The 57,671-nt window shown below is 55.3% G+C and carries 49 protein-coding genes, 1 tRNA gene and 1 pseudogene (2 of these 51 running past the window's edge); 15 read left to right on the forward strand and 36 right to left on the reverse strand.

Annotated features, from left to right (window positions below; all coding sequences use genetic code 11):
* The 13 genes from FF011L_RS01560 to FF011L_RS01620 all read right to left on the reverse strand — a co-directional run.
* On the reverse strand, window positions 1–412 hold the 5' portion of the coding sequence (locus FF011L_RS01560; RefSeq protein ID WP_145349643.1) for an SMI1/KNR4 family protein. The gene continues 230 nt to the left of window position 1, outside the view; the window shows 412 of its 642 coding nt (coding positions 1–412); it begins with the start codon at window positions 410–412; its stop codon lies beyond the left edge, outside the window.
* A 159-nt stretch (window positions 413–571) separates the two neighbouring features.
* Complete coding sequence (locus FF011L_RS01565) at window positions 572–970, reverse strand: hypothetical protein (RefSeq protein WP_145349645.1); 399 nt, start codon at window positions 968–970, stop codon at window positions 572–574.
* A 167-nt stretch (window positions 971–1,137) separates the two neighbouring features.
* Window positions 1,138–1,596 carry a GIY-YIG nuclease family protein gene (locus FF011L_RS01570; protein WP_145349647.1) on the reverse strand — a complete coding sequence of 153 codons (459 nt, stop codon included), beginning with the start codon at window positions 1,594–1,596 and terminating at the stop codon, window positions 1,138–1,140.
* A gap of 165 nt (window positions 1,597–1,761) precedes the next feature.
* Entirely contained in the window at window positions 1,762–2,058 is a 297-nt protein-coding gene (locus FF011L_RS26080) for a hypothetical protein (protein WP_218932943.1), read from the reverse strand.
* Window positions 2,059–2,207: 149 nt separating this feature from the next.
* The gene (locus FF011L_RS01580) at window positions 2,208–2,513 is read right to left on the reverse strand and encodes a type II toxin-antitoxin system RelE/ParE family toxin (protein WP_145349651.1); all 306 of its coding nucleotides are present in this window, start codon (window positions 2,511–2,513) and stop codon (window positions 2,208–2,210) included.
* Window positions 2,506–2,739 carry an addiction module protein gene (locus FF011L_RS01585; RefSeq protein WP_145349653.1) on the reverse strand — a complete coding sequence of 78 codons (234 nt, stop codon included), beginning with the start codon at window positions 2,737–2,739 and terminating at the stop codon, window positions 2,506–2,508. The genes FF011L_RS01580 and FF011L_RS01585 overlap by 8 nt, the downstream gene beginning before the upstream one ends.
* A 261-nt stretch (window positions 2,740–3,000) precedes the next feature.
* Complete coding sequence (locus tag FF011L_RS01590; protein WP_218932944.1) at window positions 3,001–3,321, reverse strand: hypothetical protein; 321 nt, start codon at window positions 3,319–3,321, stop codon at window positions 3,001–3,003.
* A gap of 148 nt (window positions 3,322–3,469) precedes the next feature.
* Window positions 3,470–3,802, reverse strand: coding sequence for a thioredoxin family protein (locus tag FF011L_RS01595; RefSeq protein ID WP_145349657.1), 333 nt, complete (start codon window positions 3,800–3,802; stop codon window positions 3,470–3,472).
* Between the two features lie 217 nt (window positions 3,803–4,019).
* Window positions 4,020–4,340 carry a hypothetical protein gene (locus tag FF011L_RS01600; protein WP_145349659.1) on the reverse strand — a complete coding sequence of 107 codons (321 nt, stop codon included), beginning with the start codon at window positions 4,338–4,340 and terminating at the stop codon, window positions 4,020–4,022.
* A 667-nt stretch (window positions 4,341–5,007) separates the two neighbouring features.
* Window positions 5,008–5,265 (reverse strand): type II toxin-antitoxin system RelE family toxin, encoded by a 258-nt coding sequence (locus tag FF011L_RS01605; protein ID WP_145349661.1) that lies wholly within the window; start codon window positions 5,263–5,265, stop codon window positions 5,008–5,010.
* On the reverse strand, window positions 5,262–5,459 hold the full coding sequence (locus FF011L_RS01610) for a hypothetical protein (protein ID WP_145349663.1): 198 nt from the start codon (window positions 5,457–5,459) through the stop codon (window positions 5,262–5,264). Before FF011L_RS01610 ends, FF011L_RS01605 begins: the two co-directional genes overlap by 4 nt.
* Window positions 5,460–6,131: 672 nt before the next feature.
* On the reverse strand, window positions 6,132–7,310 hold the full coding sequence (locus FF011L_RS01615; RefSeq protein WP_218932945.1) for a tyrosine-type recombinase/integrase: 1,179 nt from the start codon (window positions 7,308–7,310) through the stop codon (window positions 6,132–6,134).
* Window positions 7,234–7,671, reverse strand: a complete 438-nt coding sequence (locus FF011L_RS01620) for a relaxase domain-containing protein (protein ID WP_246109660.1) — start codon at window positions 7,669–7,671, stop codon at window positions 7,234–7,236. Before FF011L_RS01620 ends, FF011L_RS01615 begins: the two co-directional genes overlap by 77 nt.
* A 461-nt stretch (window positions 7,672–8,132) precedes the next feature.
* Here FF011L_RS01620 and FF011L_RS01625 point away from each other — a divergent pair, with 461 nt between their 5' ends.
* Both FF011L_RS01625 and FF011L_RS26670 read left to right on the forward strand, forming a co-directional pair.
* Complete coding sequence (locus FF011L_RS01625) at window positions 8,133–9,284, forward strand: PDDEXK nuclease domain-containing protein (protein WP_145349667.1); 1,152 nt, start codon at window positions 8,133–8,135, stop codon at window positions 9,282–9,284.
* A 558-nt stretch (window positions 9,285–9,842) separates the two neighbouring features.
* On the forward strand, window positions 9,843–12,263 hold the full coding sequence (locus FF011L_RS26670) for a hypothetical protein (protein WP_246109661.1): 2,421 nt from the start codon (window positions 9,843–9,845) through the stop codon (window positions 12,261–12,263).
* Window positions 12,264–12,540: 277 nt separating this feature from the next.
* Here the strand turns inward: FF011L_RS26670 and FF011L_RS01635 are convergent, their stop codons facing one another.
* The 8 genes from FF011L_RS01635 to FF011L_RS01660 form a co-directional block, all read right to left on the reverse strand.
* Entirely contained in the window at window positions 12,541–15,402 is a 2,862-nt protein-coding gene (locus FF011L_RS01635; protein ID WP_145349669.1) for a hypothetical protein, read from the reverse strand.
* Complete coding sequence (locus tag FF011L_RS01640; RefSeq protein WP_145349671.1) at window positions 15,399–16,298, reverse strand: SIR2 family protein; 900 nt, start codon at window positions 16,296–16,298, stop codon at window positions 15,399–15,401. Before FF011L_RS01640 ends, FF011L_RS01635 begins: the two co-directional genes overlap by 4 nt.
* Window positions 16,299–17,241: 943 nt before the next feature.
* Window positions 17,242–17,382 carry a hypothetical protein gene (locus FF011L_RS26085; protein ID WP_218932946.1) on the reverse strand — a complete coding sequence of 47 codons (141 nt, stop codon included), beginning with the start codon at window positions 17,380–17,382 and terminating at the stop codon, window positions 17,242–17,244.
* Between the two features lie 329 nt (window positions 17,383–17,711).
* Window positions 17,712–17,954, reverse strand: a complete 243-nt coding sequence (locus FF011L_RS01645) for a plasmid partition protein ParG (RefSeq protein ID WP_145349673.1) — start codon at window positions 17,952–17,954, stop codon at window positions 17,712–17,714.
* Window positions 17,951–18,571 (reverse strand): ParA family partition ATPase, encoded by a 621-nt coding sequence (gene parA / locus FF011L_RS01650; protein WP_145349675.1) that lies wholly within the window; start codon window positions 18,569–18,571, stop codon window positions 17,951–17,953. The genes FF011L_RS01645 and parA overlap by 4 nt, the downstream gene beginning before the upstream one ends.
* A 111-nt stretch (window positions 18,572–18,682) precedes the next feature.
* Entirely contained in the window at window positions 18,683–19,228 is a 546-nt protein-coding gene (locus tag FF011L_RS26675) for a tyrosine-type recombinase/integrase (protein ID WP_246109662.1), read from the reverse strand.
* Window positions 19,229–19,353: 125 nt separating this feature from the next.
* On the reverse strand, window positions 19,354–19,692 hold the full coding sequence (locus FF011L_RS26680; protein ID WP_246109663.1) for a hypothetical protein: 339 nt from the start codon (window positions 19,690–19,692) through the stop codon (window positions 19,354–19,356).
* 106 nt (window positions 19,693–19,798) lie between these two features.
* A tRNA-Val gene (locus FF011L_RS01660) sits at window positions 19,799–19,872 on the reverse strand.
* A gap of 399 nt (window positions 19,873–20,271) precedes the next feature.
* Between FF011L_RS01660 and infC the strand changes: the two genes are divergently transcribed.
* The 4 genes from infC (at window position 20,272) to FF011L_RS01680 (ending at window position 24,420) form a co-directional block, all read left to right on the forward strand.
* The gene (infC, locus tag FF011L_RS01665) at window positions 20,272–20,802 is read left to right on the forward strand and encodes a translation initiation factor IF-3 (protein ID WP_145349677.1); all 531 of its coding nucleotides are present in this window, start codon (window positions 20,272–20,274) and stop codon (window positions 20,800–20,802) included.
* Between the two features lie 169 nt (window positions 20,803–20,971).
* Window positions 20,972–21,778, forward strand: coding sequence for a Nif3-like dinuclear metal center hexameric protein (locus FF011L_RS01670; RefSeq protein WP_246109664.1), 807 nt, complete (start codon window positions 20,972–20,974; stop codon window positions 21,776–21,778).
* Window positions 21,779–22,045: 267 nt separating this feature from the next.
* Entirely contained in the window at window positions 22,046–22,825 is a 780-nt protein-coding gene (locus FF011L_RS01675) for a glycosyltransferase family 2 protein (RefSeq protein WP_145349678.1), read from the forward strand.
* Entirely contained in the window at window positions 22,822–24,420 is a 1,599-nt protein-coding gene (locus tag FF011L_RS01680; RefSeq protein ID WP_145349680.1) for a hypothetical protein, read from the forward strand. The genes FF011L_RS01675 and FF011L_RS01680 overlap by 4 nt, the downstream gene beginning before the upstream one ends.
* 133 nt (window positions 24,421–24,553) lie before the next feature.
* On the opposite strand, the gene FF011L_RS01685 is transcribed toward FF011L_RS01680, so the two are convergent.
* From FF011L_RS01685 to FF011L_RS26090, 6 genes are all read right to left on the reverse strand, one after another.
* Window positions 24,554–25,888, reverse strand: a complete 1,335-nt coding sequence (locus tag FF011L_RS01685; RefSeq protein WP_145354855.1) for an ABC transporter permease — start codon at window positions 25,886–25,888, stop codon at window positions 24,554–24,556.
* A gap of 4 nt (window positions 25,889–25,892) precedes the next feature.
* A complete protein-coding gene (locus FF011L_RS01690; RefSeq protein ID WP_218932947.1) occupies window positions 25,893–26,699 on the reverse strand; it encodes an ABC transporter ATP-binding protein in 807 nt (268 codons plus the stop codon).
* Window positions 26,699–28,525, reverse strand: coding sequence for an efflux RND transporter periplasmic adaptor subunit (locus FF011L_RS01695; protein ID WP_246109665.1), 1,827 nt, complete (start codon window positions 28,523–28,525; stop codon window positions 26,699–26,701). Before FF011L_RS01695 ends, FF011L_RS01690 begins: the two co-directional genes overlap by 1 nt.
* Window positions 28,526–29,019: 494 nt before the next feature.
* On the reverse strand, window positions 29,020–29,994 hold the full coding sequence (locus tag FF011L_RS01700; RefSeq protein ID WP_145349687.1) for a hypothetical protein: 975 nt from the start codon (window positions 29,992–29,994) through the stop codon (window positions 29,020–29,022).
* Between the two features lie 21 nt (window positions 29,995–30,015).
* Window positions 30,016–30,501 carry a KAR9 family protein gene (locus FF011L_RS27160; protein ID WP_391560905.1) on the reverse strand — a complete coding sequence of 162 codons (486 nt, stop codon included), beginning with the start codon at window positions 30,499–30,501 and terminating at the stop codon, window positions 30,016–30,018.
* Between the two features lie 175 nt (window positions 30,502–30,676).
* Window positions 30,677–30,880, reverse strand: a complete 204-nt coding sequence (locus FF011L_RS26090) for a hypothetical protein (RefSeq protein WP_218932948.1) — start codon at window positions 30,878–30,880, stop codon at window positions 30,677–30,679.
* Here FF011L_RS26090 and FF011L_RS01710 point away from each other — a divergent pair.
* From FF011L_RS01710 to alaS, 4 genes are all read left to right on the forward strand, one after another.
* Complete coding sequence (locus FF011L_RS01710; RefSeq protein WP_246109666.1) at window positions 30,879–31,868, forward strand: aldo/keto reductase; 990 nt, start codon at window positions 30,879–30,881, stop codon at window positions 31,866–31,868. The two genes, FF011L_RS26090 and FF011L_RS01710, sit on opposite strands and share 2 nt — an antisense overlap.
* 149 nt (window positions 31,869–32,017) lie before the next feature.
* Window positions 32,018–32,824: an inositol monophosphatase family protein gene (locus FF011L_RS01715; RefSeq protein WP_145349691.1), complete on the forward strand. Its 807-nt coding sequence runs from the start codon at window positions 32,018–32,020 to the stop codon at window positions 32,822–32,824.
* 118 nt (window positions 32,825–32,942) lie between these two features.
* Window positions 32,943–34,481: a trypsin-like peptidase domain-containing protein gene (locus tag FF011L_RS01720; protein ID WP_145349693.1), complete on the forward strand. Its 1,539-nt coding sequence runs from the start codon at window positions 32,943–32,945 to the stop codon at window positions 34,479–34,481.
* 233 nt (window positions 34,482–34,714) lie between these two features.
* Window positions 34,715–37,543, forward strand: a complete 2,829-nt coding sequence (gene alaS, locus FF011L_RS01725) for an alanine--tRNA ligase (RefSeq protein WP_145349695.1) — start codon at window positions 34,715–34,717, stop codon at window positions 37,541–37,543.
* A 558-nt stretch (window positions 37,544–38,101) separates the two neighbouring features.
* On the opposite strand, the gene gltX is transcribed toward alaS, so the two are convergent.
* The gene (gene gltX, locus FF011L_RS01730; protein WP_145349697.1) at window positions 38,102–39,670 is read right to left on the reverse strand and encodes a glutamate--tRNA ligase; all 1,569 of its coding nucleotides are present in this window, start codon (window positions 39,668–39,670) and stop codon (window positions 38,102–38,104) included.
* Between the two features lie 453 nt (window positions 39,671–40,123).
* Between gltX and ligA the strand changes: the two genes are divergently transcribed.
* Window positions 40,124–42,148, forward strand: coding sequence for an NAD-dependent DNA ligase LigA (gene ligA / locus FF011L_RS01735; protein ID WP_145349699.1), 2,025 nt, complete (start codon window positions 40,124–40,126; stop codon window positions 42,146–42,148).
* Between the two features lie 70 nt (window positions 42,149–42,218).
* On the opposite strand, the gene FF011L_RS01740 is transcribed toward ligA, so the two are convergent.
* Together FF011L_RS01740 and FF011L_RS26685 are read right to left on the reverse strand one after the other, a co-directional pair.
* Window positions 42,219–43,589, reverse strand: a complete 1,371-nt coding sequence (locus tag FF011L_RS01740) for a Gfo/Idh/MocA family oxidoreductase (RefSeq protein ID WP_145349701.1) — start codon at window positions 43,587–43,589, stop codon at window positions 42,219–42,221.
* Window positions 43,590–44,843: 1,254 nt separating this feature from the next.
* Complete coding sequence (locus FF011L_RS26685; RefSeq protein WP_246109667.1) at window positions 44,844–45,719, reverse strand: DUF4912 domain-containing protein; 876 nt, start codon at window positions 45,717–45,719, stop codon at window positions 44,844–44,846.
* Window positions 45,720–45,825: 106 nt separating this feature from the next.
* Between FF011L_RS26685 and FF011L_RS26690 the strand changes: the two genes are divergently transcribed.
* The gene (locus tag FF011L_RS26690) at window positions 45,826–46,137 is read left to right on the forward strand and encodes a hypothetical protein (RefSeq protein WP_246109668.1); all 312 of its coding nucleotides are present in this window, start codon (window positions 45,826–45,828) and stop codon (window positions 46,135–46,137) included.
* Window positions 46,138–46,184: 47 nt separating this feature from the next.
* Here the strand turns inward: FF011L_RS26690 and FF011L_RS27165 are convergent.
* Both FF011L_RS27165 and FF011L_RS01750 read right to left on the reverse strand, forming a co-directional pair.
* Window positions 46,185–46,262, reverse strand: a pseudogene (locus FF011L_RS27165) (hypothetical protein); the annotation flags it as partial.
* Window positions 46,263–46,933: 671 nt separating this feature from the next.
* Window positions 46,934–49,639, reverse strand: a complete 2,706-nt coding sequence (locus tag FF011L_RS01750) for a hypothetical protein (protein ID WP_145349705.1) — start codon at window positions 49,637–49,639, stop codon at window positions 46,934–46,936.
* A gap of 360 nt (window positions 49,640–49,999) precedes the next feature.
* Between FF011L_RS01750 and FF011L_RS01755 the strand changes: the two genes are divergently transcribed.
* Window positions 50,000–50,833 carry an HAD-IIB family hydrolase gene (locus FF011L_RS01755; protein WP_218932949.1) on the forward strand — a complete coding sequence of 278 codons (834 nt, stop codon included), beginning with the start codon at window positions 50,000–50,002 and terminating at the stop codon, window positions 50,831–50,833.
* A gap of 415 nt (window positions 50,834–51,248) precedes the next feature.
* Entirely contained in the window at window positions 51,249–52,967 is a 1,719-nt protein-coding gene (locus tag FF011L_RS01760; RefSeq protein ID WP_145349709.1) for a glutamine--tRNA ligase/YqeY domain fusion protein, read from the forward strand.
* Window positions 52,968–53,119: 152 nt separating this feature from the next.
* On the opposite strand, the gene FF011L_RS01765 is transcribed toward FF011L_RS01760, so the two are convergent.
* Complete coding sequence (locus FF011L_RS01765; RefSeq protein WP_145349711.1) at window positions 53,120–53,326, reverse strand: hypothetical protein; 207 nt, start codon at window positions 53,324–53,326, stop codon at window positions 53,120–53,122.
* A gap of 524 nt (window positions 53,327–53,850) precedes the next feature.
* Window positions 53,851–54,420, reverse strand: a complete 570-nt coding sequence (gene thpR, locus FF011L_RS01770; protein WP_145349713.1) for an RNA 2',3'-cyclic phosphodiesterase — start codon at window positions 54,418–54,420, stop codon at window positions 53,851–53,853.
* Between the two features lie 185 nt (window positions 54,421–54,605).
* Between thpR and FF011L_RS01775 the strand changes: the two genes are divergently transcribed.
* The gene (locus tag FF011L_RS01775) at window positions 54,606–55,607 is read left to right on the forward strand and encodes a YheT family hydrolase (RefSeq protein WP_145349715.1); all 1,002 of its coding nucleotides are present in this window, start codon (window positions 54,606–54,608) and stop codon (window positions 55,605–55,607) included.
* A gap of 665 nt (window positions 55,608–56,272) precedes the next feature.
* Here the strand turns inward: FF011L_RS01775 and FF011L_RS01785 are convergent.
* Window positions 56,273–57,223 carry a ribose-phosphate diphosphokinase gene (locus FF011L_RS01785; protein ID WP_145349719.1) on the reverse strand — a complete coding sequence of 317 codons (951 nt, stop codon included), beginning with the start codon at window positions 57,221–57,223 and terminating at the stop codon, window positions 56,273–56,275.
* Window positions 57,216–57,671, reverse strand: the 3' portion of a protein-coding gene (locus FF011L_RS01790; RefSeq protein WP_145349721.1) for a sugar phosphate nucleotidyltransferase. 303 nt of this gene lie beyond the right edge of the window; 456 of the gene's 759 nt are visible here — the last part of the coding sequence; its start codon lies beyond the right edge, outside the window — the gene reads right to left on this strand; its stop codon occupies window positions 57,216–57,218. The genes FF011L_RS01785 and FF011L_RS01790 overlap by 8 nt, the downstream gene beginning before the upstream one ends.

Genomic DNA, 57,671 nt, shown 5'->3' on the forward strand with positions numbered 1-57,671 from the left:
GGTTCAACGAGAAATTGTCGCCGTTACCCTCTGCGTGTAGTGGAATCCAGTTGTGCATCAAGCGGTTGGTTTCGAGTGCAAGTTCCGGATCATCTGTGTGCGGGAAGCCATATTCGCGAGCAGCATCAGCGTCGTAAAATCGCCAATCACGCATCTCCAGTGCGCTGCCAACTGAGTTTTCGATGGGCTCTAGCTCAAACGAGCCGAACGGTCCGTCGTCCATGGACCAAGAGATCGACAACCCGTTGGCAAAACGGGTCACAAAGTCGATGTAGTCAGGCGGCAGGGGAAAGTCAACGCGTTTCTGAGCGGTCTCAATGTCGCTAGCCGTGGCAGCAGGGTTCAATTCCGCGTCGAGCGATATGCCCAAGCCGGATAGGTGTGCTGATACGCGATCGAGGATTTCTTGCATCTGTCCGACAACGGAAGGTTTTTACCACACCGCCCCGAACGAAGCGAGCGATGCCTGAACTGCGAGAAATTGTACCAAGGCCAACGCCCGTTGCCAAAGAGCGAAGGTGTGCCGAAGGCCTAGCGTAAAAACCATGTTGCACGACCGGTGAATCGCTATTCAGGCAGGGCATTCAGATATAAAGCTCCAAGTCGTCACTCGCAAATCGGGATTGCGACTCGGGTCACGGCGAGCAACGATACGACCGTTGAGAACCCACGCGATTTCGCCCATGCCGCCGTGAGTATCGAGAAGCCACGGTTCAGCTGCAAGGTCAGGAATGTGGTCAGTGTCGCAAACGATCAGCTGAGCGCAGCCGTGAGAGTCAACGTCGTCGAGTAGTTTGGCGACCCGAATCAGGGTTTGCATGGATGGGCCAGACCAGAAGGCGTTGACGACAACGACGGCGCGACGCAGGTCGGCAAGCACCGTCGTGGACAGATCGGCGTCGTAGCGGACGCGATCCCCGAGAAAGCCGCAATACTTCGTGATGATCGCATCGCCATCGAGGTCTGCCATCAGTTCATCTCGGTAGGTCGCACAACGGAAGGTTTCTACGACACCGCCCTGAACGAAGCGAACGATGTTTGAACTACGAAAGATTCTACCAATGCCAGCCCGCGTGACCAACCAAGGAAGGTGTGCCGAAGGCCTAGCGTAAAAACCATGTCAGGCGACGTGCACAACTAAGTGGTATCCCATGAGTTGTAAGTGGTGCGCAGTACAAGCGAAACGTAGATTTCGAGTAAGCATTGACGCACCGGATCAGTTTCCTCGACGTACCGCAAAGTCATGTTGCGAATTCGCGTCTGGGCATCAGTGAAGGCAGTTGCAAAGTCAGGTTGCGTCATCAACACGGAAATCGAGTTCTCTCGCCGGTAGGTTGCGGGATTGCCAGTCGCGAGCCGAGTGAGTTTGACGGCCAAGGCAGCCTTTCGGTGCCCGCCAGTGCAATGATCGCGGAGCCGCTTGGGCATCGTGTTGCTGCGACCCGTGTAGAGATGGACGTCATTCTCGGTGAGCAGGTAGACGCCGCGATTCGGCATGCCAGTTGGCGGTGCGACAGGGTGAATCCCCGGCATCGCAAGAAGTGCATCAAGGCGAGGTTGAAGCTGGTCGCAGTAGTTTAGAAAGCGTTCGTCCATGGAGGAAAACTAGAGTCGCCTAACGGAAGGTTTTTACGACACCGCCCTGAACGAAGCGAACGATGTTTGAACTACGAAAGATTCTACCAAAGCCAAGGCCCGTTGCCAAAGAGCCAAGGTATGCCGAAGGCCTAGCGTAAAAACCATGTTGTCCGCCCAATGCGGTCAGCCATCGGAGAGGAAGACCCCGATTGATTTGACAAGCGGTTCAGCCTCCGGAGTGTGAGCGGTGACGAAGAATCCCGACCAATTGTCCCAGTCCATGCCAATCGACCATTGTCCAACAGAGTAACCGCCGATCAGTTGATCGGGGCCGACCACCATCTCAGAGGTGGATTTGAGATTGAACTGGGCCACAATCCGGGCGACCAATTTGGGATAATCAATGGCGTCCACGTCAAACATCTCGAAGCAGAGCCGATCGCTCGCGTCTTGGTGATACTCTCCAGTGGGTTTTGTCATATCTCTGGAGCGGACAACGGAAGGTTTTTACGACACCGCCCTGAACGAAGCCTGAACTATTGGGAATTTTACCAATGCCAATGCCAACGCCCGTTGCCAAAGAGCCAAGGTGTGCCGAAGGCCTAGCGTAAAAACCATGTTGTCGGTCGCTACGAGACGGTGCGATCTGCCCAGTAACCCGGACGCTGTCTTTCGTGGGCTACTGCGATAATCTCAATTCGATCTGGTACGGCGCGATAGACAATGAAGTATGGGAATCCTTTCAGCAGGTAACGCTGAGTGCCGTATAAGTACTCTGGCCAAACTTGCGGGCCACGTGTGATTGTCTGTCGAGAACGTTCTAGTTCGTCTTGAAACCGTTCGGCCAACTTGAAAGTCACCTCGCCATAGCGGTCATGTGCTACCAGCACCTCGGCGCTCGCATCAGGGTGAAACCAGAATGGACGTTCATCCATTGCGTCGATCGCGCATCGCCGACATCACATCATTCCAAGGCGTTAGTTCGACCTCACCCCGGTCGATGGACTCCACCCTCCGTTTGATCTCAGCTGCCCATGCCTCATCTGCCGTCGGGTCTGGACTGGGGTCGAGGCTTCGCAGCAAGGAACCAGCGATGTTCGCACGCTCGATTTCGGGCAATGTCAGTGCAGCCGACAGAAGGTCTTGAGGTTGTGTGTTCATGCCAATAGTATAGCCAAAATGGGGGTGAAGGCCACCGCGACCGACAACGGAAGGTTTGGCCGACACCGTTTGTAAGCGAAGTGATCGGCGTGAAATAGGATCCGTTAATGATACGTTAGTTGAGGCGAATAACCAAATCAGGTGTCTGCGGTGTTCCGTACCTGTTGGCGTTCTCGAAGGATCCAGCCGTTTCCTTGGCGAAAGATCTTCCAACTGCGAAGCCGCAGCCTAGCGGCCCAACCATGTTGTCGGGCACGGGCGTTACGTTTCGAGCGGAACTCCAAGTTCGGTAGAGACGGCCCGCCATTGATCGAGCGTGAAAGCAAGCGCCTCGTCGTCCGAAGCGTCGGGGTTGTCGTGCTTGAACCGCGAGAAAAGACCAGAAGGTGCCTTGTGTCGCGACAGGGTTTCGCTACGCAGTTCGCGAAAACGCACCTCCGATTCGCGGACGATCGCCCAAGCCCAGTGGAAGTTCCAAAGCGTGCTCTCGATCGTGTCGGGACGTGCATACATCGAAGGGCGAGCGTAGACGTGACGGATTACGTCAGCCAGTTCATCGGCGATCTGGTCTGGAGTTCGCATCTAGTACCCGACAACGGAAGGTTTTTACGACACCGCCCTGAACGAAGCGAACGATGTCTGAACTAGGGAAATTGTACCAAGGCCAGTCCGCGTTGACAAAGTTGGAAGGTGTGCCGAAGGCCTCAGCGTAAAAACCATGTTGCACGACCTATGCAGCGGGGTTGAGGAGGCCATGGAGAAACGCACGCAAGTCCGCACGATCCATCAGGCCAACGCGGGAAGTGACGAGAGCGCCGTCGCGATACAGCGCAAGAAACGGGGGGCCATGCACGTTCAATTCACGGCAGATGTCATGGTGATCGGGTGGATCAACGTCGAATTCGGCGAACGCGATCTGGCGGAAGTGCGGCATTTGGTCGGCTAGCGCCGCGCGCATTTTGTGATCGTAACCGTTCCATACCGCCCAGCAGTGGACCACTGCGAACGAATTTGACGCAACGAAGTCAGCGTATGTTTCGTGGGTCAATTGCGGTGACGACATGTGAGGTCTAGGTCGCCTAACGGAAGGTTTTTACGTCACCGCCGTGAACGAAGCGGTTGACTCAGAGTTACGGAAGATTGTACCAATGCGAGGGGCCGTTGCCAAAGAGCCAAGGTGATCGCGGGTTTGCACCAGAGGGAACGTGACAGAAGCGATCGACCGTGGCACACCGAACGATTCTCTAACGACGACAGCCGCGACTAGCGTAAAAACCATGTTAGGCGACCGGTGGATCGTCGCTGAAGTCTCCATTCCGTACGTCTTGCAAGAGTTCGAGCAGTCCGCGACGGCGGGACGCACCGTCATCGGCATTGAGCCATTTGTTGTCGTAACGTTCCAGGTCAGCGTCAATGTTGTCGGGCGTGAACCAATCGCCCGCGCCCCGAAGCATGGCCGGAATGTTGTGCAGTGAGTCGAGAATGTCGTGAACCTCCGCGACGGTAACCGAATCGTCGTAGCGGATTCGGTAACGCAGATGGATGATGGCACGCTCCAGCAGCTTCATGTAGTCGCGTGCATCGTCCGCATCAAGATTCACTGAGGTCGCACAACGGAAGGTTTGGCCGACGCCGGTGGTGAGCGAAGCGATCGACGTTAAAGAGGATCCGTTAATGATACGTTAGTTGAGGTGAATAACCAAATCAGGTGTCTGCGGTGTGCCGTACCCGTTGGCGTTCTCGAAGGATCCAGTCGTTTCCCCAGCGAAAGGTCTTCCAGCAACGAAGCCGCAGCCTAGCGGCCCAACCATGTTGTGCGTTCACCCGATTCGCTACTGAGATCCAGCGACCCTTGCTTGGCTCGCGAATGATGTTACTGAAACTAGATGATTTTGTGTTAGCGTGATTCGCCACATGTTCGCGCTCCAGCCCACGGCGACTTGCGGGCTCGCGACAGAGAATTCAAGCCGGGCCCCGAGAACTCCACCGCCACCAAGTTCTCCCGAAGCCCACGACTCATTATGGTTCCATCAGCGAATGGCTCATTGTCCAGAGCAAGGGTCGCGTCCCAATGCGTGAACTGGTTGCAAACTAATGGACTGGAGCGAAGCGAATGATCGGGTGACCGCACAACGGAAGGTTTTTACGACACCGCCCTGAACGAAGCGGTGGAGTTGAATCACGAAAAGCTTATGATACGCCAGCCCCGCTTGAAGTGCAAAGGAAGGTGTGCCGAAGGCCTAGCGTAAAAACCATGTTGGGCGGCACCTACGCGCCGATCAAGCGATCGTATTCGGCATGATTTCCAATCCAAAACCATAGCAGGCCATCGTCGGTCTCGACGGCGAGCGCACGGAAGTCTCGCCCAACGCGAGCAGATCGATAGCGGCCGACCTTCTTGAAGTGGAGCGAGGGGTGATCTGGGTTATCCTTGAGCAGTGCGAAATTCTTGTCGGCCAACGTACGAATGACGTCTGGAAGTTTCTTGTAGCACTCCCAGAAGGCAGGGCTTGCAAAATGATTCATAGTGGCGTCGATTTGCCAGTCGCGTGATCTCTGAGCGCCGCGTCAGCAAGCGAGTCTAGTCGCCCATCTCGTGCATCGGTTTCGATGCGTTTGTCAAACTGCGCGGAATCAAAATCCAGAAACCACTCGCGGAATTTCGCGAGTTCATCTGGCGGTAGCTTTGCGATTGTGTTTTCAAGTTCTTGAAGTGACATTGCGGTAGCCTTTCGAGCGGTGCCGCCCAACGGAAGGTTTGGCCGACGCCGGTGGTGACCGAAGCGATCGACGTGAAAGAGGATCCGTTAATGATACGTTAGTTGAGGCGAATAACCAAATCAGGTGTCTGCGGTGTGCCGTGCCCGTTGACGTTCTCGAAGGATCCAGTCGTTTCCCTAGCGAATGATCATCCAACAACAAAGCCGCAGCCTAGCGGCCCAACCATGTTGTGCGTTCACCCGTTTCGCTACTGAGAGCCAGCGACCCTTGCTTGGCTCACGAATGACGTTGTTGGAACCAATAGATTTTGTGTTAGCGTGTTTCGCTACATGTTCGCGCTCCAGCCCACGACGACTTGCAGGCTCGCGACAGAGAATTCAAGCCGGCCCCCGAGAGCTCCACCGCCGCCAGTTACTCCCGAAGCCCACGACTCGTTACGGCTCCATCAGCGAATGGCTCATTGTCCAAAGCAAGGGTCGCGTTCCAGTGCCAGAGTCGGTTACAAACCGATAGATTGGAGCGAAGCGATTGGTCGGGTGACCGCACAACGTGTTTATGGCCGACAGCGTGTCGCAATGACTGGTTTGCGGGGGCTGTTTGGGGTGGCCTGGGAAGGTTATTGCTTTTTTGAACTGTTTTATGATAGCTGTTTATTGATTGCTGGCAAATTTTTACTTTGTTCGGACGCTCCAGGTTGGAAAAGGGGCTGTGGGAAAGGTGCTTGCGCTGAGGGAAATGTGTTTGGAGATGGTTGAGGGGAGGCTTCGGTCGCGATGTGGCCGATCGATTCGCGTGGCGATTGTGGCTGTTGTTGTTTGCTTTTCAGGACGATGAGTGATTAGGGTACCCGCCTGGAATCGGGAGCGAATCGATTGCTGCAACCGCTCGTAAAAATCAGCTTCTTGGAATCGTTCGCGCTGTCTGGGTCTGAGCCAATTAAGTTCCTTGTCCCATTTTTCAAGCGGTGGGACGCTGAGTGTTAAATAGCCCTGCCTTGCTTCGGTAACCGTTGTCCCAGTGAAATAGATGGCTCGACCTTCTGCTGGCACGCGGATGGTTAGCTGGATAGTCGACGATGAGTCGGGGGATGTTTTTCCGAACAATTGCATCCTTCCGACGGGCTCTGCTGGCGGAGATGGCACGTTTGGCAGATTTTGGGGATCACGACTTAATGCCGGGGAGGAAGTGGCCATGTGCGATGGTTCGGATGGGCCATCTCCCGTTGCTGCGTGAAGGCGATCGATGGGGCTTGGCATCTGAGACGGGTCGGCCGGCTTTGCGACATGCACGTATATGGTGGTCGTTTCTAGGTGAACGTGCCCGAGAACCTTTTGTATTCGCCGAATGTCACAGCCCGCTTCAAAGCTATGAGTCGCAAAGCTGTGGCGAAGCGAATGGGGAGTTGCAGGTTTGTCGATTTTGGCAATCCGCATCGTTGTCTGCATGATTCTTTGGACGGTCCGTGTCGAGAGAAACCGTCCTTTGGCGGCCCCTGCGAATATGTAGGACTCTGCAGTTCCGTGTGCCCGCATCGATCGCAATAGTTCTCGGTAGCTCTGCGGTAGCGTGACTAGCCGGTCCGCTCGACCCTTCCCCTGCCAGGTCATGATGATGTTGCGATCAAAATCGATGTCTCGAAATCGTACTCTGACGACCTCGCTGACTCGCATGCCCGTTGCATACATTAATCCCAGCACCAGTTTGTCTCGGATGGTTGAGGCTGCCTGAAGCAGTCGAGCGACTTCCCGAGTACTTAATACCACCGGTCGACGCTTAGGCTTGCGAGGTGTCGCTAAACCGAGTGTCACATCCCGGTAGCAGAATTTGTCGAAAAACGTTCGGATCGACATCACGAGCCATCGTTTCATGGACCGCTTCGCGAAGAGCAACAATCAGACGTTCGTCGCCATTGATCGCCCACGCAAGCGAAACGCTTTTAGGAACCGAAAAGGTCAGATCCATTCCGGGGCGGCGATCCTTTCGGCTTCGCTGCGTAAGCTGGCTGCCGTCGATCGGATGTTTGCCTTGAAGAAGATCACTGAACTGCTGTTTGGTTACTTCAGTTCCACGACCAAGACCGAGTATTTCAGCACCATGACCATGCCAGTGGCCGTTCACTTCTTGCCCCAAGTAGTAGTCACCCTGTGTCAGTACTTGGTCAAAGTATTGACGCGTAGCGACGATGTTTTTTCCTTGGGTTGCAATGAGCATGTGGAACGATATGGAGCACCTCATGAAGGGTCAAATGAAGAAATGTTTTTTGGATAGGCTTGTCCCCTAAGCAGTGCTTTGGACTTTAGAAGCGTGACACACATGACCCGCATTCGCAACGGTTCATCGCTCCGATATCCACAGCCTTATTGACGCTCCAAAATCGCGGACCGATTGGAAAATGAATCGTTGGTGGAAGGTTGGCACGTCAAGATACATACAGAACAGGCCTGTCTTTTTGGGAGCCGGGTCCTGCCATCTTGGTACGGCATCCTCTAAACTGATTGGCTGCCTTTGGCTTCCAGAATTCGATTGAGATTTCGCGTCCGATGCGTTAAACCTGAAGCGATGGCAATGAACTCTCAGGGACTGGATCGGATGAAAGCCAAAAGACAACTACGAACTGATCGAGTTTTGGAAGGAATCTCGGTTGTCGGGCAACCGCTGGGGGAGTTGCACACATGAACCGCGATGAACTTAACTTGTACGGTGATTTGCTCGCGGAGATCAAGCAGCGTGTTCGGCGAGGGCAGCAACGAGCCGTCTTGTCGGTCAACGCGACCTTGATCCTGACCTATTGGGATATTGGTCGCATGATCTCCGAGCGTCAGAACGACCAGGGGTGGGGAAGCAAGGTCATCCCTCGGCTGGCGGTCGATCTAAAGAACGAATTACCGGAGGAGAAGGGGTTTTCGGAGCGGAACATTGGGCGAATGATCGCTTTTTTCCGTGCTTATCCAATTTTGCCACCGTCCGTGGCAAAATTTCCATCGGTGCCCCCAGCAGTGCAGCAAACCCCGGAAATTGGGGAACTGCCAAATTTGCCACCGTCCGTGGCAAATTCTGATGTGAGCTCTTTCGACACACTCTGGGCGACGCTCCTGCAGATTTCCTGGAGCCACAATGTCATCCTCATTCAAAAGGTAAAAGACCAGAGCACACGGCTTTGGTACGCCAGCCAAATCATTGAGCACGGCTGGTCGCGAGACACACTCGCCTCGCAGATCAAATCGGAGGTACACACGCGGCACGGGAAGGCGATCACGAATTTCGACGGCACACTTCCAGAAGCCCATGCCGGAATTGCGACGGATCTCCTGAAAGATCCCTTCGTTTTCGATTTCTTGACTTTGGAAGAGCCGTTCCACGAGCGTGAGCTGGAAACCGGCTTGCTGACGCATATCGAGAAATTTCTGCTTGAACTTGGACGCGGCTTTGCATTCGTCGGCCGGCAATACGAAATGACCGTCGGTGACAGCGATTTCTATATTGACCTACTGTTCTATCACCTCAAGCTGCGTTGTTTTGTCGTGGTCGACTTAAAGAAGGGCCAGTTCAAGCCCGAGCACGCAGGCAAGATGAACTTCTACTGTTCGGCAGTCGACTCCGAGCTACGGCACGAATCGGACGCACAAACGATCGGACTGATTCTCTGTCAGACAAAGAATAGTATCGTTGCCGAATATGCGTTAAGAGGAATCGAAAAACCAATCGGTGTCGCAGACTATGAGCTGACCACGGCACTTCCCGAAACAATGGTGTCAAGTCTGCCAAGCATTGAAGACATCGAAGCAGAGTTGTCCACCGATCTTCCAGAGGCTGATGCCGAATAGAAGTTACGGGGCGGCGATCAGGCAGTCGGCCCAGGTCGCATACAGCAAAACACGAATGATGGATTACGACGATGCTACGGCGTCGGCCACCGGTGCATGCAAACTCACTATAGAAACACTCATCGGTGGCGTTGCATGAGCTCAAAGAACGGCGATAATTCACGTTATTGGACTACGACAAGAACTTCCCATTGGGTTCGAAAGAAACTCTCTCTGGCTCAGAGCGACACGCTATTCTTCAATCTTGATCCCGCCACCAAATCTGTGCCCAGAACGCTTCCGAAGGTACACTGTTCATTGATCAGAGAGTGCGACGTCTACTTGCACCCCCGTTTATCGATCAAAACAAAGCTGATGTAAGTATTGACGTGACGCTGAAACAGTATCTTTCGTCAATACTATCGATGAGTCTTCGACGAGTTGCCTGGGAATAAACGACGAATGCCACAAGACAGACGAGAGCCTATCCTCCCCAAGCCAAGCGAGCAAATGCGGGCGAATCGCCCATACCTTTTTTCTGATTCTCAACGTTTGTCGGCTCCACGACTGGAACGGTCGTTGCTTGAATATCATCTCGAAACCTTGGTGAATCGAAAAGAAGAGTACCTGTTTGAGGATTTCTGTCGACGCATCGCAGAAGCTGAACTGTGCCCAAACCTAAAGCCACAGGCGGGGCCCTTAGGCGGCGGCGACTCGAAGACCGACTCGTCGACTTACCCAGTTTCAACGACGCTACTTGAGCGTTGCTATTGGGGTACACCTGCAGCGCCAGTGACGGAACGCTGGGCCTTTGCATTCAGTTGCCAGAAGACCTGGACCAGTAAAGTCCGAAGCGACTGTAAGAAAATCGCCGAACTGGATACCAAGTTCTCCGTTGTCTATTTCATCACCAGTCAGTTTGCCCGAGACAAGACCCGCGCAAGATTGGAAGGAGAACTTTCAAAGACGCACGAGTTCGAAGTTCATATCCTTGACCGCGAATGGCTTTGTACACGTGTCTTGACGTTCAACCGAGAGCACATCGCAATAGAAACGCTCAGAATTTCGGTGCCCGTAGCACCGGAGCTCAAACGTGGTCCGAAGGATACCGAACGTCAGCTGGAGCTCGACGAAGTGCTTAATAAGCTTCGTGAGCCACTAGCCAATTACGCATCTGACGATGGAATCGCAAGCGCTTACATGCAAGCTGGCTTTCTCTCTCGCGAACTTGAACTGCCAAGACATGAAACGACGGGTTTCTTTCAGCGTGCTCGGTCAATCGCCAAGAAATCACAAAACACGTCACTTATAGTCCACTGCGCCTATCACCACGCGTGGACTGACAATTGGTGGTTCGACGACGTATCCACCGCCATCGAAGTCTACGACGAGATCGAGCGTTTTCTCGGTTCCGCACCTGATGCGCACGCCGTTGAACAATTCTGCAACTTGCTTTCCATGTTATGGTGCTCCGTCGGTTGCGGTGAATTCGATCGCGACGAATTACGTTTGCGGGAGCGTGATGCGGCCGCACGTCATAGGCTAAATGAGCTGGTAAACGATCATCCCGACGAGGCAGTCCGGCTACAAGCTGAAACAATGCTCGCATTTGGGGGATTGTCGCCTTGGCAATGCGATGACTCCTTTGATCTTGATGAGATTCTGCGAAAGCTCACCTCATGTTTTGAACGTTCTCAAACGATCGTTTCCTATCCGTTAACGCGATTCACTGACACGGTGATAGGTCTTTCTGAATACTTAATTGAGAGTCCAGAATTCGATGCAATTTTTGACTTGATTCAGAAACTAACGTCAGAGCGTGATGGAGAAATTACAGAAGCAAGGTTGCTAATTCGTAAGGGAGAGGCTCTTCAAAAAGCGGGGCGGCTTCGCGAAGCGGCGTCCGCATACCAACAGGCAAGATACAAAGCGGCGAAGGAAGAAGGTCTTGAGACAAGTGTAAAAGCAGCCGATCTAGCTTCCACTGTGTTCATCTCACTTGGCCTACCCAATGCATCGCGTCAGGAAGCGCTCTTTGGAGCATATCACGCCTGCAAGTGGACGGGCGACTGCCACCAATCCTCATGGTATGGATATCGCACTGCCCGAATGCTCGCTTGGACAGACCTGAGCCAAGGGCGTTTGGCATCATTCATAAGATGGATGCAGCTGGCGACGAACTGCTTCTGCGAACTCTATGATGCAGACATCGAGCTTCAACAGTTTGCTGGTGTCTACCAAGAAATTGAAAAGGCGTTTTGCAATCGTCTCTACACGCTGAACAGCGACCAGGTTAAGAGACTTGTACCGTATGCCAGCCAGCTTCAGGATATGCAGTTGCCCATGTCTCGATTCACGGTTCTATACTTAGCGGGGCTCGAAAACGAGATGGCAGAGGAATTTACAAGGAAGTTTGAGGAAGATGTTGAATGGATGCGAGCATTCTTCGCGAAGTGGAAATCTTCCGTGCGCAAAGGGTTCCCTGAAACTCTACTGCATCAATTCGGGACGAAAGTCCAAGCGACAGGTAACGTCCGGAACTCGGTGATTTGCCTTGAATGCGAAGCTGATTTCGAGACCATCATATATTCCGATGACCTTTTGGGTACGCTTGAGAGCCTTGCGTCTCTTTGCGTGTTTGATGAATGCGAAGCTACCGATCAGCTTATTCGGGTCGAGGTCTTCATGGACGACCAGGCTGTCTCACCACCTCAGATTCTCTTTTGCGAGTCGACGGAATATACACAGGTACGAGTCAGAGTTAGTCCGAATTTTTGCAACTGGATACCTGATCACATCGAAGAGTTCCGCTCGCATCTAGTGAACGTCTCAATTGCGGTGCTCTGTTGTGCCTTTGGTACGAACCACGATGAGATTGCGGGCATGATGCACGACGTGAGCGAGACTGATGCTTTTGATCGGGCTCTGGATTGTGTTGGTTCAGAGGGGGCAGTTGAGGCAATGATCGGTCGAGATTGCTACTTGCTTCAAGCAACGTAAGTGGTCCCAGTTCCGTGCTGGGCGTTTGCACCGGTTCATCGCCCCGTAGATTTAGCTGGATTTTAAGCCCCACGTGTTGGCCACGCCGCGCCCCGGAACGACGGTCGCATGCGTTTGTCTGGTCGCGGCGCCTAATCCGCGATCTCCGACGCCATTGACTGTCTTCGCGCGGTCGCAAATTGACTCTGGTCGATGAAGCCTGAGTATCGAAGGGTCCGTTTCGACGCGGACGTGAAGGTAGCAGTTCGAGGAAAATGCGATGAAGCTGAACGCGAATTCAGAATTTGTCCCCCAGCAACTTTCCAAACTCAAGAAAGCCTGAACGACCAAGACGGTCAATCAAAGACTCTGCGATATCACGTGCTTTGGAGGACTCTGAGTTCAGGGAAGTGCGAAGAATGTCGGTTGCCGCCGCGCTCCATTCTGCGACACGCCAATTCTGGTCATCAGACTCTATAAATCTTTGAAGGAGCTGAATTGACGATAAAGGATCACGTTCAGCCTGCTGAGCTAAGCGATTGACGACATCACGCCCTGCAATCACGGCGGGTACGGAAAAGACTGCTTCTTTCAGCTTTTGGAGTGCCCACACTTCGTCAAACGATCCAAACGCAAACCAATCAGCAAAGACAAATTCTTCTGGATTCGTCAAGAAGTCATTGCAACCGTGCATGGGCCAGTAAAAGTCCCAAAGACTTTGGAATCGGTTGACAACCTCTTGCGGAAGCTCTTTCTCACCACGAAGGCTGTTACCTATAAACTGAAGAAGTTGACGTCGCACGCACGGACGGGCGTTGGTTAGCAATATTCGAATCAGGCTTCCATTCACCTCCAAACTCAAATAGCCACGACCATAGTAGATCGCAATGTGCTGCGAGAGAGAACGCATCGGAGACTGTGATCTTCGTTCAGTCTTAGCCACTTCTGACGTTTGGCTACATGCGTATTCGTATTGTGATCGAAACAGATCCAAGTACACGCGATGAGGCTGCGTCCAGGTCAAGAATGCGTTCCAAGCCGCCCAGCCGAACGCTTCTTCAGGGTCTTCTTCAACGTCTTCAAGTCGAAAAATCAGGTCACGATGGTTTTCAAGCCAACGTTCATCAAAATGGTAGATTGTTGAAAGGTGTGAGCCGATGATGGCAAGTCCAACCCAACTTCGGTTTTTCCCACACGCCTGACTTTCCAACACTTGTCGAAACTCGATCAAGTCCAGAGCCTCAAACGACTGATTCGTCACTTCCGAAGCCAGCGATCTAATCCAGCCGGCATATGCGAAGGCAGTTTCTACTGCTTTACCACGTGCTGAATTGATTGCGAGCGTCGTAAAGTCATGATCGCGAGGATCATCAGGTTCATTGTCCTGAAGAACCCAAGAATTTGGAGTTGCTTCGCACATTGTTTCAATGCACCCCCAAATCGCGAGCCGACCATCAAGGAGTGATTGGGAGGGCTCCTTCCTTTCCGTTTGGGCATCTAACAATCCGCGAATCAAGTCGAGTGCCCGCTCCTGCTCGTAGACGTAAGAATCGCCGCCCGCTGACCGCTTTCCATCAATCAGCCAAACGCAGAGTTCCAGTGTTGGCTCAATAGAGATCGCTTTCCCCTCAGTTACTGCGTTTCTCATCGCTGAGAGAAATGCTGAAACGAATGGAGCCGGCTTGTCGATCAACTCATTTGCGAAACGCGAATAGCTGGAGGCATTATCTTTAACATACTGCTCGAATCTGTCCGCCAAACCTTGCACGCTTGGACCAAATGAACTCGTCGATTCACCATCCCACTCGCAAACAGCCTTCAAAGCGTCGGCAAAATCTAGTTGTCGCAACGCGTCCAATTCTATTGGGCTTTCGTAGCCGTATCGCAATGGACCGCTGTACGAGTGGAATTCGGCCAACTTGCCGTCTTCAAACTCTTCTAGTAGCTTGTTGTATTCATCGAGTAACTGGTCGCTCAGATGCCTTCTAATGAGATGCAATCTGTGAAACCGCCAGTAACGGGCGTAGTTGGTTAAATGTTCATCGCTCTCGAAAAACGGATATTCTCGATCAACGTCAGGCCGACCTTGATCGACGAACTCGATCCAGCTCTTGCGATCAGACTCGGGAAGTTCACCAAAACGATCCTGTACCAGTCGAGCGTATTCGTGTTTTAACGCAAAGTCATCGAATGAAGCTCGGTCGAGCAACACCGCGCGCGCAAGTTCTGGAACCCGATCCGCGAAAACGTTAATAAGATGAACGCGAAACCTTCGGAAAACATCGAGTTCTTGCTCGGTTAATATCGCGAGAACTCGGGAGACGGGAATCAGGTCTTCACCAATGGCCCTCTCGCAAACCTCACGCAATACGCCAACCACAAATCCAGCTAAATCGTAGTCCGAATTTTGTTCGTGCTCCTCGATTGCTGGTCGCCAGATGTACGAATAATCGTCTGCAATCGAGGTCGAGTCTTCCCCGCGATTAACGCGTCCCAGAATGCCTACCCAGTCTCTCAGGCAAATAATCATGCGCTCGGGACTAGCGGAAACCAGCGATTCCGAAACTTGTTGCAAACCCTCGCGGTACCAATAGTCTTTGGGGTCATGCATGCTTCGCTCAGAGGCCGGTTCGCGCGGCAGGAACAAGGCTTCCGCAAGCTCGAACGCCTCCTCCATATGTCCCGAGTCACAGAGCTTGACGCAGAATTCGCACGCATCCTTAAAGTGAACCCAGACTGACAGGTTCTCCGCCGCATAGCGAATCGCAGGTACCAAGCAAACAGCGTCATCAATCGGCAGTTTGTTGGCCGCGTCGATGATGTCGCCGTTGACCGACGTGTTTGCTGTCCGAACGCTCGCCAAAATACGAGCCACGTCGGCGGGTGCAAGTGACGCCATCCTAACAAGATACTTCGATGCATCCCAACGCGGAAATCTTGAAGCATCCTCAGAGATATCTGGGGTAGGCGGTGATTCAAACTCAGCCGCCGATTCAAGGACGCTGATCCAATCTGCACTATCGAGCAGGCTCCAAAACTCGCGTTTGATAGGCTCGTCCGCTAGCAGTGGTTTGACCTCTTTCCACTTCTCTTCGGTCGACGTGCTTCCACCGAGAATTGCTTTGAGATTGGCAAGTTCAGAGAAAAAGGACGTGGTCATGGCTGCCCCCCGTCGTTTGACGCATAGGTACTTGATTCAACGCCACCTTGACGGTGACTGATTGGTCTATCGCCGGCGAGATGCTTCAGAACGTCGAGCAGGCCTGTATAGGCTCCATCTACCTTAGCGTAGTTCACCAAATTGACTCCGCATTTTTTCAACATCGGTTCAGCGCTATCATGATTCCAGAGCAGAAAACGCCGTGGTCGACTTGGCGATGTGACGCCATGCAAACTCTCCTGAAAACTCTCGCAGGATCTGAGGATCCGTTTAAGGTTCGGTTCTTCCGGATTGCAACCTAGAAAGCAAACATCGTGGTCATTAAAAACGGATTGTAGGAAGGCATGCACTCTGCTCTTAATTGGGTGGTAGGCGGTTTTGAAATCCTCTTTGCTCAGTACAATTCTGCCATCTTCGGCGGGAAAGTCTTTGTCGATCCGGCCGTGAAGGTGAAACACATTGCCATCGCGCAGGTGCTTTGGTTGAAGCACAGGGTACGTAGAAACACTGATGTTCGTATGCAAATTCAATACATCGCAGAGAACTGGGTCAAAATTTAGGTTGATGTAGCTACAGAATCCGATTCTCGCCAGTAAATGATATCGGGTAGCGCACTCTGGACTCTTCCTGCGAGCGAACACCCGGTTTAGCGTGTCGTAATACGCCGCTCGATTTCTTGCACGCGCGAAATCTGCCAGGGACGCTATATCTCTCGCAATCTTTGCAGGAAGGTCTTCTGCTCGAATTCCGCAGTCGCGAAGCAGCTCCGTTAGCAATGCGTTCCAGAGCGGGTAATCCGGTGAAGATATCCCAGCACCAATCACAGCTATGCAATCGCGGTTTTCGATTGAGTCAAGAAGCGGCTGATACGCCAGGGCGTTCGTTGGGTTCGCCATCCGGCTACCTACACCGAATGGCTAGGATCATGTCTCTCATCATACGCCCCACGTCGCCTCGCGGTGAAAAACCTTCCGAATTCCATGAATTCAACGCAAAAACTTCGTACGGTCGTCAAATACTCGTTTTCACTTTGACTCCGTAGTTTATCGCTCGCAGCTTCTCCGGCAAAGACGACTGATTGCTTTCGTTAACGAGACAGGTAAATCGCAAGTTGTAACGATGAGTACTTTGTTCAGGGCAACGAAGGATTTCGGAGGATCAAACAAACTGAGCTGACTTCGGTTTCACCCCGCGAGCATTTCTTCCGTGAACTGGTAGCAGCTTGGACCAATCAGGTCAGCGACGAAAGTCAATGAAGGCGATGCCAGGAACAAACGATCGACGCCAATCTTGTTGATTTCGCTAACACCGCGCGGATTCGTATTCTCGTTTGACTGACTGATGGCACAAGGTCGTTCTTCGGATTGTTCAATCCGTGGTCGGCAGCATTCATTCATCCCCTAGCGTGCTCCGGTGGCCGACACCGGAGCCAGAAATTGGGGACAGGGACGGGAAACCTGAGGCATCGTTTGATCTCGACTCACGCCGGGTTTCTCTAATCCACGCTTGCGGTCGTGTGAGAATGTTTCTTATGGAAAGGGTGAGCTGTTTGGGCGGAGCAAGGTTCTGTGATCGTACGCACTTACCTATTCGAACATGCTCCCATTCGTTTGGCAAATGCTCAGTTGCTTTGGTAGGTGCGATTGAAGCACCTGCGACTTCTGCTTTGCCATGTCGGCTCGTGAGCCGACACAGTTCACCTGCTCAGCCTGCGTCTTTTGCAAACTTCTCGGAAACGGAATAAGGCAGGCATGTCGAAATCGACATAAACGCATACGAAGCACGCCCCCGATCCGACCGTGTCGCAATGTGCCCCCACTGCCGGTCCGGGAAATTCACTTATTGTTGATTTTCTTCGTTTAGACGCTGCACAAGGCGACGGACCTGGACTGGAGGTAATAGTCCTAGGGCACGACGCATTTCTGGCTCGGAAAGGGACGCGATATCGACTCCCTGCCCATTGTTCTGCGTGGATTTCATTGCCTTTCTCTCTGTTTTGACCTTCCGGATTGCCTGGTTCCAGCTTTTCTCGAACCTGTCCAGGCTGTTTCGATTCCGAATAACGGACGCTATCAGCCATGTCAGGGCATAGTAAACTCGCGGCCACAATCCTATCCGTATATGTGCGTGTGCTCATGGAGAAAGGTGGCGACTGCCGAAGCGAAGTCAGATTCGAATACCGAAGAAGCGAGAAACACCTGTGGTGCTCGATAGGGAAGAGCCTTTTTAAATTGGCCGAGAAGGACTTCCGTTTCTGCTACCAATAGCTGGGTCGGCGGCTTCCGAAGTCCGCTGATTGTTAAGTCGAATTACCCACGGTCGTGCCTGCGAACATCGCCTTCAATCAAGTTTCTCAGGAGGTCGGCGATTTGAATGCCTCGCTTGGCGCAGCTGATTTTTAGCTCGGTGTGCAGTTCGGGATCGATATCGATGGTTAACCGCTTTGGTTTGGTTCTCGGTTTAACATCAATCGACGATTCTCGCATTTCCACCCAATTGTCGACCTCGGGTTTCGGCTTTGGGCGTGCTGACATGGTGATTCGTTTGCTCATTTGATCCTCCTCAGTTCATTGACGAATTTTTTGATTTCCTTAGCGGCTTTCGATCTCTGCTGATCGAGTACGGTTGCTCCGTTCGCTGCCGTTTCGGCGAATGCGACACGTTGCCCGATGTCACTTTTCAGGATCGGCACTTCTAGTTCGGCCAGTGCTTCCCTGACGTCTCTTCCGATTGCCGTGTTGGCGATCTTGCGATTGAGCATGAGGCAGCACCTAATGTTTGGTTTGAACACCTGCGCCTCGCGGACAAGATCTACGGTTTCCGCAGCTGCCCAAACGTCCATTGGCGACGGTTGCAGCGGGATGACGACAACGTCCGCCGCCAGGATTATCGATCGCGCTAACTCGGTGACTCGTGGTGGGCCGTCAATGATTACGTCATCGTAGTCCTGGGCCAAGCTTTCGACTTCTCGGTGGATTGTCGCTTTGGCCATCCCTACGACGGTGAAGTCGGATTTCTCTCGGTAGTTCGACCACGCCAAAGAGCTGCCCTGTGGGTCTGCATCGACTAGCAAGACACGTCGCCCGCGACTGGATAGTTCAGTCGCGGTATGAATGGAGAGCGTCGTCTTGCCGACACCGCCTTTTTGGTTCAAGAATGCATAAATCATGTTCGTCGTATTTCTGTGCATCCGATTGCACGTTGTTACGACTTCACGCTACAGGACTTTTTACCCGAGCGCAATCGTTTTCTTCGTCCATTGATCCAAGATCCGAAACGCTCACCCGGCCTCGTCTCGTTTTTTGATCGCGTTGCGTGCTTGGGCTCGTAGGAAGTCGGGGTTCTTGGTTAGGTGACTGTAGACACGGGAGACCATCGCAGTGTCTTTATGTCCCATTAGATGTGCGAGCGAGATTAGGTCGACACCGCCGGTCGTTAGGGCGTTGGTGGCATAGCTATGTCTCGCCCCGTATGCGATGACTCGGAGCCCTACTTTTTCGCTGATCCGGCGTAGGCGGCATTTGATTGCATCTTTCGTCCACGGGTTGTTGCGGGCGTTTAAAAACAAGGTTCCGGTGGGGCGGTCCGTTGCCAAACGATCGAGGATCTCTTTGGCTTCCGGCGGTAGGAAAATGACTCGGGGGGCCGTTTCGCCTTTGGATTCATCGGCGGGGAACAGGACGAGATCGTCGTGGAGGTGTTTCTTTTCGACGATACGGGCCTCTTTGGGCCGGCAGCCGGTCAAGTAAAGAAAATCGAGAAGCTCAACGAGCGGTCCTGTGGCGGCGTCTTTAATTTGTTGCCATTGGTCACTTGTGTAAACCACGTCTCGGCGTTTCCGCCGTGGCTTGCGAACCTTCGGTAGAGGGGTGTACTTCAGATAGCCCCTTCGACGGCCCAGTTGAGCATCCGCTGAACGATCGCGATGGCGTCGTTGGTAGCGGTGTCAGATCAGTGGGGATTGTTGCCGGTCCACTTGGTGATGTGGTGCTTCTTAAGCTGGCCTACCTTCATTCGTTTGCTGACCGACGCGATAAAGCTCTTCAGGTACAGCAAATTGTTGTTGTAGGTCCCCTGTTTCCGATTGTTCTGGACCCAATCCAGATATTTCTGGGATAGATCGTAGAGGGTTGTGATTTCAGCACTGACCGAAGTCTGGTCGCACATCAATTCGTGGAATTTTTTATCGGCGGCTTCTTTTTCTTTGCCGAGCCTGATCTGACGTCCGTCGATGGAGCAGTACCAGGTTTTGGTCTGCTTTCGGTAGAACGGTTTGCTTGGCCGTGCCATGATTGCTCTCCGATTACGTGCATAGTTTCGTGCATGTGCCGGTAAAAGGATTGCAATGGTTGCTGTCAGGGCAAGAAAAAACCCTGCTTTCGCAGGGTTTTTTGAGTGGGCGATACAGAACTCGAATCTGTGACCTCCACGATGTCAACGTGGCGCTCTAACCAACTGAGCTAATCGCCCTTGTGAGGTGCCTTGTGGGCCTCCATTCCTCACGGTTAAACAAGTTTGCTTCTTGGAAATCGGCTTTGGATTTCAAAAAAGTGAATGTCTTGTTTCGCGTGAGGGTTCGGTAGTTTGTGAAGAGTTTGCGTTTGCGTCAAGCCCCTCTTTTTTGATCCCGATATCGTTACAGGAGAAAGGCAAATAGGGTAAAACCGGCAAAATCGGCTTAATCTCTGTTGACTTGTGGGTTGCAGACCCCCGATACTCTCTAGTCAATGGTTCTTCACTACAATGCGCTGCTGGCGTGCTAGGTATGAGGGTTCTTGTTTTGAACCCTTGCGATTGCCCTGGGCTAGTGAGGAGGCCTTTCGATTCACATCCGCTGGGAACACCACCCGGCTAAGGAGCGACTTTTTGGTGGCACTGGCACGACGACCCCCACAAACCGAACAACGCGATTCCACTCGCATTAATGCCCAAATTCGAATCACTCCTATTCGTGTCATCGCGGATGACGGAGAGCAGTTGGGGATCATCCCGACTGAAGAAGCTCTCGAAAAGGCCCGCGAATCAGGCTTGGACTTGGTGGAAGTCGCTCCGACTGAGCGACCTCCGGTTTGCCGAATCATGGATTACGGCAAATATAAGTACGAGAAGAATAAGAAAAAGAATCACGGTGGAACTCACAACAAAACCAAAGAAATCCGGCTTCGTCCCAAAACGGGTCAAGAGGATATCAATACCCGCGTGAGGCAGGCGATTAAATTCCTGCAGCACAAGGACAAAGTCCAGGTATCGGTCTTGTTTCGTGGGCGTGAAATGGCTCACATCGAAGAAGGCCGTAAGGTCATGCAATCGGTGATTGAGACCTTGAGTGAGTATGGCAAGGTCGAAACGACTCCGCAGCAACACGGTCGTCGTATGATCTGCATGATCGCTCCCCGCTAGTGCACCACTAAAGTCCGCCAACCGCACGCGATCGCGCTGCGGGTGGTGGCTTCTGGGTGATGAGCCGTCCGTTTATCGGTGAGCCGTCCGTTTACCGGAACGTGTGCTTCCTGCACATGGTGGATGATTTCTCGCGCCTACCCGCCTCTCCCTCGCTCTGCGCTTCGATATGGCTTTGACGATTGAACAGTTTTCTCGGTCTCTCGTCTCTTTGGCCCCGCTAAAGCTGGCGGAATCCTGGGATAACGTCGGCCTGTTGGTCGGTGACCGCAAAGCGAGTGTTCAGCGTGTCATGGTCTGTCTGACGATTACCCCTGCCGTTGTTGCCGAAGCGGTTTCTCGGCAGGTTGATCTGGTTATCAGCCACCATCCCCTGCCCTTCAAGCCGCTTCCTCGGTTGACTCGAGATACGATCGCCGGAGGGATGTTGCTAGACCTGATTCAAGCACGCGTCGCCGTTTATAGCTCGCACACCGCTTGGGATTCGGCTTCCGGCGGCGTTAACCGCCAGTTGGCCGACCTGCTCTGTTTGGATTCGGTGGTTCCTTTGGTCCCGTTTGAATCCCCGGCGGACGACGCGACCGAGCCGCTTGGGGCCGGCCGCTGCGGGCGATTTGTCGAACCGGTGACGGTCCGAGAGTTGGCTGCACGGATTGGTGAGGCGACTGCTTCCAGTCGAGTTCGTTTTGTGGGAAATCCCGAACATCGCGTTGCCAAAGTTGCGTTCGCCTGCGGCAGTGGCGGCAGTTTCCTGGATGCGGCAGCTCGAGTGGGTTGCGATGCAATGGTGACCGGCGAAGCGACTTTCCATACCTGCCTGGATGCGGAATCGCGGGGGATTGGGCTGGTTATGCTGGGGCACTATGCCAGTGAACGGTTCGCGATGGAGTCGATGGCTGCCCAACTGGCAGGATTGCATCCAGATTTGACGATCTGGCCCAGCGAGAATGAAGCCGACCCGATTCGCCAATTGTAAGCGTTTCGCATAGGATTGGCGGTTGTGTCCAGCCGTCAGTCATCTTGAGGAGGCCTCGTGGGGTGAGTGTGGCCCGGGAATTGCTTGGTATTGGTGACGCTGGCCCTGTGAGAGACGTGAAATCAATCGGTGATGGTTTTTGTGGCCTTTCGCTCCGCGAAAGTTGCTTCAAAAAGACGTTCTCTCGCGGAGTGAAAGGCGGGATTCACAAAAGCTGCATCTGCGGTTTGGGGGCATTGAGTTACTTAAGTTTGGAGTTGAGTCTGTATGAGTACTGTAAAGCCTGGTGAAAGCAACGAACGTTGGTTGGTTGCCCTGCCCGTTTATAACGAGGCTGCCTACGTCGACGGGGTTCTGGACGAAGTCCTGGCTTATGCTGGTGATGTGCTGGTGGTCGATGACGGGAGCACGGATGGGACCTCGGAGATTCTGCAGGCTCGTGAGGATGTGCAGGTCATTCGACATCCGAAAAACCGTGGCTACGGTGCAGCGCTGCAGACCGCTTTTCAGTACACAATCGACGAGGGGTATGATGGGATCGTGACGCTGGACTGCGATGGCCAGCATCAGCCCAAGCGAATTCCTCGCTTTATCGAAGCGGCCAAAACCGTTGATATTGTGTCGGGCAGTCGATATTTAAAGCAGTACGAAGGCGATAGTCAGCCCCCTCAGCAGCGGTTGGTCATCAATCGTCAAATCACCAAACAGATCAATGAGCAGTTGGGGATCGATTTGACCGACGCTTTTTGCGGTTTTAAGGCGTATCGGACGGAGGGGCTGAAAAAATTGCGGATTACCGACGACGGTTACGCGATGCCCCTGCAATTGTGGGTGGAGGCGGCTGCGGCGGGGTTAAGTGTGCGGGAATTACCGGTTCCGTTGATCTATTTAGATCTTGAACGGTCTTTTGGTGGGTCTTTGGATCATGCGGAAACTCGTCTGCGTTATTACAATCAGGTGATTGAACAATCGCTGGCTGCGGTTTGTGCCGATGGACGCACAATTCCGGCTGCCCGTTCTTCGCTTTGCCAGAATTCACTGGGATGATAACGCTGGAAGTCTCAACACCTTTTCAGGCCTACCAGGTTCCCCGCGCTGATCAGACAGCGTTGGTCTCTCCCCCTTTGGCTGAAGCTCCCGGCTTGCTGAAAGAGAATCAGCGATTGGCTGCAGGCTGGTCGTTCGAATTCGCGGGGATTCCGATCGCTCAGCTGCGGCAGCAGGCTCGGGTCGATCTGCTGGCGGCGGCCAACCAATACACGTCGGCTTACCGAGACTACTCGGGGCCTCAGGACCCCACATCGATTCTCCTGGCGGGGCATCAGCCTCAGCTGTTTCATCCGGGGGTTTGGTTTAAGAACTTTGCACTCTCCAAACTCGGGCATTCGCTTTCGGCGACTCCGATCAATTTGGTTGTCGATAACGACCTGCGAGGCAGCGGGTCGGTTCGCGTGCCTGCGGAGGGCCCGGATGGTCGCATTCAGGCGGCTTCGATTGCATACGATGATCCGGGAGCGAGCGTTCCATTTGAGCAGCACCGGATTGCGAATCGCCAGCTGTTCAACTCCTTCGACGAACGGCTGGCCGCTGCGGTCGCTCCGTGGGTCGATTCTCCCTGCGTTTTCGAGATGTGGAAGCACGCTCGCAAGGCCGCTGAGCGATGCGAAAATACGGGCTGTGCACTGGCAAGTGCTCGGCATGCTGTCGAAGGCGAATTGGGGCTGCAGACGTTGGAGTTGCCCTTGAGCGTCGCTTGTCGCAGTCGGTCGTTTGCGGCATTTTTGATCGGATTGGTCGGTGATTTGCCTCGCCTGCATGCGTGCTACAACGATTCGGTTTTAGAGTACCGCGCGGCTCATGGGATCCGCAGTCAAGCTCACCCCGTTCCCCTGTTGGGTGAGAGCGACGGCTGGCTGGAGGCTCCACTTTGGTTGTATGGCGACGATGCTCCGGAACGGCGGCAGGTCTGGGTTAAGCAGCAAGGCGATTTGCTTTACCTATCGGACCTGCAGGGAGTAACGGTTTCGATCGATTACGATCCCGAATCACCCGAGATGGCGGACCAACTGTACCGGTTGCAGTCTGCGAATTTCAAATTGCGGCCGCGGGCTTTGGTGACCACGATGTATTCCCGCTTGATCTTGGGGGACTTGTTCCTGCACGGAATCGGCGGAGGAAAATACGATCAGTTGGGGGACCGGATTATGGGGCGCTTCTTCGAGATCACGCCGCCTAGTTTTATGGTGATGTCGGCGACCGTATGGTTGCCTCGGATCGGTGAAGCGGCGGATTCGGAGAGTGTGACAAGGTTGCAGCGAATGATCCGCGACACCCGTTTTAACCCTCAGCGATTTTTCCCGGGAGCGGACCGTCCAGAAGAGTTGTTGGCCGAGCATCGTGCCTTGTTGGCAAACGTTCCGACGGGAGCGGAGAAGTCGGAATGGCATCGGCGATTGATGGACGTCAACACAAAGTTGTCGGCAATGCTAGATTCTGTCCGAAGTCGGTTGGCCGCACAGCAGCGTGAGGCTCAAGAGCATTCGCGTCAGTGGAATGTACTGGCCAGCCGCGAGATCCCATTTTGTGCATATCCACTTGAGATGCTGGACGAGACGTTCACGAAGTTACTGTCGCAGCACTAAGTAGCCGCGGGCGAAAGGACGCCGTGCCTGCCGTAGCCACCGTCGCCAGACGGTGGTTCTTGCTGCATCGATGCAATGCACACCCCCGCGAAAGGCTTCGGTCTTTCTCTGCTTTCGATGCCAGGCTGTCGGTTTATTCGTGACGTAGGGCGTCGATGGGGTTCATTCTTGCGGCTCGGATTGCGGGGTAGAGTCCGCTTGCTAGGCCTACTGACATGGCGATGATGACGGCCAACGGGATCGTGGCGTAGACGATCTTGGGTTTTGCATCGCGAATGACTTCGGGGAGGGCAGCGAATTTGTCAGGTGCCCAGTAGGCGACCTGCCCTAGGAAACCGTTGTACATCGGCGGGCCTAAGAATCCCAAGGCGATGCCTAGCATGGCGCCTGCGAAACTGAGGGCGACGGTTTCGACAAGGAACTGTCTGGTGATGTCCGATCGCTTCGCCCCTAAGGCTCGGCGAACACCGATTTCGCGGGTTCGTTCGGTAACGCTTGCCAACATGATGTTCATGATCCCGATCCCGCCGACGATCAGCGAGATGCAGGCGATCATGACCCCGATCCCGAGAAACATCAGGCGAAGGTTGCGGGCTTGTTCCAGCAATTCCAGGGGGACGACGACGGCGGCGTCGCTGAGGTTTTCGTGCCTCGGTTTGATCATGGATTCAAGCATCTTGGCGGTGCTCCGCACGTACTCTTCGCCTCCGTTTACTCGCAGCGTGATCTGGTTCAATTCCATTTCTTCGACTTGGAATTGGCCGCTGCGGCGAGTCACGATTCGGTCGCCGATCCGGGTGCGAACGGTCTGTAGCGGAACGTAAATGTCGTTCGAGAAATCTTGAGCGTCCAGCGAACCGCCGATTGCAGCGGAGGCGTTGCGGTGTTTAAGGACTCCGACCACTTGGTAGTAATCGGTGCTTTCAGGGACGTAGACGCGTTTGCCCAGCGGGTCTTCGTAAGGGAACAGGCGGTCAGCGACTCCAGAGGACAGGACGCAAACGGTCGCCGACGAACTGTTGTCGGCATCGGTTAAGAAGCGTCCGCCTCGATCGCGTAGTTCTAGGCGGTTGACCTGGGCATAGCCGGGAGTGCAACCGACCAGGCGACCGTCGACGGTGTTGTCGCCTCGGGTGAACTGGCGGCGGATTTCTCGGATCGGCACGACGCTGCGGAGGGTGGGGACGTTGGCCTTGATCATTTCCAGTTCGTCGCGCGTCAGGCCGTATTTGAGCGCAGAGGTGCTGGTCAGTTTTTCGGGCGGTGGTTTTAGGCTGACCAAGATGATCGTGTCGGCCCCAAGGGATTCCAGTTGTTGTTGGACTTGATCGCTGGCTCCTTGGCTGATGGCGGTCAGCACGATGACCGCCCAGACTCCGATGAGGATTCCCAGCATCGTCAGTCCGCTGCGGAGCGGGTGAAGGAGAAGACTTTTGACGCCCAATTGCAGCGTCCGAATCCACATCATCATGTTAGTCTTCCTCTCGAGCGGCCAAGGCGATTACGGCAGCCTTCTGTTCTTCGCGGGCCAGTTGTCTGTCGGCTTCGTCGTTGGTGGTATCGCTTCGCAGCAGGCCGTCTTTCAGGCGGACGACGCGTTTGGCACGGCGGGCGACTTCGTCTTCGTGGGTGACCATGATGATGGTTCGCCCTTCCCCGTTCAGGCGGTCGAACAAGGTTAGGATCTCTTCGGTCGTTTTGGAGTCCAGGTTACCTGTCGGTTCGTCGGCCAGGATAAAGTAGGGATCGTTGACCAGTGATCGTGCGATCGCGACACGTTGCTGTTGACCACCGGAGAGTTGGTTGGGGCGGTGGTCCAAGCGGTCGCCCAGGCCGACCGTGGAGGCCAGGTCGGTGGCGCGTCGGCGTTCTTCCGAGCCGAGTCGGCCCTGGTAGTAGAGCGGGACCTGGATGTTTTCGACGACGGTTAATTGCTGAATCAGGTTGTAGGATTGGAAAACGAAACCGATGCGGCGGCTGCGAATTTCAGCCAATTCGTCATCGCTCATCGACGAGATGTCGTCTTCGCCAAGCAGCAGGTGGCCAGCGGTCGGTTTGTCCAGGCAGCCGAGCAGGTTCAGCAGCGTACTTTTGCCGCTACCCGACGGACCCATGATCGCGACGAAGTCCCCTTCGGGAACGTCGAACGAGACCCCGCGGAGGGCTCGAACGGTCTCGCTTTTAAGGACATACTCCTTGCGGACATCGCAAATGGAGGTGGCCAGGCGATTCGATTTTGCGGCGGATGCTGCAGCCGGTTGTGGGATCGCGTTAGGCATTAGGATCCTCCTCGCCCGCGACCGCCACCTGGAGGTCCACCGCCAGGGCCGCCACCGCCCGATTGGCGGGCCCGCATCGCGGCCATCATTTTGCCAGCGGCAACTGTCATTTCGGCTCGCGTAATCGCTCCGTCGCCATCGGTGTCGGCTTCGGCGATTCGATCGCGACGGTTGCCGTCCATTGCAGCGATTTCTTCTTTGGAAAGAATCCCATCGCCGTCTGTGTCGTTCGATTCAAAGGTTCGATTGACGATGTCGGCGGCGGAGCTTGGGGGGCCACCTGAAGGCGGTCCTGCATTGCTAGGGCCGTCGGCGTCGGCTGTTTTAGCTCCCGGAGCCTGGCGGAGGGCGGCCATATCGGAATTGTCGATCGCGGCAACTTCGGGCAGATTGACTAGGTCCAGATGGTCGCGAAGGTTCAGGACGACATCTTCGCCTTCGGTGATCCCGTCAGAGATCGTCGCCATTTTGTCGTTCGTGGCGACGACGGTTACATTTCGGGTTTCGAGTTCTCCGTTGGAGCCTCGCATCAGGGCCAGCGTGTTGCCGCGGTATTCGTAAACCCCTTGGATCGGGATTTGGAGAGCGTCGTCCAGTTGTTGGACGAAGATTTGAACTTCGGCCGTCATTCCGGTCCGGATGGATGGTGGAGGGTCGATGATCTTGATCGTGGTGCCATATTCTTTGATCGACGAGCTCATCCAGCTGCCCGGTTCGGCATAGCGATTGACCTTGGTGACTCGGCCCTGCAGTTGCAGTCCGGGGATCGCGTCGACGCGGATTCGAGCGGGCATGCCCTCTTCCAGCAGGGTGACGCGTGATTCGTTGATCTTGGCACTGACCTGCATTTCGCTTGGGTCGGGCAGGCGGATGATCGCTTGGCGTTCGCGGATGATGGCTCCCGGTTCGATCACGACTTCGGCGTTGCCGCCGCGGCTGCTGTATTTGTTCGCATGGACTACCACTCCGTCGGTTGGAGCGTACATCACGCAGGCCGTGATTTGCTCGCGGATCTCTTCAAGCTTTTCCGTTTCTTCTTCCTGGGTCCCGCGGTAGGCTTCCAGGCCGGCTCGAGCGGCCGCGATATCGCTGTCAAACTGCACCAGCATTTTCTGACGCGTCAGGTTTTGCAGGACCTTTAGGCGACCTTGGTTTGCTTCCAGTTGGTTGCGAGCGTTGGCGACGGCATACTGGTCGGCTTCCAGTTGCAGGGATTTGACCAGGCCTTTGGCGACCAGGCGTTCGGAGCTATCGAGTGCGAGTTGTGCTTTGCGAAGTTCTTGCTGAGCGATGGCGATTTCGCTTTCGATCGCTTTTTCGTCCGTCATGAAAACCCCTTCGAGGTACTCCTGGCGAGCGATCATGGCTTGCTTGACGGCCGCTTCGCCGGTGGCAACGTTGGCATCCGCATTGCCGACGACGATACGTTGCTGCTTCAGTTCCTGTTCAAGCTGCGAGGAATCGAGTTCAACCAGTTTGTCCCCTTTTTTGACAGGGGTTCCCTCGTCGGCGACCCACAGGATGGCGATCCCGCTGCCTCCGGTTCGCGATTTGACGTTACAGATCAGTTCCGTATTGCGGCTACTTTCGATTTCGCCTTGTTCAAGCACGATATGGTCGAAAGATCCACGGAAAGCGGTATGGGTGATCAGGTTGCGGTTTTGGTCTTCGCTATTGCCGTTTTGGTAGTAGTAATAGACTCCGCCACCGACAGCGGCGATCACGACAAGGAGGATGATGACGCCACCCAGGATGCCACCGGTCCGCTGTAGAGACGGATTCCGCTGGATGCTTCGAGCGCGTGGAACATGGGGTTTCGCAGCCACAAGAAGAAACCTTGGTAGGGGGAGGAGGAGGGAGGCGAAAAATACGGAACTCGCCTTCAACCTATTCTAACCCCGCAGAACGGAATAGGTTTTGCTGTAATAAAAAAGTTTTGCCGGTGCTAGCAGGCGATGGCGATGCCCTTTGCTAGTGCTGGATTTCGAGGCGGTTTCGTTGTGGGGGAGCGGTTTGCGCCCAGTGCCGTCTACTTTCTTAGCGGAACGGCGCGAGCCGTCCGGCATTGGTGGTGAGAACCCGATGGATTTGTGGGCGGCTTGTGCCGCTCCGCTAGGAATTTGGGGCCTGGCGTTACGTTCGGGTGATTTGGCGTGGTGGACGTTTCGCTTGCGGCTGGGCCAAGTGCGGGGGCCGGACGGCTTGCGCCGTTCCGCTAAGAATGGGGGCCGGACGGCTCCGTGGGGCGGACTGGGGCAGTGGACCAGCTGGCTGCATGACCTTTTGAGAAGGTCATGCAGCGCGTCGATGGTCTACAGTCCTAGGCGGCTCGCCGGAGCGGGGCGCTGGAGGCTGGAGCCGTTGGTTGGGCTCGATTTAGCGGAAGCGTTGCTGGACGATTTCCGTCGGCGACCGCGGATCGTACGGCTGTAAAGGCTTCGGGCAGTTCGGCACGTAATCGCTGCTGGAATGAACCATCCGACCATGCGGCGGAAGTGCGTCCCCAAGCGGTTCCCCAGTTGCCGACGCGGTGAATGTTCGCCAACCAGCTGAACATTCCGCTTCGGAGGGCCGATTTTCCTTCGATGACGGCTGCGACCGACTGTAGGTGCCGGGCGGTCGTGGACGAAACCGTGACCAAACGCGATGCGGCTGAGCGATCGGCGAGGACGACCGAAGTCGCTTCGCTGTGGCATCGCAGGCCGACGGCTTGGGCGGCCGAAGTCCAAACGGCTGCGGCGATTTTCGTTTGTCGCAGCGTCGGTAGTCGCTCAAGCGACTGAAGGACATCGGTACGCCAAAAGGAAGCGTTTAGGTAAGCTCCATCGACGCTGGCTCGATCGTGCCGAGTGGCACTTTTCTTGCCAGAGGCGACCGGGCTGCAGATCGAACTGCTTCCCTGTTTCCAGCCGAGTGCGACCAGTGCTTTTTGATCGGCATGCTGGATCGCAGGCGATACCGACGCGACTGTCTCATCAGAGAAACAATCGACGGGGCCTTCCGTCCAGCCTTCCGTTGCCTGCAAGCCATTGGCTAGCACGTGCATGATCCGACCTTTCGCCTGATGGGCGGCGGTCAGGACTTGCGTCGGCAAATCTTTTTGTGGGCAAACCACGAACTGAACTTCATCGCCCAGTTCAAATGGATCGGTATAGCTCCCGTCGTGGCAAACGATGACCTCGCAGCGGCGAGGTCTGTTTTCCAAAACGGAAACCAAACTTGTTTCAAACGAGGCGTCATCCCCTAAATGCGGGACGACGACTGACAACACGGGCGTCGGCGAGAACATAGACACCTGCAAGACCCTCCTTGAAGTCTAACCTCCCGTAAGTCGGGAGGCCGATGATAGCAGCGTTGCTTGAGAGAGATCGGTAAGCGGCGGCAGGAGATTGAGACCAACACCCTCGCGAGTCAGGAAAGGGATGAAATTGTGCAAGCAAGCCGCGCGGTGTCGGTGCAACCGGCAAATTTTGCCACCGAGTTGGGAGTTGGGAGTTGGGAGTTGGGAGTTGGGAGTTGGGAGTTGGGAGTTGGGAGTTGGGAGTTGGGAGTTGGGAGTTGGGAGTTGGGAGTTGGGAGTTGGGAGTTGGGAGTTGGAAGTTGGGAGTTGGGAGTTGGGAGTTGGGAGTTGGGAGTTGGGAGTTGGAAGTTGGAAGTTGGAAGTTGGAAGTTGGAAGACACGGAGACACGGAGACACGGAGACACGGAGACACGGAGACACGGAGACACGGAGACACGGAGATTTGCGTTTTACAGTATTGCGGAAACTGATATGTCGATGCCCAGGTCCGAATTCCGTCATCCAGCCAGACTAGCACCGCCCGCCCCCCCCCGCCCCGCCCCACTCCTCCACTCCTCCACTCCTCCACTCCTCCACTCCTCCACTCCTCCACTCCTCCACTCCTTCACTCCTTCACTCCTTCACTCCTTCACTCCTTCGCTCCTTCACTCCTTCACTCCTTCACTCCTTCACTCCTTCACTCCTTCACTCCTTGTCTCCTTGTCTCCTTGTCTCCTTGTCTCCTTGTCTCCTTGTCTCCTTGTCTCCTTGTCTCCCCCTCTCCCTCTCCCCTCTCCCCTCCCTCCTCTCCAAAACCGTGGGGTATGGAATCGGCCTTTGATTCTTCATATTGAAAGGGGTTGGCTTTGAAATTTGGTTTCCTTTTTGAAAAATCTATCATGTTGAAACGACGTCCCTTGGGGGATCATGGACTAGAGGTTTCTGAAATCGGTTTCGGGGCTTGGGCGTTTGGGGGTGAATGGGGAGAGCAGTCGGACAAGGATTCCGTGGGGGCGTTGCATGCGGCCCTGGATGCGGGGGTCAACCTGATCGATACGGCTCCGGGCTACGGAGACGGCCGCAGCGAACGGGTGATCGCTCAGGTTCTGGCTTCGCGTACCGACCATCCCTTGGTCGCTACCAAGACTCCGCCTGCCCCGGGGCCTTGGCCCCCCTCCCCTTATTGTCGTTGGCAGGATCGGTACAGCGCGGCGTATCTGCGGGAGAACGTCCAGCAGCGTTTGCAGCAGCTTGGGACGGAACGGATCGATTTGCTCCAGCTGCACACTTGGACTCGAGCCTGGAACGAAGACCCACAGCCTTTGTTGGTCCTCCGCCGGATGAAAGAGGAAGGAAAAATTCGCTTGGTTGGCGTCAGTGCACCCGAGCAAGATCCGAATAGCGTGATCCCCTTGATGCAGACCGGTTTGGTCGATGTCGTGCAAGTTGTCTTCAACCTGTTTCAGCAGGAACCGGCCGCTGAATTGTTTGCGGCTGCTGAGGAATCCGGGACCGGTGTGATCGTGCGAGTCGCGTTGGATGAGGGAGCTTTGACAGGAAAATATAAAGCCGATCACCAGTTCGCCGAGACCGATTTTCGTCGGGCTTATTTTGCCGGAGACCGGATGGAGCGAACCGTGAAGCGAGTCCAGGCGATCGCTGACGATGTTGCGAGATTCGGATTGACCGAACGGTACCATTTGGCCGACGTCGCTCTCAAGTTCGCGCTTTCTCCTTCGGCGGTTAGCAGCGTCGTTGTCGGGATGCGAAACGTTCAGCAAGTGTCACAGAATATCGCCACCAGCTCGCTGCCCGATCTGCCTGAGGCATTGCTGCAAGTCTTGCAAAGACACAATTGGCATCGCGGCGTCTGGTATGCGGGAAAGTAGGCAGGTCGGTTGTGCCTCAAATACCGGGCTGTCGATTTAATCGGACGCATAGAAAATTGTCGCCTTTCGCTCCGCGAAAGTATCGCCCGTAAACACACTTTCACGCCGCGAAAGGCGACACGCTTACCCTTCATTGGAGATAGACCTTGATGACAAACGAACGCCTTCTTGAAATTGCCAAATCAGCCGCTTTGGGAGCTGGAGAGATTCTGCTCCGCTATCGCAAGGAAGGCGTTTTGATTCGCAACAAGGCCGAGAGCGGAGGCGTGAGCCATGACTTGGTTTCGGATGCCGATTTGCATTCCGAACAACACATTGCCGAAGTCCTTCGCAAAGAGACGCCGGGCTACGAACTGCTGGGCGAGGAGACCTTGCATGGGGCGGCGGACGCCGAACATCTGTGGGTGATCGATCCGCTGGATGGCACCAATAATTACGCTCATGGTCTGCCGCATTTTGCTGTCTCCATCGCCTATTACCACGCGGGAGTCGCGCAGGTGGGCGTCGTTTACAATCCGGTGCATGACGACTGGTTTACAGCGATCGCTGGCCAGGGAGCTTTTTATAATGGCCAACGAGTCCATGTGGCGGAGTCGGAAAGTCTGGGAGAAGTGCTGATCGGATGCGGGTTCTATTACGACCGGGGCGACATGATGCGTAAGACCTTGGCGGCGATTGGCGATTTGTTTGAAACCAAGATTCACGGGATCCGCCGGTTTGGTACCGCTTCGCTGGACCTTTGTCAGGTCGGTGTCGGGCAGTTTGGCGGGTTCTTTGAATTTCAGCTGGCTCCGTGGGATTTTGCGGCGGGCAGGTTGTTTGTTGAGGAGGCGGGGGGAAAAGTAACCACGGCGATCGGGACCGAATTGCCAATGGCAAAAACCAGTTTGGTCGCTTCGAATGATCGACTGCACGATGCGATCTTGGCGATTACGAAAAAACATTGGCAATCGTAGTTCTTGGCAGTGGGTGTTGCTGTTTTGTCCCACGCTCTGGCAAGCGTCGCTCCCGACGCCAGCCGGTGGGCATGTACAATGCATTTAAAACTCTTGCCGATCAATTTGGTTTTCTGCGATGACTTGCCACCGACGCTACCGCTTCCCCCACGCTCTGGCCAGCGTAGCTGCCGTCGCCAGACGGTGGGCTGTCGTTCTTGTGGGGCTGGTGTTTCTTTTATTCCCTACGGACCTAAGAGCCCAGGATTCGCCCGACGGAATGGCGATCGCGGTCGCGATGGAGCAGAGCGTGATCGCAGCGATCGATCGAGCGGCTCCGGCCGTGGTGGCGATCGCTCGAGTCCCTAAGGAAGGGGCCGTGAATGTTGTGGAGTCTTTCCAGTTCAATGTTCCCACTCCGGAACAAGCGGCGGAAAATCCAGATGATCCCGATTTCATTCCGGCTCATTATGCCTCCGGCGTGATCCTCTCTCCTGACGGTTTGATCCTGACCTGCTATCACGTCTTGGACGATCCTGAGCTGCACGACTATTACGTTTATTGGAAGGGACGGCATGCGAAGGCTTCGGCGGTTCGCAGTTTGGCGAAGGTCAAAGCGGGCGACCCGTGGACCGACCTTGCCATTCTGAAAATCGATGGTGAAGATCTTCCCACGATGCCGCTCGGAGACGCGTCGACTTTACGTCGCGGCAGTTTTGTTGTTTCGCTTGGCAACCCTTATGCCACCGCTCGCGATGGTGAACCGAGTGCAAGCTGGGGGATCGTTTCAAACTTGCAGCGAACGCCTCGCCCGCGCCTGCCGCAAACCCGTACTCAGACGCCTGAAGCGAAGCAGTCGCTCGCTGAGTTTGGATTGTTGTTGCAGACCGATGCCAAATTAAATCTTGGCAGCAGCGGCGGCGCTTTGGTCAACCTAAAAGGGGAGATGGTTGGCCTGACCACGTCGCTTGCGGCGGTCGCCGGTTTTGAACAACCTGCCGGATACGCCATCCCGATCGACGAGCCGATGCGGCAGGTGATCCAAACCCTTCGTGAGGGCCGCCAACCCGCTTTTGGTTTCCTCGGAATCGAACCGGCAGACACACTGGAAGGTCGCGGAGCGAGGGTTGCTCGAGTCGTCCCAGGGTTGCCGGGGGATCAGGCGGGGCTTCGAGCCGGAGACGTTATTTTTAGCGTTGCCGGAGTCCGTACGGATGGGGCTTTGGAGTTGTTTCGCGAACTAAGCCGCTGGCCGGCTGAATCGGAGGTCGAGATCTTCGTTGCACATCATTTTGTCGGAGCCGTTCAGCCCGAGCGAATCAAAGTTACGTTGGGAAAAAAGCAGCTGAGCCTAAGCAAACCGGCTTACAGTGAAATCCCTGAACCGACTTGGCGGGGAATGCGAGTCGACTGGGCAACCGCCCTGCCTCCCAGCCAGTTGCTTTATTCGCGTCAAGGCAGCCGAGCCGATTTGGCGATTTTGCGAGTCGACCCCGATACGCCAACTTGGCGTGCGGGGTTACGGCCCGGGCAATTTCTGCAAACCATCAACGGCAAGGTTGTCAGTAAACCGGATGCGTTTTACGAACAGGCCGAAGCCATCGACGGTGAAGTCACTCTGGAAGGGATCGGAAACGACGGGCGACCCTTCCGAGCAATCGTCGGTCAAAAGGACTGAGTGGGCGATAGAGCGATGGCCGGAGGAGCATGCGTAGTGGACGAGGCTACGAGTCCGGATTTGCGGGACTCGTTGCCTCGTCCTCTACGATTTGCGGGCGAAAAATACTTGCTGGCGGCATCCCCCGCCGTAGGATTCGGTTGCTCAAAACACTAGGACTCCCACGTTTCGCACGCTTTGAGTATCATCGACCACCTACACCCGCTTACCGACAACCGCTCTGATGGCCTGCGATGAAGACCGACGAACTGCGTGAAAAATACCTGGAATTTTTCGAATCCAAAGGCTGCTCGCGTCAAGGGAGCGATGTGCTGGTGCCGACTTGGGATCCGTCGGTTCTATTCACCCCGGCCGGAATGAACCCGTTTAAGGACCATTTTCTAGGGAAAGTGAAGCTCGATTTCACTCGGGCCACCACCTGTCAGAAGTGTTTGCGGACCGGAGACATCGATAATGTCGGCCGAACCGCATACCACCACACGTTCTTTGAAATGATGGGGAACTTCAGTTTCGGGGACTATTTCAAGCAGGAAACCATCGACTGGGCGTGGGAATTCCTGACCTCAAAGAAATGGCTGGGAATCGACCCGAATCGCCTGACCGTGACCGTCTACAAAGACGATGACGAAGCTTTTAAGCTGTGGAATGAGCGAATTGGGCTCCCTTCCAAGCGAATTGCCAGGATGGAAGAGGACGAGAACTTTTGGCCCGCCAGTGCTCCTAGCCTTGGCCCCGACGGCGTATGCGGTCCCTGCAGCGAAATCTATTACCAGCTGGATGACGATAGTAGCGTCGAAATCTGGAATCTGGTCTTCACCCAGTTCAATCGCCAAGGAACTCCGCCAGATAACCTTCAGCCGCTGCCCAGCAAGAACATCGATACCGGGATGGGGCTGGAGCGAACGGCAAGCGTCCTACAAGGGACTCCGACGAATTACCACATCGATAGCCTGCTGCCGATCGTGCATGCGGCTGCGGAGGTGGTGGGGGTTCCTTACGAGTACGCCGGCGATAACGGTCGCCGCTTGCGCCGGATCACGGACCACGTCCGTGCGGGAACTTTCGCGATCCACGAAAATGTCTACCCAGGTGCCAACGGCGCGAAATATGTCATTCGGCGATTGATTCGTCGGGCCGTCCTCGATGGCCACCAAATGGGTCTTCGAGAACCGTTCCTGTACCAGTTGGTCGGCGCGGTTACCGATGCGATGGCCAATCCGTACCCCGAATTGAAAGAAACGATCGACCGAGTCCAAGGGGTTATTCGCCGCGAAGAGGAAACCTTCTTCGGAACCATCGATGCTGGTTTGGAACGGATTCAGCGGATGTTTACCACGATGGAAACCAAGGGCAACGGCACGGTCGATGGCAGCCAAGCGGCCGACCTGTACCAAACCTATGGGGTGCCGCCCGAATTGCTGCAAACGTTGGCGGCCGAACATAACTACACGTTCGACTGGGATGGCTATCAGCAGGCGATGGACGAACATGCTGGCGTCAGTGGCGCTGGGCAGCGTGAATTGTTTCAGACCGGGCCGCTGGAAACGCTGAAGGAAGCCCTACGTGAAACTCGATTTATCGGTTACGAAAAAACCTCCAGCCCCGCGACGATCAAAGGGATTATTAGCGGCGACGGTCACGGCAAAGAAGACGAGGGGCAACTGCTCAGTCACGTCGAAGGGGGACGCGATCAGACGTTGCGAGTGGTTCTAGACCATTCGCCGTTCTACGGGGAATCGGGCGGCCAGGTCGGAGACAGCGGACGGATCTTCAACGATGAATTTGAATTCGAAGTCACGGATACTCAAAAGCATGCTGGCCTGCTGGTTCATTTGGGCCATCTGAAACGCGGAGAAATTCGCGAGAGTGCGGAATGCACCGCAGAGGTCGATGTCGATCGGCGGCAAGCGATCGCGCGAGCTCACTCGGCGACTCATATCTTGCATTACGCATTGCAAAAGAACGTCGGGCAACATGCGCAGCAACAGGGAAGTAAAGTTGATGCGGATTGGCTGCGGTTTGACTTCAGCAATCAAGAATCGCTTGATGAGGAAACTCTGGTCCAGATTGAAAAAGACGTTCATGACCAGATCGCAGCGGCTGCGACCATTCAGTGGGACACGCTGCCACTGATAGAAGCCCGACAGGCTGGGGCGATGATGTTGTTTGGTGAAAAGTATCCCGATCCGGTCCGCATGGTATCGATGGGTGAATTCAGCAAGGAATTGTGTGGAGGGACTCACCTAACCAGTTCCGATCAGGTTGAATCGTTTACCGTCGTGGCGGAAGAAAGTGTTGCCGCCGGGACTCGCCGCGTTGTCGCGCTTACCGGAGCGCGTGCCGCCGAACATCGCCAGCAGACGAAAAACATCCTGGAATCGGTTCTCGCGATCCTTGGATGTAAAGTCGAAAAGGTTGCCGAACGGATTGGCAAATTGATGAAAGAGGTTCGCACGCTGAAGAAAGACATCAGTGCAGGACGTGAATCCAAAGTCGATCCACTGCCAATCAAATCGACTGAAGTCACTCCGTTGCAAGGTGTTGATTACCCGGCCATTCGAGCCGTCTCGCGAGAAATCGCGAGGCACCTGAACGTTTCGCTAACCGATGTTGCTGACCGGTTGACCGCGCTGATCGCTGAGCGGGATCAATTGCTGAAGCAGGCCGAGCAAGTTGCGGGTGAAGAAGGGATTTCGGCAAGCGATCTGCTGGAGCAAGCTGAAGAGGTCGGTGGAGCCATATTGATCGTGCAAGAAACACCGCAAGCGACTCCGAATCAGATGCGAGCCTGGATCGACCAGATTCGCAAGCAGAGCGATCGTCCCGCCGCGATATTGCTTGGATCGATCCAGGGAGACAAAGTCGTGCTGATTGGCGGGCTGAGTAAGCCGTTGGTCGAAAAAGGATTGAAGGCAGGCGAATGGGTAGGAGCCGCCGCAAAGATCGTAGGTGGCGGCGGAGGCGGACGACCAGATCTAGCGCAAGCCGGCGGCCGTGACCCAGCAAAGTTGCCGGAAGCTCTCAAAGACGCACTAGCAACCATGAAAGCCAAGCTGCAGTAACGCAGTCGATCATCGGTGCGTAACGGCCGTTAGCTACCGTCGCCAGGCGGTGGTTCCAGCATGGGCGTTTGTCGCCTTTTGCTCCGCGAAAGGCGACAATTTACTAGAGACGTTCGCATTGCTTCTGCCCGGCATTTGATAGGGCTGACCCTCCGGCTGTCGAAATCCCAACCCGCTGCGTCAGCGAGGGACCGGGAATACGGTCTGCGATTTCTCGCGGACGCAGCGAGTTGATTTAATCGAAAGCGAAGGGCGACAAACGCTGATTGCCGCGGGGCGACGAGGCACCGAAAGAGCCTCGTTTCAATCACACAAAAAGGTTGCTGCCAGTTCCCAGCCCCTCCCGGGGCAAGCCCAACGCTATCTACGTTGGCGTCTGCGGGCAGTTTTCTTAGCGGAACGGCGCAAGCCGACCGACAAATTCATTGTGTTTTCAATACGATTGCCGGACGGCTCGCGCCGTTCCGCTAAGAAAGTCGGTGGCATTGGGCCAAACCCGTAAGCGGAAATCTTACGGCTGCCTATGCGTTGGGGTGACTGGTGAAGTTCAGCTGTCTGCTACGCGTTTGTTGCCAGTGCTACGGTTCTGGCGATCCGTTTGGCGACTTCGTCGCGGCCTAGGATCTCGAGCGTGTCAAACATCCCAAAGCCGGCCGGTTGTCCTGTTGCGGCGACTCGTAACGCGTGGATGATCTGGCCGATTTTGATCTCTTTGGTTTCGCAGAACTGTTTCAGGCCGGTTTCGATGCTGGCGGCATCAAACGGTTCGATTTGATCTAGCGTCGCTGCAAATTCTGTTAGCAGCGGTGCGGCGTCTTCTGGTTTGACAACCCGTTTTTGGAATGCTTTGTCGTTGTATTGAACGTCGTCGGCACTGACAAACAGATAGCTGTAATCAAGGATGTCGCCCGCAACTTTGACTCGGTCGCCAACGCCTTCCAGTACCGTCGTTAAGATGTCCGAGGTTTCGCAGGGAGGCGGGTCGGCGATGAAGCCGGCTTTTTGTAGGTAGGGCAGAACCATCGCGACTTTGCGTTTGGTTTCTAACCCTTGCATCCAGTTGGCCTGGAATGCAGTCAGTTTTTGCGGGTCAAAACTTGCTGGGGCTTTGGTGACTCGGCCTAGCGAGAACTTTTCGATCATCGCTTCACGGTCGAACGATTCGGTGGAACCGTCCAGCGACCAGCCCAGCAACAACAAGTAGTTCAGAACGGCATCCGGGAGGAAGCCGATCTCGCGGTAGAAGTCGACGATGACAGGATTAAACGTATCGGCATCGACCGTCATGTTGCAGCGTTCGGCGATCGATTGCCCGTGCTGCATCAGTTTGGAGAATTCAGGGTTTTTTAAATACTTGGCCAGTTTCCGTTTGCTTAATTTGGCGGTCCCGCCCGGTTCGGCGACGTACGGCAGGTGAGCGTACTGCGGAAGTTCGTAGCCGAGGGACTGGGCGATGAAAATCTGCCTAGCCGTATTGGGAAGATGCTCTTCGGCGCGAACGACGTGCGTGATTTCCATTGCATGGTCATCGACGACGCTGGCCAGGTGATACAAGCAACTGCCGTCGCCTCGTTGGATCACGTGATCCTGTTCGCTGCTCCACTGCACACGGACCTCGCCACGGACAAGGTCTTGGATCACGCACTCCCCTTCGCGTGGCATTTTCAGACGAACCACGTGGCCGCGTCCTTCAGCGGCAAACTTTTCGGCGGTCGCGTCGTCTTCGGCCATCCAGCGACGGTCGTAGACGAAGGTCTTGCCCGCTTTTTCGGCGGCTTGCCGCTGCTCTTGCAGTTCTTCGGCGGTCGAGTAATCGCGGTAGGCGTGACCGGAAGCAAGCAGTTGTGCCGCCGCAGCCTTGTAGCCATCGGCGCGTTGCGACTGGTAGTAAGGTCCATGGGGGCCCCCGACTTCGGGGCCCTCGTCCCAGTCCATGCCCAACCAGCGAAATCCCTCTAAGATCGGTTGCAAAGCTTCATTGACGTTGCGTTGCTGATCGGTGTCATCAATTCGCAGGATGAATTGACCGCCTGATTGCCGGGCGAGAAGCCAATTAAAGAGAGCCGTTCGGACGCCGCCAATATGAAGGTAACCGGTCGGGCTAGGGGCAAATCGTGTACGGACCATTACAGGGAACATCCAAACCTGGGTGGGGCAGTGTCACACCCGGAGGGCGTGTTGTTGAATTCAATGCAAGAACGTAATCGATTCGAATCGGTAGGACGACCCGGGGAGCGTCAGGGGAGGCCGACGAAAAGGTCAAGTGAGGCGGCGAAAAAGCTTCTTCTGATTCCGTTACGTGGCACGAAATTCCACCAGCGGCGTGAGAGACTGCAAAACGTAAAATGAGAATTACAGAGAGTAAAATCGCTCGTCGGGACAGCCATTTTGTGTTTTGTAATTTAACTTTTTCAATTCCTGGTTCACATGCGAACCAGCGTCGTGGCGGGCAAACTGTCGTAACCTGCCACGCTCGCACCTCCAAAAACCTTGCACCCTTACGTTATCATTGCCGGATCCGGTAATCTATCGGCGCGCGCGGTCCCCTATCAAACCTTGCATCTCCCGGAGGGAATGGCGATGCCTTCAAATCCTGCTCAGCGGATGACGGAGCTGGCGAGTCAGATACGTCACCACGATCGTCTGTATTACGTCGATGCGGCTCCTGAAATAAGCGATTTGCAGTACGATCGCCTGCTGGAAGAATTGAAGGAACTGGAGGCGGCGTATCCTCAGTTCGCCTCGCCCGATAGCCCGACGCAGCGAGTCGGCGACGCGCCGGTGGAGCATCTGACGGCGGTCGAGCATGCCCTTCCGATGCTCTCGATCGATAACACGTACAACCTGTCGGAACTGGCTGCCTACTTTCAGCGGACCACAAAACTGCTTCCCAATTCACCGATTGAATGGATCATGGAGTACAAGATCGACGGGGTCGCCGCCTCTTTGGTCTATGAAGACGGTCAGCTGGTGCGTGGCGTGACGCGGGGGAACGGGAAAGTTGGAGACGATATCACGCACAACATCCGGACGGTGCTGGGCGTACCGCTGCGTCTGAGCGGGGAATCTGTCCCAAAGCTGCTGGAGGTCCGCGGCGAAGTCTATATGACCAATGCCGACCTGGTGGAATTGAACCTTCGCCAAACCGAGGCCGGCCTGCCCGCTTTTAAAAATACCCGCAACGTCACCGCCGGGACGATCCGGTTGCTTGATCCACGGATCGCTGCTTCCCGCCGCTTGAGGTTCTTCTGTCACGGACTTGGCGTTCACGAAGGTTTGCAGGCGACGACGCACCTTGATTTTTTGGCGGAGATCGGTCGACTGGGCTTGCCCCCCACGCCTGACGTGCAGCGGTTTCGCACGGCCGAAGAGGCTATTCGTGCGATGGAACATTTGGAGGATGATCTGCCGGTGCTGGATTTTGAAGTCGATGGGATCGTCTTTAAGGTCAACTCCTTCGCCCAGCGTGAAGAACTGGGTAATACCTCCAAAAGTCCTCGCTGGGTGATCGCCTACAAGCGTGAACGTTACGAAGCGACGACGGTCTTGGAACGGATCGATGTTCAGGTTGGAAAATCGGGGGCGATTACGCCTGTTGCTTACCTGCAGCCGGTTGAAATCGCCGATACGACGGTCAGTCGAGCTTCACTGCATAACGCCGACGAGATCGAGCGGCTCGATTGCCGCGTTGGTGATACGGTGGTTGTCGAAAAAGCAGGGAAGATTATTCCCAAGGTGGTTCGAGTCGAAAAGCACCTTCGCACCAAGCCGCTTCCGGTGTACCAGTTTCCGGTCGCCTGCCCCGAATGCAAAGCGGAGCTGCAACGTGATGAAGGGGGCGTTGTGATTCGCTGTCCTAATCCCAGTTGCCCTGCGCAGCTGCGCCAGCGGATCGCGTTTTTCGCCAGCCGCAATGGAATGGATATCGACGGTCTTGGGGACAAATTGATCGATCAACTGGTCGCCCAGAAAATGGTTTCCAGCTATGCCGACCTGTATCGCTTGACCGCAGATGATTGCGTTAAGAATTTGGAATTGGTGAAAGAACGCAAAGCAAAGAAGCTTGTCAAAGCGATCGCGGACAGCCGAACGCGTGGTTTGTCGCGAGTCCTGACGGCGATCGCAATCCGGCACGTCGGACCACGAGCGTCGACTCGCCTGACGCAAACCTTTCCAACGCTGGACGGACTGCGGCAGGCTTCACAGGAACAGCTGGCAGCCATCGACGAAGTCGGCCCGGTGATCGCCAAAAGCGTGCATGATTTTCTTGCCAGTGAATCAGGTAAGCAGGCGCTGGATGATTTGGCAGCGGTCGGGGTCGTGATGGTGGAACAGGTTTCTGCACCTGAAGAGGGAACGCCCCTTGTGTTCCAGGGTAAAACATTGGTGGTCACCGGGACGTTGCAGCGTTACAGACGAGATGAAATCAAGGCGCTGATCGAGCAGCTTGGAGGACGTGCGGCCAGCAGCGTCAGCAGCAAAACCGACTACGTCGTCGTCGGTGAGAATGCGGGCAGCAAAAAAGAGAAGGCTGAATCACTGGGGATTCCCGTGCTAGACGAGGATGCGTTTGACCAGTTGATTCAAGAGAGTGAATCGATTTAAGGGTAGCTAAAAAAAGCCACCCGGTCCTTTGTGGACTGGATGGCTTTTTAGCTGTTAGCGTTTTAGCTGTTTAGGCTTCGAACGGTTTGGTTGTGCCTGGAACGGGGACTTTGTAGCGTCCTTCGTCATCGGGGGTGATTGGAGGCAACTGGTCAAAGCTGGTTAGCGAATCAAAGTCGGCCAGCGCGTGATCGCTTGCCATGGCGTCGTCCCACTTGACGGTCTTGCCGCTGTAGGTGGCCATGCGTCCCAGGATGGAAGTCATCGTGCTCTTGGCACCGTATTCCGCTTCGTTGGGAGTTTCGCCAGCTCGTAATGCGGCGAACAAGTCGTAGTGCTCTTGTTGCCAGCCCTTGCCGTTGGCTTCTTTTGCTTCGCTCTGGAAGATCAGTTTGCCTTTGTTGTCATAGATTTTGGCAGCCGAGACATCTGCGAAACCGGTGGTTCCCGATAGATGTTCCGAAACGCTATTCCAGCAACCGCGGATGTGGCGGCACTGGCTGAACAGTTTCGGATTGTGGTCTCCGGGGTAAGTGAATTCGACCATGTGGTGATCGAAGATTTGTCCGGTGTCGATACTGGTTCGGACTTCACGTCCCCCCTGCCCTTGAGCTTCGATGGGGTTGCCTTGCATGGCCCAGTTGATCACATCCAGGTTGTGAATGTGTTGTTCGTTGATATGGTCGCCACACAACCAGTTGAAGTAGTACCAGTTGTAGGTTTGGTATTCCAATTCGCTCTGTTCTGGTTTGCGAGGTCGGACCCATACACCGCCCCCGTTCCAGTAGGCTCGCGCGCTCACGATATCGCCGATGGCGCCGTTGTGGATTTTGTCAATGACTTCGCGGTAGCGGAATTCGTGGTGACGTTGCAGGCCGACTTGAACCGCCAGTCCTTTTTCTTTGGCCAGTTTGCCAACTTCAAGGACTCGGCGAACTCCGGCGACATCGGTTGCAACCGGTTTTTCCATGAAGACATGTTTGCCAGCGTTGATGGCGTTGTCCATGTGCAGTGGGCGGAAACCAGGAGGGGTTGCCAGGATGACAACGTCGCAGTCCGAGTTCATCACGCCTTTGTAGGCATCCAGGCCGACGAACTGATTGTCTTGTTCGACTTCTGCTTTGCCGGGGTGTTGTTTCTGGATGGTCTTCAGGGCATCTTTGATTTGGAAGTCAAAGGCGTCGGCAACGGCTACCAATTTGGTTTCACCGCCATCGGTGTTCAGGGCCTGGATGGTGGCACCACGGCCACGTCCACCGCAACCAACCAGACCAATCTTGATTTGGTCGCTTCCGAAAGCATGGGCTCCGCGAGCAATCTTCATGTTGCCTGTCGTCATCGCGCCTGCCGCGACAACTGCCGTTGTCCCTTTAATGAAATTGCGTCGCGATGGGTTGCTCTCTTGGCCTGCTGGCGTAGCGGTAGGTTTCGATTGGTCCATGGTGGTGAATCTCCTGAAGGATTGGGAAAGTGTATGACGGAAGCGGTTTCTATTGAGGTAGTATAACGTGGTGCGCCCTAGGGGTGGTTTAGCGAGGGCGAGACTGGCATTACCGCTCGGATGCTTGCCCAGTGGACTTATCGGCCATTTCGGCTGAATGGTAAAGTCATTGTTTTGCAGGCATTGTAGCATGGCCGTAAATTTCAAAGCCTTGGGGGAGCATCCTTCTTAGCGGCACGGCGCAAGCCGTCCGGCAGTTGCCCTGGATTTCCCCGCGTATTTGCCGGTCGGCTCGCGCCGATCCGCTAGGAAAATCGCCGCATGGAGTGTGGCGCTGGGGGAAGGTTGTCGGTGTCATTTCTTAGCGGCACGGCGCAAGCCGTCCGGCAGTCGCCCTGGATTTCCCCACGTATTTGCCGGTCGGCTCGCGCCGATCCGCTAGGAAAATCGCCGCATGGAGTGTGGCGCTGGGGGAAGGTTGCCGGTGTCATTTCTTAGCGGCACGGCGCAAGCCGTCCGGCAGTCGCCCTGGATTTCCCCGCGTTTTTGCCGGTCGGCTCGCGCCGATCCGCTAGGAAAATCGCCGCATGGAGTGTGGCGCTGGGGGAAGGTTGCCGGTGTCATTTCTTAGCGGCACGGCGCAAGCCGTCCGGCAGTTGCCCTGGATTTCCCCGCGTATTTGCCGGTCGGCTCGCGCCGATCCGCTAGGAAAATCGCCGCTTGGAGTGTGGCGCTGGGGGAAGGTTGTCGGTGTCATTTCTTAGCGGCACGGCGCAAGCCGTCCGGCAGTCGCCCTGGATTTCCCCGCGTATTTGCCGGTCGGCTCGCGGTTTGTTGATTTAGTGATTGTCGCCTTTCGCTCGGGACGTGCGATAATTAAGTTGCGAGTGTGGCAGGGAGAAAAGGCCCCATGCCAGCTTGCCTGGCAGGAAGCCAAGATTTGGAATTCTGGTTGATAGAGTTCCGTTTCCGGGCTGCCCCGGCGGGCTCGCAACTGGCAGAGAAGGACCGAGTGGGGGTAGGCATTCAGGTAGCTGCCAGTTGTTGTACCGACCGGGACGAGCCCGGCGGAAACATACAAGAGCAGCGTGAGCGGAAATCGTCAGCTTATTTATCGCTCGGGACGTGTGAAGGAACGTCCTTTTGGAGCTACTTTCGCGGAGCGGAAGGCTACAATCTTTCTCTGCTGTCGATTAATCGACAGGCCGGCTTGCGCCGATCCACTAGGAGAATCGTCGTGCGGTGAGTGAGGACCTACAGGTCGCCTTCTTCACACAAATATGGTTCCATGACCTTCGTGTTTCGCTCGACACTGATGATCGTGGTCCTTTGCCGCATTCCGTCTCGACTGGTTGCGACAACGGGCAGGACTTGGCGGCGATCGGGCAATTCCATTCGCAGGGTAAACGTGCCGTCTTCGTTTAACTTGACCGGTTCACCACCCAGCGACACCGAAGAGCCTCCGGTCGTGGAACCGAACACGATCAGTTCGGCATCGACCTCGAACGGCAATTCCCGTTCACGCCGCAAGGTGACATCGGCGGCGTTGCCCAGTTGCCGGCCATTGGGAGATTTCATGGGTCGACGGAGACGTTGTTCGAAAATATCTCGGAGGTCAGCCGATGCGTCGGCTTTGTGGCCACCACTTAGGCTGAAGATACGTTCGTAGTCTTCGGCGATATCTTCCCAGTGTCCATCGATTGCGTCGCTGGAATTTGGTGGTGGGGATTCAACGATATTGCTGCGACAGAGTGCATAGAATTGTGGGTCGGCACTGTCTCGGGCTGCCGAGTAGCCAACAATCACTCGGTAGCGAGTCGGTTCGCCAAGAATGTCGACATACCAAGTGTTGACGCCGCCGTGGATGGGGATGTCTCGGACTTTTTGTTCGGCGGCGTTTGTCGCTGCGTCGGTGATGGCTACCAAGCGAAGGACTGGTTTGGCGGTATGCCAGTGGGCTCCCAGGGCCGCTTTGGCTCGCTGAACCGATCCGCGAGTAACTTCCCAGGAAACCTGCAGCCAAAACGCGTCGCGGACCAATAGGATCGCTCGGTCTTTGCTGGGGCTTTCGGCGGGTTCGGCTTCTTGTTTTGCGTTGGCGGCTGCTTTGCCCCGAACCAAGACGTGCATCGATAGGTCTTTTAGACGCTCGCGTGCTTGCTGTTGTTCTCGCAGTTTCTGCAGGGAGGTCGAAGCGAGCTTGGGTTTCTTTGGAGGTTCGGGAGGCGCTTTGGGTTTGCGACTTCGGCTTCGACTGGTCTTGTCGGTCAGTGCCGAAGATTTGACCTTAGGCTTTGAAGCTGCGGCGGACTTGGTCGAGCGAGATGAAGAGGCTCGGGTCGTCTTTTTGGTGCTACTCGAATCCTTCGAGGCAGTGGGAGAGCTTTTGGCTGCAGCGGAGCCGGCGTCTGCTTTAGAATTGCTAGCTGAGATCGAGTTGTTGCGAGCGGAAGATTTTCGAGAAGTCGATTTGGCAGAGCTTGTGGACTTGCGGGAACTGGCTTTTGCGCCGGAAGATTTGCTTGCCTTTCGTTTTGCCGCTTGCTGAACTTTGCGTAAAGCCGCAATCAGTTCGTCTTTTCGCATCCCATGCCAGCCGGAGATCTCATGTTGCCTGGCAAGGTCAGCAAGGTCTCGACGGGTCTGCAGTTTTAGATCGGCGGTGGTAATCAAGGCGTTGCTCCCAATCGCGCTGTCGGTGGGGCCGAATAGGATTCAGCAGACAGCGCAGTTCACAGGTTGTAAGCTTCTTATTCCCCCTCCATGGCGACGCGACCATTGTGCCGGAAACATGGCCGCCAGATCCCTACGGGGGCATTTGTTTCCTCAGTCATTATGGCAACGGGGCTTGCATTCTTCTAGTGCTTAGTTCAGAAAAACCTGTTTAAGGGACCGATGGGGGCTTTATTGGGGGCTTGTTTCCCGTCTAGGGGATCTAGTTTTCCGCACTATGGGTATATGCACGGATGACCAGGTGCTGGACTCTTGTGGGTAACCGGTCTAATCGGAACCAAATGACCGACTTTGGTGGTCCGCCGAGACGCTGTTTTGGTGCAGATGGCTATCTGTTTACGTGTTTTTAATGGCTTGGATGCAGCCGTTCCGGGCGTTAGGAGACGGTTGCTGAGTCGTGGTGGCCTGCCCCCTAATGTCGTCTACTGGCGGTTTTCTTGGCGGATCGGCGCAAGCCGACCGGCACGTTCATTGTGTTTTCTAGGCGGATGGCCGGACCGCTCGCGCCGTTCCGCTAAGAAAGTAGATGGCATCATTGGTCTGTTGCTGGCGAGACTTTTGTTGCTTGCGGACTTCACGTCCTGCAGGGGCGGTAGAGATCGATCGATTGGCTATCGACGGTCCATCCGATTGGTCGCTGGCTGCAGCGAGATGACGGGGGCTGGCGCGTGACGTTGCTGTCTGGCGGTGTTCATACGGGTCGCTTGCTTCTCGACCGGGGCGGGACCGACGTGCTGAGGTTGGGGATGAGAAACTTCCCAGGTTGGTCTTTCGGATTCCGATGGGGATTGGGAGGCGGGAGTTTCTTGGTACGCGAACCGCTGCGGAGTGATCGCCATGGCGATCCAACCATCCCTCAGTTCTAGCTGACTGATTTCAGTCTCTGCCATCGAAGGGTTCTCTGCCAGCCGATTGGCGGTCAGAGGAAGCGGGCGATTTTCGCTGAGGATCTTATTGAAGATTGCTCGAACCGTGACTCGCTGCCCCATCGACATGCGAGCCCCTTTGATGCTGAGCGATCCATCGCGAACCAAGCGAGCTTGCAGCCCGTCACGTTCCCCGCGGAAACAAGCTCGTACGATAAAGTGCCGCAGGTCCAGGCCGCCGTCACGCGTTAAGCGAACGATCCGAAACGTCAGCCACAGTCGGTCGTCTTTGATCTCAGTCGTTACCGGGCGTGTGTTTGAGAATTGGACTCGGACGTCCGACGGTAGATCGTCTGGTAGGTTGTCAGTCGATTGGCCAAACATTTGAAGCAGTTCGGTCGCGACGTCCCGGATCGCTTGCGGTTCGTTCTTTGGGGCCAGTCGTTCAAAGGTGTTGTTGAGGGCCGATTGGTGGACCTGCACACTCAACAAGGCATCGCTCATCGCTCGCGGCCGAGGCGTGTAGGCGGCCAATTGCCAATCGCCGGCAAGGCGGTATCGAGCTGACAAGCGATCTTCATCGGTTTGTAGGTCGACGACCGTTGGGGCTAGGCGAAGGCGAGCCAACGGGCCAAGCAGTTGGTCGGTCAGGCGTTCGGTTTTGGAAACGATTTCGGTTTCCAGTTGAGTGTCGATACCGTCGGCGATTTGACGTTCCATTCTGGAGGTCGTCAGGTGCCGCGTCTCTTCACGTGTTTCTTCGTATTTCGAAAGTGCAAACCCTCGAACGAGCGATCCGATCAACGGGAATCCGTCGTAGTCGGTATTCAGTGCACGCAATTTTGTTTGCTGGTCGACGGTCGCGTTGGAAGGCTGGATCTGAAGCCCGTGACGCGTGATCCGAAGGTCGGTGTCGGCTGCAAAGTTGGCGTTGCTGGTGTTGTGGACGGTGACCGGCCCGTTGCGGCCAACGGTGTTGGCGAGGACATGACCATCGGTCTGCAGTTGGAGGTTCCAGCTGTCTGGCGAAGGGAGCAGCGAAATACGCAGGCCACTGGCGACGTGGCTGGTCCCACCGATGCGGGTGCCCCGAATAGTTTGGGAAACGGGAACGTCTTTGTCTGGCATCGCTGGCAAGATTCGGTTCAGCATCGTTTCCGAAATGGAAAGCCGAAGATTGGCATTCCGGTAGTACGTGTTGATTGCTTGGGCGACTTGCTGGGAAGCATCTCCGCCGCCAAAACGCAGGGCTTGGTTGGTGGCAGCAACGTCGATGCCGGCCAGGTCGATCGAATCGGCTTCTTGCCGTTCAATCTGCTCCAGCAGACGCCGATAGTTGACAGGACCTTCGGCCCAAGGCCGAACGGCGAGTGCAAAGTCTTGGATTTCGGCCGCTTCCAGCCAGGATTGTTGTTCCTCGGACAGCCCTTCCCATTCCAGTCGCGACAGCAGTCGTTGAGCGGTCAAGCGGCGTCGCGCTGGATCGTTGGCTTGGCGGGGATCGATGATCCGTTCCAGCAGCAAGAAATTTTTCCAAGCTTCCGCGTCGCCTGTTTGGTCGCAGATCTCGGCCACCTTGTTGGCGCGTCGTTCGATTTCGTCGGTTTGGATGCTTAAGGTGTGGCTGGCGGCGACAAATTGTGTGGGAGCGTTTCGCGTCGTTTCCCAGACAGGGATCCAGACGGCTAAGCGGCGCTGTAGGGCGTGCGCCCCACACAGGCATTCGACTTGAGCCTGCCGGTCACCCAGCGCTTCGGCGGCGGCTAAGCCTTCGGCGGCGAGGGTGGACAGGCGCTGCAGGATCGGACCGGCAGCGGAGTCACCCAGCGTTTGCAGGTTCTGTAGTTCAAGGAGCTGTTGTTCGACCTCTGCGGACCAGTTCCCCGCATGCGTTTGCAGGGCTGGTTCCGAAAGCATGGCGATCAGGACTGGTGTTTCGGGCCATGCACGGCTTTGGTTTCCGATCGAAGATCGCTGGATCGCCAGCGTTGCAGGGATCTGCGCATCGCTCTCTTCCTCAGGACCGAGATCTTCAAGAGAGTTCGTGCGTGTCGAAGCCGCATTGAATGGTTGGGTTGGCGGTTCGCGGGATTCCAATCCAGCCAGTTCATCATTCGTTTCTAGCAGCGGAGCATGCAGGGACACCGCGGCGGATGGAGCGGCAGGCAACAGGCTTGGGTAGTTTGCTTCATGGTCGATACGGCCGCTATGGGCGGCTGCCGATAGCCGAGCGGCATCCATTTGGTCGATGCCACTAAAACTGGGGGCCGTAACCGGAAGAGTTCTTGGCGAGGGGACGGCTCGGGTCGAAACGATCGAGTGGGCGACCGCGATCGTCGGACCTTTGGGGGATGCGAGCTGCGTCCACTGGAGCAGTAGCAGTACAATGATCCCTGTCGCCGCAAGAATTGGCCATACGAAGAATGCAACGGTGCGTTTCCTGCGGTGCATGCTCGATGCCCCTCCATGGCGATCAAGTTCAGAATCAAAGCGAGCGGGGTGATCGGGTCTCGCGACGAGTAGGACCACCCTGTCATGCTCCGAAATCGGAATTTGGCGCCAGACAGTCCATGGCAAATCGGGAATTCGCGGCAGCCGCAGTCGGCTGCCCCGGTTGTCTGTGGGTAACCCTTAATGGTCCGCTAACCGGTAAACTTGCACTGGTTGGTATTGCCGGTTTAATCGTGAGCCAAAAGTCCCCGTGCCGTGCCCGCGCGGCCGAGCTTCCTAAGTGGCATGCTTTGGATGCTACGGTTCGGCATGTTAGGCTGTCGGCACTCTTGTTTTTTACTTTTTGCTTATGGTGAAGTTGTGCAGAATGTTGCCCGCCGTCCCGCAGTCTTGGCGACCGATTTGGATGGGACGCTGATCCCACTGGATCAGGACCCGCAACAGCGGCGGGATCTGCAAATACTTGCCGATCTACTGCATGCCGAAACCGTCGGCTTAGTCTTTGTCACGGGCCGGCATTTTGCATCCGTCGAATCCGCGTTTCTCGAATTCGGGCTGCCGCAGCCCGAGTGGGTGCTGTGCGATGTGGGGACTTCGATCTATGCCCGCCAAGGAGATTCCAATTACGAATTATTGACAGCATACGCCCAGCATCTGGCTGGCCTGGTCGGGGAGAAGGATGTCGACTGGATAGGGGCTCTGCTGCAAAAGGTTTCCGGATTGCGGATGCAGGAGAGCGAGAAGCAGGGGCCGTATAAGCTCAGTTTTTATTGCAACGCTGCCGCGGTGGGCGAAAAGGTCCGGCAGATCGAAATGGTTGCCGAGGCAAACGATGCCCCCTATTCGGTGGTCGGGAGTATCGATCCGTTTACCCATGATGGCCTGATCGATTTGCTGCCGCGTGGAGTTTCCAAGGCTTACGCGCTGAAGTTTTGGGCGGAGCAGCAGAAGGTGGATCCCGGGGCAATCCTGTTTGCAGGTGATTCCGGAAACGATCTGGCTGCCCTGACCGCAGGTTATCGAGCCATTTTGGTGCGGAACGCCGCGGCGGATGTCGTCGAATCCGTTCAGCAAGCATTGTCGGACAAAGGCCAACAGGACTCCTTTTTTCACGCGACCGAACCGGCGACCAGTGGAGTCCTTCAAGGCGTGCGGAATTATCTCTCGCCATTTTCGGATTCCCCAAAAGCCTAAGCCCCGTGTCGCCTTTCGCGCGGGACGTGAAGTTGATAGGTGACGGTTTTTGTAGCCTTTCGCTCGGCGAAAGTAGCTCCAAAAGGACGTTCTTTGGCGGAGCGAAAGGCGACAATCGCGGCGGTAATCTGCAGGCCTGTAAAGACCCCCCGTCAATGTCAAAGCAACACGGAGGGAAACACAATGGGTTGATAATTCGTCACCAATCGATTTCGCGTCCCCCGCGAAAGAAACGCCTCCTTCAAAAAACTGCTTTCGTGGGCACTCGACATTCGGTCAGCCCGGCGGGGCGGAGTGAAACGAGAATGCAACCGCTTTCCGAATTCGTTGGGGGTGTCATAATCGGACGTAGAGTGGTTTGTTCTCGAACCATTGCTCTCCCCACTGAATCATTCTCGACTTTCAGGAAGACCGGATGTCCGCCGCCCCTTCAGATCCTGCCGACCGTTCCGATGAGACACCTGCCGCAGAACGGCTTAATTTTATCGAAGTCGCGATCCAAAAAGACCTGGAATCGGGCCGTTTTAGTGGAGTCCAGACACGCTTCCCGCCTGAGCCCAATGGCTACCTGCACATCGGGCATGCCAAAAGTATTTGCCTGAATTTTTCGCTGGCCAAAAAGTACAACGGTGCCTGCAATCTGCGGTTCGATGACACCAATCCAAGCAAGGAAGAGACCGAGTACGTCGATTCGATCAAAGACGATATTCGCTGGTTAGGGTTTAACTGGGACAACCTCCATTTCGCCAGCGACTATTTCGACCAGCTGTACGAATGGGCGGTGCAGCTGATTCGATCGGGCGATGCCTACGTTTGCGACCTGGATAGTGAACAGACTCGGCTGTACCGAGGGACCGTCACCGAACCAGGGAAGAACAGCCCGACTCGAGACCGCTCGGTGGAAGAGAACCTCGATCTGTTTGCGCGAATGAAAGCGGGCGAATTCCCCGAGGGCAGCCATACGCTGCGAGCCAAAATTGATATGGCTTCGCCCAATCTGAATTTGCGTGATCCGGTGATGTACCGGATCATGAAGGCCCATCATCATCGAACGGGCGATACCTGGAAGATTTACCCGATGTACGATTGGGCACACGGCGAAAGTGACTCGCTGGAAAAGATCACGTTTTCGATCTGCACTTTGGAGTTCGAGAACCACCGACCGTTGTATGACTGGTTCTGCAAAAAACTAGAAATCCATCACCCCCGCCAGATTGAATTTGCGCGGCTGAATATGACGTATACGGTGATGAGCAAACGCAAGTTGTTGGATTTGGTGACGGCCAAGCACGTCAGCGGCTGGGATGATCCGCGGCTGCCCACGATCGTCGGGCTTCGCCGCCGCGGTTACACGCCCGAATCGATTCGCGATTTTTGTGAAGACATCGGTGTTGCCAAATTTAATAGCACGATCGATGTGGTCAAGTTGGAGAACGCGGTTCGCACCCACCTGAATAAAGTTGCGGAGCGCCGAATGGCGGTCCTTGATCCGGTCAAGCTGACGCTGACCAACTGGCCTGAAGGCAAAGTTGAAATGATGGAAGCGGTCAACAATCCCGAAGACCCAGCAGCGGGGACTCGGCAGGTTCCGTTTAGTGGGACCCTTTACATCGAACGCGAAGATTTCCGCGAAGAAGCGCCTCGCAAATACTTCCGTTTAAAGAAAGGGGGCGCCGTCCGGTTGCGGTATGCGTGCATCATCGATTGTCACGATGTCGTAAAGGACGAAGCTGGCAATGTTGTCGAAATCCTTTGCACCTACGATGAAGATACTCTCAGTGGTGCAGGGAAATCGGATCGTAAATGCAAAGGGACGATCCACTGGGTCAGTGCCGAACATGCAGCCGAAGTTCCGCTCCGGTTGTACGATCGATTGTTCAGTGACGAAAAACCGGAATCGGTCAAAGATGGCGGTTCTTACCTCGATAGTTTGAATCCGGATTCATTGCAGGAAACGACCGCAATGGTCGAGCCCGCATTGTTGGACGCCGAAGTCGGTGACCGAGTCCAGTTCGAACGAACCGGATACTTCTGCGTCGATCCAGACAGCGTTCCCGGCAAGCCAGTATTCAATCGGACAGTAGGTCTGCGAGACAGCTGGGGCAAGATGGAAGCCAAAGGCAAAGTGAACTAGCGGATCCGCGAAGGCCTCCCGGCCGGAACCGGCCTTGCGTTCTAGCATGTACTCTCCGGTCAGCGTGATATTCTTAGCGGAGCGGCGCAAGCCGCCCGGCCACGGATCTTGTCTCGATTCGGTAAGAACCGCCCAACATTTTGCCGTATCGCCTAGTCGCCAAGCGGCACCGCGAATCTGTCGCTGCCTTGCCGTGGCCTGGTGAAAACACGCCACGGTGCATGCCCGAGCAGGCAACGACGAAGCTGCCCGCCAAGAAACTGGCCAGCAGAAGAATGAGTATTGAGTAATGGAAAATTACAAAATGCAAAAGAACTGACCCGCAAGCCATTTTGCATTTCTAATTTTCCATTACTCAATACTCATTCTCCTCGTCTCTCGCAGTGCCAGTGGAATCGCCCGCCACGAATCTGTCGCTGCCTTTCCGTGGCCAGGTGAAAACACTCCACGGCAAGCGGCTGAGCAGGCAACGACGAAACTGGCCAACAGAAGAATGAGTAATGAGTAATGAGAATTACAAAATGCAAAATGACTGACCCCGCAAGCCATTTTGCATTTCTAATTTTCCATTACTCAATACTCATTCTCCTCGTCTCTCGCACAGCCAGTGGAATCGCCCGCCACGAATCTGTCGCTGCCTTGCCGTGGCCTGGTGAAAACACTTTACGGCGAGCGGCTGAGCCGACGAAGCTGCTCGCCAAGAAACTGGCCAACAGAAGAATCAGTAATGAGAATTACAAAATGCAAAAGAACTGACCCACAAGCCATTTTGCATTTCTCATTCTCCATTACTCAATACTCATTCTCCGATCCTTCACACAGCCAGCGCAGCCTCCCACCACAAAACGCAGTATCTGAGGCCTTTCCACTAGCTCGCCACTCTCTATTCCAGGTGAATGGTATCCATCACCTGGTAGGTAGGACCATGTTTGTCGAGGAAACTGGCATAGACACAAACCTTGTTAGCGATCATGTGCCCTAATTCACGGTCGGCATTATCGGCGATCCTTTGCTGCAGCTGAGCCGGTTTTCGGCCTCCGCGGCGAGTTCTACCGAGCGTCAGATGCGGCTGCCAATCGCGGGGCTCGCGTTTGAATCCCAGTTTGGCGAATTCAATTTCTAGTTTTTCGACCAATGCGGCCAGAATTGGGCCGCCGTCAGCGATCCCGGCCCATACAATTCGGGGCCGCTCCGCGTTTGGAAATCCGCCCACTCCTGTTAAGTGCAGTTCCGTTGCCGGGGTTTCCAGACAACAATTACGCACTACCTGACAGACACCGTGGATCCGCGTATTATCGACCTCCCCGAGGAATTTCAGGGTCAAATGCAGATCGTCCAATGGGACCCAGCGCACGCCGTCTCCCTCGGCTTCGAGAGCTCGGACAAGACTGCGTGCTTCCGACTGGACTTTGGGTTCCATCGGGATCGCGATAAAGGTGCGGATATCTTTCATAAGAACAAATCGCGGCAGCGGGAAAAACCTAGGAATACAGGCGGCAAAGGAAGCGGAATGCTCATCAAATGCACGGAACCAATGCGGGTCCAAACAACAATGGATGATAGTTTGACGTATCCAACACAAACGCGGCACCCGTCGAAGAGGGGTCGCCCGCAAGGAATCGAATCCGGAGGGAAACGATGAGCCTACTATCGATGCCTTCCAAACCGTTTCGCCCCCACTGGCTGGTTCGTGGCGGACACATCCAGACCATTTTAGCAGCGGTTCAGAAAGGTCCAGACCTTCCGTACAAAGCGACTCCGATCGAAGTCCAACTGCGCGACGGCGACCGCCTGGTCATGCACGACGACCGCCCACCTAACTGGCGAGAGGGATCGCCATCGATCCTCTTGATCCACGGCCTCTGCGGCTGCCACACATCGGGCTACATGGTCCGCCTTGCCGCCCGCTTTAACGGACTAGGGGTCCGCACATTTCGGCTGGACATGCGAGGCTGCGGAGCCGCCGCGAACCTTTCGACATCGCTCACCCACGCCGGACGAAGCAATGACATCCTGGATGTCATTATCGAAATCGCCAAACGGACCATCGCAGGCCCCATCTACGCGATGGGCGTTTCGATGGGCGGAAACCAATTGCTCCGCGGAGTCGGCCGCGTGGGCGCCGGCGAGGACCCGCTCCCGTCCGACGTCTCCGAACGACTGCAACGGATCGCCGCCGTCGCACCTCCGGTTGATTTACAAAAATGCAGCAACATCATGCAACGGCGGCGAATGCGTTTCTACAACTGGTACTTCATCCGCCAGCTACTGCAACGCATCCCCCCACAGATCCGGCAAAGCGAAGCGTTTCAACGCCTCAACCTGTTGCCGCGTCCCAAAACACTGCGGGAACTGGATGCTCGAATCACAACCCCACTGGGCGGTTTCCGAGACGTCGATGATTACTACTCCTCCGCATCAGCCGCTCCGTACCTGCACCAAATCAAAACGCCGACGTTGATCCTAACCAGCGCCGACGATCCCATGATCCCGATCACTTCATTCCAGCATACGACGCTGGCCGATTCCATCGAATTGGCGGTCACCTCACGAGGCGGACACGTCGGTTACATCTCCCGAGGGACGGAACAGTGGATGGACGATCGGCTGGTGGAATGGTTTTGCCCACAGGCGAGATAAGATGGCTTTGACGGAAAGAAGGCTGGCGGTTTTGTGGTGGGAGGCTGCGCTGGCTGTGTGAAGGATCGGAGAATGAGTATTGAGTAATGGAGAATTAGAAATGCAAAATGGCTTGCGGGTTAGCTCTTTTGCATTTTGTAATTCTCATTACTCATTACTCATTCTTTTGTTGGCCAGATTTCTTGGCGGGCAGCTTCGTCCTTGCATGCTCGGGCATGCACCGTGGAATGATTTTCACCAGGCCACGGCAAGGCAGCGACAGATTCGTGGCGGGCGATTCCACTGGCCGTGGGAGAGCCGAGGAGAATGAGTATTGAGTAATGGAAAATGAGAAATGCAAAATGGCTTGCGGGCCAGTTCTTTTGCATTTTGTAATTCTCCATTACTCAATACTCATTTTTCTGTTGGGCAGCTTCGTCGTTGCATGCTCAGCCGCTCGCCGTGGAATGTTTTCACCAGGCCACGGCAGGATACGCCAGATTCGCTGTGGGCGATTCCGCTGGCTGTGCGAGAGACCGGAGAATGAGTATTGAGTAATGGAAAATTAGAAATGCAAAATGGCTTGCAGGTCAGCTCTTTTGCATTTTGTAATTCTCATTACTCAATACTCATTCTTCTGTTGGCCAGCTTTGTCGTTGCCTGCGCAGCCGCTTGCCATCGCCAGGCTACTTGGTGCGAAACAGTTCGCTGATCGATTGATCGTGATGGATTCGCTTGATCGCGGTTGCTAGTAGTGGAGCGACCGACAGCTGACGCGTGATGGGCAGTTGCTTTTCTGCTGGCAATGGCAGCGTGTTGGTGATCGCGATCGAATCGATCGGAGCATTTTGAATCCGCTCGATTGCGGGACCACAGAAAATCCCATGCGTCGCCGCGATGTGGATCTCGGATGCTCCATGTTCGCGGACCAGTCGAGCCGCACCGCAGATGCTGCCTGCGGTGCTGATCATGTCGTCGAACATGAGGACACGTTTGCCTTCGACGGGACCGCCGATGACGGTCGTCTGTTGGACTTCCAGAGCACTGGTGCGGCGTTTGTGGAGGATTGCCAATGTTCCTCCCAGCCGTTTGGCGTGCCCGCTTGCTCGTTTGATACTTCCCTCGTCCGGGCTGACGACAACGATGTCATCTCCGAATAAGTTCTGCTGGAGGAAGTAATCGTTCAGGACAGGAGCTGCGTACAAGTGGTCGACAGGGACATCAAAGAAGCCCTGGACCTGAGCTGCATGCAGGTCCATCGTCAGAACGCGGTCGGCGCCAGCTCGGGTGATCAGGTTGGCGACCAGTTTCGCCGTGATCGGAACGCGCCCCTCGTCTTTGCGGTCTTGTCGCGCATATCCGAAGTACGGGATGACCGGAGTGATTCGCGCTGCACTGGCTCGTTTGCAGCAGTCGATCATGATCAACAGTTCCATCAAACTGTCGTTGACCGGTGGGCAAGTCGGCTGGATCAAAAACACATCACGTCCGCGGACGTCTTCGTCCAGCTTGCAGAAATTCTCTCCGTCAGGGAATTTCCCAAGCGTGATCGCGGCAGGCGCTAGGTGCAGGTGGTCACAGATTTCGGTCGCAAGGTCGGGGTTTGAGCGACCGCTAAAGATTTTTAGTTCACGCATTGGACGAGTACCCCATCGCTCGCATGGTCGTGTCGACAAGCTGTAGCTCACTACGGTTGTTAATGCTCAAGGATTCGCATTCCTGAAGCACCGGAAGGGCTTCGACCGTATGCCCGGCTTGGCGGAGCAAGGCGACGGTGTCGGTGAGGTAGAACTCACCTTGGGCATTGTTGTTTTGAAGTTGGTCCAGCGCTTTCAGTAGTGCTGGGCCGTCAAATAAGTACGTGCTCATGTTGACTTCGGTGATCGCACGCTGCTCTTCGCTGGCGTCTTTCTCTTCGACGATCCCCGTGAAGTCTCCTTGGGCATTCCTGACGATTCGACCAAGGCCTTGTGGATCGTCTTTTTTAAGCGTCCCCAGCAGGAGCCCAGGTCGTGTGTTGCGGAAATGAGTAAGCAGTTTTTCCAGGCTGGACGCCTGCAGCAACGGCGAATCTCCAGCGACCAC

Source organism: Roseimaritima multifibrata, assembly GCF_007741495.1.
GTDB classification, from domain to species: Bacteria; Planctomycetota; Planctomycetia; order Pirellulales; family Pirellulaceae; genus Roseimaritima; species Roseimaritima multifibrata.

Bases quoted from the DNA above. Each gene is read 5' to 3' on its own strand.
- FF011L_RS01640 (WP_145349671.1), bottom strand. From the start codon at position 16,298: ATGGCGAACCCAACGAACGCCCTGGCGTATCAGCCGCTTCTTGACTCA.
- FF011L_RS01625 (WP_145349667.1), top strand. From the start codon at position 8,133: ATGAACCGCGATGAACTTAACTTGTACGGTGATTTGCTCGCGGAGATC.
- FF011L_RS26680 (WP_246109663.1), bottom strand. From the start codon at position 19,692: ATGGCACGGCCAAGCAAACCGTTCTACCGAAAGCAGACCAAAACCTGG.
- FF011L_RS01635 (WP_145349669.1), bottom strand. From the start codon at position 15,402: ATGACCACGTCCTTTTTCTCTGAACTTGCCAATCTCAAAGCAATTCTC.
- FF011L_RS26080 (WP_218932943.1), bottom strand. From the start codon at position 2,058: ATGACAAAACCCACTGGAGAGTATCACCAAGACGCGAGCGATCGGCTC.
- ligA (WP_145349699.1), top strand. From the start codon at position 40,124: ATGCCTTCAAATCCTGCTCAGCGGATGACGGAGCTGGCGAGTCAGATA.
- FF011L_RS01645 (WP_145349673.1), bottom strand. From the start codon at position 17,954: ATGAGCAAACGAATCACCATGTCAGCACGCCCAAAGCCGAAACCCGAG.
- parA (WP_145349675.1), bottom strand. From the start codon at position 18,571: ATGATTTATGCATTCTTGAACCAAAAAGGCGGTGTCGGCAAGACGACG.
- FF011L_RS01620 (WP_246109660.1), bottom strand. From the start codon at position 7,671: ATGCTCATTGCAACCCAAGGAAAAAACATCGTCGCTACGCGTCAATAC.
- FF011L_RS01675 (WP_145349678.1), top strand. From the start codon at position 22,046: ATGAGTACTGTAAAGCCTGGTGAAAGCAACGAACGTTGGTTGGTTGCC.
- alaS (WP_145349695.1), top strand. From the start codon at position 34,715: ATGAAGACCGACGAACTGCGTGAAAAATACCTGGAATTTTTCGAATCC.
- FF011L_RS01740 (WP_145349701.1), bottom strand. From the start codon at position 43,589: ATGGACCAATCGAAACCTACCGCTACGCCAGCAGGCCAAGAGAGCAAC.
- FF011L_RS27160 (WP_391560905.1), bottom strand. From the start codon at position 30,501: ATGACGGAATTCGGACCTGGGCATCGACATATCAGTTTCCGCAATACT.
- FF011L_RS26085 (WP_218932946.1), bottom strand. From the start codon at position 17,382: ATGAAATCCACGCAGAACAATGGGCAGGGAGTCGATATCGCGTCCCTT.
- FF011L_RS01680 (WP_145349680.1), top strand. From the start codon at position 22,822: ATGATAACGCTGGAAGTCTCAACACCTTTTCAGGCCTACCAGGTTCCC.
- FF011L_RS01615 (WP_218932945.1), bottom strand. From the start codon at position 7,310: ATGTCGATCCGAACGTTTTTCGACAAATTCTGCTACCGGGATGTGACA.
- FF011L_RS01595 (WP_145349657.1), bottom strand. From the start codon at position 3,802: ATGTCGTCACCGCAATTGACCCACGAAACATACGCTGACTTCGTTGCG.
- FF011L_RS01690 (WP_218932947.1), bottom strand. From the start codon at position 26,699: ATGCCTAACGCGATCCCACAACCGGCTGCAGCATCCGCCGCAAAATCG.
- FF011L_RS01750 (WP_145349705.1), bottom strand. From the start codon at position 49,639: ATGCACCGCAGGAAACGCACCGTTGCATTCTTCGTATGGCCAATTCTT.
- FF011L_RS01605 (WP_145349661.1), bottom strand. From the start codon at position 5,265: ATGAATCATTTTGCAAGCCCTGCCTTCTGGGAGTGCTACAAGAAACTT.
- FF011L_RS01670 (WP_246109664.1), top strand. From the start codon at position 20,972: ATGGCTTTGACGATTGAACAGTTTTCTCGGTCTCTCGTCTCTTTGGCC.
- FF011L_RS01710 (WP_246109666.1), top strand. From the start codon at position 30,879: ATGTTGAAACGACGTCCCTTGGGGGATCATGGACTAGAGGTTTCTGAA.
- FF011L_RS26090 (WP_218932948.1), bottom strand. From the start codon at position 30,880: ATGATAGATTTTTCAAAAAGGAAACCAAATTTCAAAGCCAACCCCTTT.
- FF011L_RS01580 (WP_145349651.1), bottom strand. From the start codon at position 2,513: ATGGATGAACGTCCATTCTGGTTTCACCCTGATGCGAGCGCCGAGGTG.
- FF011L_RS01565 (WP_145349645.1), bottom strand. From the start codon at position 970: ATGGCAGACCTCGATGGCGATGCGATCATCACGAAGTATTGCGGCTTT.
- FF011L_RS01760 (WP_145349709.1), top strand. From the start codon at position 51,249: ATGTCCGCCGCCCCTTCAGATCCTGCCGACCGTTCCGATGAGACACCT.
- FF011L_RS26685 (WP_246109667.1), bottom strand. From the start codon at position 45,719: ATGCACGTCTTGGTTCGGGGCAAAGCAGCCGCCAACGCAAAACAAGAA.
- FF011L_RS01785 (WP_145349719.1), bottom strand. From the start codon at position 57,223: ATGCGTGAACTAAAAATCTTTAGCGGTCGCTCAAACCCCGACCTTGCG.
- FF011L_RS01610 (WP_145349663.1), bottom strand. From the start codon at position 5,459: ATGTCACTTCAAGAACTTGAAAACACAATCGCAAAGCTACCGCCAGAT.
- FF011L_RS01685 (WP_145354855.1), bottom strand. From the start codon at position 25,888: ATGATGTGGATTCGGACGCTGCAATTGGGCGTCAAAAGTCTTCTCCTT.
- FF011L_RS01585 (WP_145349653.1), bottom strand. From the start codon at position 2,739: ATGAACACACAACCTCAAGACCTTCTGTCGGCTGCACTGACATTGCCC.
- FF011L_RS01590 (WP_218932944.1), bottom strand. From the start codon at position 3,321: ATGCGAACTCCAGACCAGATCGCCGATGAACTGGCTGACGTAATCCGT.
- thpR (WP_145349713.1), bottom strand. From the start codon at position 54,420: ATGAAAGATATCCGCACCTTTATCGCGATCCCGATGGAACCCAAAGTC.
- FF011L_RS01775 (WP_145349715.1), top strand. From the start codon at position 54,606: ATGAGCCTACTATCGATGCCTTCCAAACCGTTTCGCCCCCACTGGCTG.
- FF011L_RS01720 (WP_145349693.1), top strand. From the start codon at position 32,943: ATGACTTGCCACCGACGCTACCGCTTCCCCCACGCTCTGGCCAGCGTA.
- FF011L_RS01570 (WP_145349647.1), bottom strand. From the start codon at position 1,596: ATGGACGAACGCTTTCTAAACTACTGCGACCAGCTTCAACCTCGCCTT.
- FF011L_RS01715 (WP_145349691.1), top strand. From the start codon at position 32,018: ATGACAAACGAACGCCTTCTTGAAATTGCCAAATCAGCCGCTTTGGGA.
- gltX (WP_145349697.1), bottom strand. From the start codon at position 39,670: ATGGTCCGTACACGATTTGCCCCTAGCCCGACCGGTTACCTTCATATT.